The sequence below is a fragment of the Pseudomonas cichorii genome (genome assembly GCF_015471405.1).
GTDB classification, from domain to species: Bacteria; Pseudomonadota; Gammaproteobacteria; order Pseudomonadales; family Pseudomonadaceae; genus Aquipseudomonas; species Aquipseudomonas serbiensis.
Genome location: NZ_BLVZ01000003.1, coordinates 115344 through 173014 on the forward strand (window position 1 = coordinate 115344; position 57671 = coordinate 173014).

47 protein-coding genes and 1 tRNA gene (2 of these 48 cut by a window edge) are annotated in these 57671 nt (G+C 58.2%); 26 read left to right on the forward strand and 22 right to left on the reverse strand.

Features of this window, described 5'->3' with window-relative positions:
* The 9 genes from tssC to JL015_RS04565 all read left to right on the forward strand — a co-directional run.
* On the forward strand, positions 1–1069 hold the 3' portion of the coding sequence (tssC, locus tag JL015_RS04525; protein ID WP_201001872.1) for a type VI secretion system contractile sheath large subunit. It extends 419 nt beyond the left edge of the window; only the last 1069 of its 1488 coding nucleotides appear in the window; the start codon falls outside the window, past its left edge; its stop codon occupies positions 1067–1069.
* A gap of 75 nt (positions 1070–1144) precedes the next feature.
* Positions 1145–1642 (forward strand): Hcp family type VI secretion system effector, encoded by a 498-nt coding sequence (locus JL015_RS04530; protein WP_117164857.1) that lies wholly within the window; start codon positions 1145–1147, stop codon positions 1640–1642.
* Between the two features lie 15 nt (positions 1643–1657).
* Positions 1658–2107 (forward strand): type VI secretion system baseplate subunit TssE, encoded by a 450-nt coding sequence (tssE, locus tag JL015_RS04535; RefSeq protein ID WP_201017603.1) that lies wholly within the window; start codon positions 1658–1660, stop codon positions 2105–2107.
* On the forward strand, positions 2091–3887 hold the full coding sequence (tssF, locus tag JL015_RS04540) for a type VI secretion system baseplate subunit TssF (RefSeq protein WP_201017604.1): 1797 nt from the start codon (positions 2091–2093) through the stop codon (positions 3885–3887). The genes tssE and tssF overlap by 17 nt, the downstream gene beginning before the upstream one ends.
* The gene (tssG, locus tag JL015_RS04545; RefSeq protein ID WP_201017605.1) at positions 3851–4870 is read left to right on the forward strand and encodes a type VI secretion system baseplate subunit TssG; all 1020 of its coding nucleotides are present in this window, start codon (positions 3851–3853) and stop codon (positions 4868–4870) included. The genes tssF and tssG overlap by 37 nt, the downstream gene beginning before the upstream one ends.
* A gap of 2 nt (positions 4871–4872) precedes the next feature.
* Positions 4873–7434 carry a type VI secretion system ATPase TssH gene (gene tssH / locus JL015_RS04550; protein WP_201017606.1) on the forward strand — a complete coding sequence of 854 codons (2562 nt, stop codon included), beginning with the start codon at positions 4873–4875 and terminating at the stop codon, positions 7432–7434.
* A 46-nt stretch (positions 7435–7480) separates the two neighbouring features.
* Complete coding sequence (locus tag JL015_RS04555) at positions 7481–8350, forward strand: hypothetical protein (protein WP_201017607.1); 870 nt, start codon at positions 7481–7483, stop codon at positions 8348–8350.
* A 245-nt stretch (positions 8351–8595) separates the two neighbouring features.
* A complete protein-coding gene (gene tssI / locus JL015_RS04560; RefSeq protein WP_201017608.1) occupies positions 8596–10602 on the forward strand; it encodes a type VI secretion system Vgr family protein in 2007 nt (668 codons plus the stop codon).
* Positions 10603–10613: 11 nt separating this feature from the next.
* A complete protein-coding gene (locus tag JL015_RS04565) occupies positions 10614–11159 on the forward strand; it encodes a toxin-antitoxin system YwqK family antitoxin (RefSeq protein ID WP_201017609.1) in 546 nt (181 codons plus the stop codon).
* On the opposite strand, the gene JL015_RS04570 is transcribed toward JL015_RS04565, so the two are convergent.
* The 5 genes from JL015_RS04570 to ptrR all read right to left on the reverse strand — a co-directional run bounded on the left by JL015_RS04570 (position 11160) and on the right by ptrR (position 14126).
* The gene (locus JL015_RS04570; protein ID WP_201007254.1) at positions 11160–11492 is read right to left on the reverse strand and encodes a hypothetical protein; all 333 of its coding nucleotides are present in this window, start codon (positions 11490–11492) and stop codon (positions 11160–11162) included. It lies immediately after the preceding gene.
* A 35-nt stretch (positions 11493–11527) separates the two neighbouring features.
* Positions 11528–11923, reverse strand: a complete 396-nt coding sequence (locus JL015_RS04575) for a DUF4280 domain-containing protein (RefSeq protein ID WP_025259740.1) — start codon at positions 11921–11923, stop codon at positions 11528–11530.
* Between the two features lie 69 nt (positions 11924–11992).
* Positions 11993–12373 carry a VOC family protein gene (locus JL015_RS04580; RefSeq protein WP_201017610.1) on the reverse strand — a complete coding sequence of 127 codons (381 nt, stop codon included), beginning with the start codon at positions 12371–12373 and terminating at the stop codon, positions 11993–11995.
* Positions 12374–12474: 101 nt separating this feature from the next.
* Positions 12475–13173, reverse strand: a complete 699-nt coding sequence (locus tag JL015_RS04585; protein WP_201017611.1) for an alpha/beta fold hydrolase — start codon at positions 13171–13173, stop codon at positions 12475–12477.
* A gap of 65 nt (positions 13174–13238) precedes the next feature.
* Positions 13239–14126, reverse strand: coding sequence for a putrescine utilization regulator PtrR (gene ptrR, locus JL015_RS04590; RefSeq protein WP_201017612.1), 888 nt, complete (start codon positions 14124–14126; stop codon positions 13239–13241).
* A 102-nt stretch (positions 14127–14228) separates the two neighbouring features.
* On the opposite strand from ptrR, the gene JL015_RS04595 reads away from it, so the two are divergent.
* Entirely contained in the window at positions 14229–15620 is a 1392-nt protein-coding gene (locus JL015_RS04595; RefSeq protein ID WP_201017613.1) for an aldehyde dehydrogenase family protein, read from the forward strand.
* 43 nt (positions 15621–15663) lie between these two features.
* Here JL015_RS04595 and JL015_RS04600 read toward each other — a convergent pair whose 3' ends face one another.
* The 5 genes from JL015_RS04600 to JL015_RS04620 form a co-directional block, all read right to left on the reverse strand.
* Positions 15664–16248, reverse strand: coding sequence for a flavin reductase family protein (locus JL015_RS04600; protein WP_201007264.1), 585 nt, complete (start codon positions 16246–16248; stop codon positions 15664–15666).
* A 76-nt stretch (positions 16249–16324) separates the two neighbouring features.
* Complete coding sequence (gene fabF / locus JL015_RS04605) at positions 16325–17617, reverse strand: beta-ketoacyl-ACP synthase II (RefSeq protein ID WP_201017614.1); 1293 nt, start codon at positions 17615–17617, stop codon at positions 16325–16327.
* A 41-nt stretch (positions 17618–17658) separates the two neighbouring features.
* Positions 17659–20739, reverse strand: coding sequence for an efflux RND transporter permease subunit (locus JL015_RS04610; protein ID WP_201007271.1), 3081 nt, complete (start codon positions 20737–20739; stop codon positions 17659–17661).
* Positions 20736–21845: an efflux RND transporter periplasmic adaptor subunit gene (locus JL015_RS04615; RefSeq protein WP_201017615.1), complete on the reverse strand. Its 1110-nt coding sequence runs from the start codon at positions 21843–21845 to the stop codon at positions 20736–20738. The genes JL015_RS04610 and JL015_RS04615 overlap by 4 nt, the downstream gene beginning before the upstream one ends.
* A gap of 79 nt (positions 21846–21924) precedes the next feature.
* Positions 21925–22539 carry a TetR/AcrR family transcriptional regulator gene (locus tag JL015_RS04620; RefSeq protein ID WP_201017616.1) on the reverse strand — a complete coding sequence of 205 codons (615 nt, stop codon included), beginning with the start codon at positions 22537–22539 and terminating at the stop codon, positions 21925–21927.
* A gap of 230 nt (positions 22540–22769) precedes the next feature.
* Between JL015_RS04620 and JL015_RS04625 the strand changes: the two genes are divergently transcribed.
* Both JL015_RS04625 and JL015_RS04630 read left to right on the forward strand, forming a co-directional pair.
* Positions 22770–23354: a nucleotidyltransferase family protein gene (locus tag JL015_RS04625; protein ID WP_201017617.1), complete on the forward strand. Its 585-nt coding sequence runs from the start codon at positions 22770–22772 to the stop codon at positions 23352–23354.
* Between the two features lie 19 nt (positions 23355–23373).
* Positions 23374–24132, forward strand: a complete 759-nt coding sequence (locus JL015_RS04630) for a carboxymuconolactone decarboxylase family protein (RefSeq protein ID WP_201017618.1) — start codon at positions 23374–23376, stop codon at positions 24130–24132.
* 69 nt (positions 24133–24201) lie between these two features.
* Here the strand turns inward: JL015_RS04630 and JL015_RS04635 are convergent, their stop codons facing one another.
* Both JL015_RS04635 and JL015_RS04640 read right to left on the reverse strand, forming a co-directional pair.
* A complete protein-coding gene (locus tag JL015_RS04635; RefSeq protein WP_374063374.1) occupies positions 24202–24651 on the reverse strand; it encodes a (R)-mandelonitrile lyase in 450 nt (149 codons plus the stop codon).
* A 256-nt stretch (positions 24652–24907) separates the two neighbouring features.
* Complete coding sequence (locus tag JL015_RS04640) at positions 24908–25858, reverse strand: DMT family transporter (protein WP_201017620.1); 951 nt, start codon at positions 25856–25858, stop codon at positions 24908–24910.
* Positions 25859–26000: 142 nt separating this feature from the next.
* On the opposite strand from JL015_RS04640, the gene JL015_RS04645 reads away from it, so the two are divergent.
* A complete protein-coding gene (locus JL015_RS04645; protein ID WP_201007281.1) occupies positions 26001–26495 on the forward strand; it encodes an Lrp/AsnC family transcriptional regulator in 495 nt (164 codons plus the stop codon).
* Between the two features lie 6 nt (positions 26496–26501).
* Here JL015_RS04645 and JL015_RS04650 read toward each other — a convergent pair whose 3' ends face one another.
* Positions 26502–26804 (reverse strand): putative quinol monooxygenase, encoded by a 303-nt coding sequence (locus JL015_RS04650; RefSeq protein ID WP_201017621.1) that lies wholly within the window; start codon positions 26802–26804, stop codon positions 26502–26504.
* 914 nt (positions 26805–27718) lie between these two features.
* Here JL015_RS04650 and mqo point away from each other — a divergent pair.
* Positions 27719–29356, forward strand: a complete 1638-nt coding sequence (gene mqo, locus JL015_RS04655) for a malate dehydrogenase (quinone) (RefSeq protein ID WP_201017622.1) — start codon at positions 27719–27721, stop codon at positions 29354–29356.
* 92 nt (positions 29357–29448) lie between these two features.
* Here mqo and JL015_RS04660 read toward each other — a convergent pair whose 3' ends face one another.
* Complete coding sequence (locus JL015_RS04660; RefSeq protein WP_025259725.1) at positions 29449–29874, reverse strand: VOC family protein; 426 nt, start codon at positions 29872–29874, stop codon at positions 29449–29451.
* Positions 29875–30011: 137 nt separating this feature from the next.
* Between JL015_RS04660 and JL015_RS04665 the strand changes: the two genes are divergently transcribed.
* Positions 30012–30887, forward strand: coding sequence for a LysR substrate-binding domain-containing protein (locus JL015_RS04665; protein ID WP_201007285.1), 876 nt, complete (start codon positions 30012–30014; stop codon positions 30885–30887).
* A 196-nt stretch (positions 30888–31083) separates the two neighbouring features.
* Positions 31084–32658 (forward strand): sensor domain-containing diguanylate cyclase, encoded by a 1575-nt coding sequence (locus tag JL015_RS04670; RefSeq protein ID WP_201017623.1) that lies wholly within the window; start codon positions 31084–31086, stop codon positions 32656–32658.
* 130 nt (positions 32659–32788) lie between these two features.
* Here the strand turns inward: JL015_RS04670 and JL015_RS04675 are convergent, their stop codons facing one another.
* From JL015_RS04675 to JL015_RS04685, 3 genes are all read right to left on the reverse strand, one after another.
* On the reverse strand, positions 32789–33283 hold the full coding sequence (locus JL015_RS04675) for a hypothetical protein (protein ID WP_201017624.1): 495 nt from the start codon (positions 33281–33283) through the stop codon (positions 32789–32791).
* A gap of 361 nt (positions 33284–33644) precedes the next feature.
* Complete coding sequence (locus JL015_RS04680) at positions 33645–34946, reverse strand: Nramp family divalent metal transporter (protein WP_201007295.1); 1302 nt, start codon at positions 34944–34946, stop codon at positions 33645–33647.
* A 580-nt stretch (positions 34947–35526) separates the two neighbouring features.
* A tRNA-Asn gene (locus tag JL015_RS04685) sits at positions 35527–35602 on the reverse strand.
* 161 nt (positions 35603–35763) lie between these two features.
* Between JL015_RS04685 and JL015_RS04690 the strand changes: the two genes are divergently transcribed.
* The 3 genes from JL015_RS04690 (at position 35764) to JL015_RS04700 (ending at position 39174) form a co-directional block, all read left to right on the forward strand.
* The gene (locus tag JL015_RS04690) at positions 35764–37389 is read left to right on the forward strand and encodes an NADP-dependent glyceraldehyde-3-phosphate dehydrogenase (protein WP_201017625.1); all 1626 of its coding nucleotides are present in this window, start codon (positions 35764–35766) and stop codon (positions 37387–37389) included.
* Between the two features lie 158 nt (positions 37390–37547).
* On the forward strand, positions 37548–38060 hold the full coding sequence (locus tag JL015_RS04695; RefSeq protein WP_025259719.1) for a sigma-70 family RNA polymerase sigma factor: 513 nt from the start codon (positions 37548–37550) through the stop codon (positions 38058–38060).
* A gap of 121 nt (positions 38061–38181) precedes the next feature.
* Positions 38182–39174: a FecR family protein gene (locus JL015_RS04700; RefSeq protein WP_201017626.1), complete on the forward strand. Its 993-nt coding sequence runs from the start codon at positions 38182–38184 to the stop codon at positions 39172–39174.
* A gap of 20 nt (positions 39175–39194) precedes the next feature.
* Here the strand turns inward: JL015_RS04700 and JL015_RS04705 are convergent, their stop codons facing one another.
* The 5 genes from JL015_RS04705 to JL015_RS04725 form a co-directional block, all read right to left on the reverse strand.
* The gene (locus tag JL015_RS04705) at positions 39195–40001 is read right to left on the reverse strand and encodes an energy transducer TonB (protein ID WP_201017627.1); all 807 of its coding nucleotides are present in this window, start codon (positions 39999–40001) and stop codon (positions 39195–39197) included.
* Positions 39998–40444 carry a protein TolR gene (gene tolR / locus JL015_RS04710; RefSeq protein WP_201017628.1) on the reverse strand — a complete coding sequence of 149 codons (447 nt, stop codon included), beginning with the start codon at positions 40442–40444 and terminating at the stop codon, positions 39998–40000. The genes JL015_RS04705 and tolR overlap by 4 nt, the downstream gene beginning before the upstream one ends.
* A 10-nt stretch (positions 40445–40454) precedes the next feature.
* Complete coding sequence (gene tolQ, locus JL015_RS04715; RefSeq protein ID WP_201002910.1) at positions 40455–41165, reverse strand: protein TolQ; 711 nt, start codon at positions 41163–41165, stop codon at positions 40455–40457.
* Between the two features lie 86 nt (positions 41166–41251).
* Positions 41252–43180: a phytase gene (locus JL015_RS04720; RefSeq protein ID WP_201017629.1), complete on the reverse strand. Its 1929-nt coding sequence runs from the start codon at positions 43178–43180 to the stop codon at positions 41252–41254.
* A gap of 61 nt (positions 43181–43241) precedes the next feature.
* On the reverse strand, positions 43242–45758 hold the full coding sequence (locus JL015_RS04725; RefSeq protein WP_201017630.1) for a TonB-dependent receptor: 2517 nt from the start codon (positions 45756–45758) through the stop codon (positions 43242–43244).
* A 335-nt stretch (positions 45759–46093) separates the two neighbouring features.
* Between JL015_RS04725 and JL015_RS04730 the strand changes: the two genes are divergently transcribed.
* The 7 genes from JL015_RS04730 to JL015_RS04760 form a co-directional block, all read left to right on the forward strand.
* Positions 46094–47008, forward strand: coding sequence for a GGDEF domain-containing protein (locus JL015_RS04730; RefSeq protein WP_201017631.1), 915 nt, complete (start codon positions 46094–46096; stop codon positions 47006–47008).
* Between the two features lie 8 nt (positions 47009–47016).
* Positions 47017–48054: an AraC family transcriptional regulator gene (locus JL015_RS04735; protein ID WP_201017632.1), complete on the forward strand. Its 1038-nt coding sequence runs from the start codon at positions 47017–47019 to the stop codon at positions 48052–48054.
* Positions 48055–48209: 155 nt separating this feature from the next.
* On the forward strand, positions 48210–51044 hold the full coding sequence (locus JL015_RS04740; RefSeq protein WP_201017633.1) for a TonB-dependent receptor: 2835 nt from the start codon (positions 48210–48212) through the stop codon (positions 51042–51044).
* 49 nt (positions 51045–51093) lie between these two features.
* The gene (locus JL015_RS04745) at positions 51094–53916 is read left to right on the forward strand and encodes a M16 family metallopeptidase (protein WP_201017634.1); all 2823 of its coding nucleotides are present in this window, start codon (positions 51094–51096) and stop codon (positions 53914–53916) included.
* Complete coding sequence (locus JL015_RS04750; protein ID WP_201017635.1) at positions 53913–55586, forward strand: ABC transporter ATP-binding protein/permease; 1674 nt, start codon at positions 53913–53915, stop codon at positions 55584–55586. Before JL015_RS04745 ends, JL015_RS04750 begins: the two co-directional genes overlap by 4 nt.
* A 375-nt stretch (positions 55587–55961) precedes the next feature.
* A complete protein-coding gene (locus tag JL015_RS04755; RefSeq protein ID WP_201017636.1) occupies positions 55962–57116 on the forward strand; it encodes a mandelate racemase family protein in 1155 nt (384 codons plus the stop codon).
* A 76-nt stretch (positions 57117–57192) separates the two neighbouring features.
* Positions 57193–57671: the beginning of an ABC transporter substrate-binding protein gene (locus JL015_RS04760; RefSeq protein ID WP_201017637.1), read on the forward strand. Its footprint extends 1144 nt past the window's final position; the window shows 479 of its 1623 coding nt (coding positions 1–479); its start codon is at positions 57193–57195; its stop codon lies off the right edge, out of view.

Genomic DNA, 57671 nt, shown 5'->3' on the forward strand with positions numbered 1-57671 from the left:
GCTGTTCAAGAAAATCTACGAAGAAGAATACGGCACCTTCGGCGGTCATCCGTTCAGCGTGCTGGTCGGCGACTACACCTTTGGCCGTCACCCACAGGACATCGGCCTGCTGGAGAAGCTGTCCAACGTCGCGGCAGCGGCTCACGCGCCATTCATTGCCGCAGCCAGCCCGCGCCTGTTCGACATGAGCAGCTTCACCGAACTGGCAGTGCCTCGTGACCTGGCCAAAGTGTTCGAGAGCCAGGAACTGATCAAGTGGCGCTCCTTCCGCGAAAGCGAAGACTCGCGTTATGTCTCCCTGGTGCTGCCGAACTTCCTGCTGCGCCTGCCTTACGGCCCGGACACCAGCCCGGTTGAAGGCATGAACTTCGTCGAAGACGTCACCGGCACCGACCACAGCAAATACCTGTGGGGCAATGCGGCCTGGGCACTGTCCCAACGTATCACCGAGGCCTACGCCAAATACGGCTGGTGCGCAGCGATTCGCGGTGCAGAAGGCGGTGGCGCGGTCGAAGGTTTGCCAGCGCATACTTTCCGCACCTCCTCGGGCGATATCTCGCTCAAGTGCCCGACCGAGGTGGCGATCACCGACCGTCGCGAGAAAGAACTCAACGACCTGGGCTTCATCTCGCTCTGCCACAAGAAGAACAGCGATGTTGCCGTGTTCTTTGGCGGGCAGACGACCAACAAGCCCAAGCTCTACAACACCAACGAAGCCAACGCCAACGCGCGGATTTCCGCCATGTTGCCGTACGTGCTCGCCGCTTCGCGCTTCGCTCACTACCTGAAAGTGATCATGCGCGACAAGGTCGGCAGCTTCATGACCCGCGACAACGTCCAGACCTACCTCAACAACTGGATCGCGGATTACGTACTGATCAACGACAACGCGCCGCAGGAAATCAAGGCCCAGTACCCGCTGCGTGAAGCGCGCGTGGACATCACCGAGGTCGCCGGCAAGCCAGGTGCCTACCGCGCCACGGTGTTCCTGCGTCCGCACTTCCAGCTGGAAGAACTGACCGCCTCGATCCGTCTGGTTGCCAGTCTGCCGCCGCCGGTAGCAGCCTGACCCTGAGCCCTGCGGGCCTGGCTCGCAGGGCTTCTCCCCCACTTTCTTTTTGCCAATTTGCAGGAGTTACACCCGATGGATGCGATCATTCTGGATCTGGGTGACGATATTAAAGGCGACAGCATGCTGGAAGGCTTCACGGACAAGATCGAAATCATGTCCTACAGCCATAACGTTGCCATGCAAGTGACCAACGACGTCAGCAACTCGGAGCGTACTTCGGGTAAACCCCATGTCGGTGAGTTCACCCTGACCAAGTTCGTCGACAGCTCCACCCCCAACCTCAACAGCTACTGCTGCGCGGGCAAGCCCATCGCTACCGCCAAGATCACCATTGGCCGCAACGCCTCCGAAGGCAGCGGCCAGATCATGCCGTTCATTGTCTACACCCTGGACAACGTTGTGCTGTCCAACGTCAGCGTCAGCGGCGGTGCCGGTGGCAAACCGGTGGAAACCATCTCGCTGAACTTCACCAAGATCAAATGGGAACTGACAGCCCAGAAAGACGATGGCACCAAGGAAGGCGTGGCTGGCACCAGTTGGGACCTGGCCGCCAACAAGAAAGCCAGCTAAGAAAGGTAACTCGCCATGCCAGGCACAGGCATTCGTCCGCCGTTATTCGAGCGCCTGGCTTTCAGCGAGGAGCAGACGCAGCACACCCGATTTTTCGACCGACAGGCTCTGGCCGACTCGGTCCGGAACGAGCTGTTGCGCCTGCTCAATACCCGCCGCGCCTCCAGGAACCTCACCACGCCACCGACCCTGCTCGACTATGGCATCGCCGACTGGAGCGCCCTGCAAGCCAGCAACAGCGATGACCGACGCCGCATGACCCGGGAAATCCGCGCTGCAATCACTCATTTCGAGCCGCGACTGCACCTGACCGGTGTGGATGTGCAAGCCATGCCAGGGCATCCCCGGCAACTGGATATCCGCCTGAGCGGCACCCTGCGCCATGACCGTCAGGAATGGCCTGTGGCCTTTGCGGTTCAGACCTCGGAAGCCGGGCTGGAGGTCAGCCATGAGCGACTCGATTGATCCGCAACTGCTTGATTATTACCAACGCGAACTGACCTGGCTGCGACATGCCGGCAGCGTATTCGCCAACCGCTACCCCAAAGTCGCCCGACGCCTGGAACTGTCTCCCGGTGAAAGCCAGGACCCGCATGTGGAGCGCCTGCTCGAAGGCTTCGCCCTTCTGGCCGCACGCCTGCAACGACGCCTGGATGACGACTACGACGAATTCAGCAACGCCCTGCTGGAACAGCTTTATCCGCTGGCCATCAGGCCCCTGCCCTCGTGCAGCATCGTCCGGTTCGAGCCGGACCCGAGCAAAGGCAACCTCGCAGCGGGCTATGCATTGCCACGGGATACGCCCTTGTTTGTCACCACGACCAAGGGTGAAAGCATCCACTTTCGTACCAGCGCCGAAGTGACTTTGTGGCCCATTCAGATCAGCGAAGCCGTGCTGCTCAATGCTGAAGAAACACAGGCCCTGACCGGTGTGATCCAGGCCCGTTCGGCACTGCGCCTGAGTCTGGAATGCCTGGGAGAAACAACAGACTGGGCGCAACTGAGCATTGAGCACCTGCGCCTGCATCTGGACGCATCACCGGTGGTGAATGCCGCGCTGTACGACTTGCTGGGCGCCCATGCCGTCAAGGTCTTGAGCGGCGCACCGGGCAGTCAGCCAGTCGCCCATGGCGACCTGCCGAACATTGCCGGTTTCGCCAACGACGAAGCCCTGCTGCCAGAGGAAGACGGCGTACATCCAGGCATGCGTTTGCTGGCCGAATATTTCGCCTTCCCGGAAAAATTCCACTTCTTCGATATTCCCCTGAACACGGCTCATGTCGAAGGCCGCACGCTTTATCTGTATATCGTCTTCGACCGCGCTCCTCAGGCTCGCCTGCATCTGCAAGCCAGCGATATCGCACTGGGCTGCACACCAGTGATCAACCTGTTTCCACGCACCTCCGAACCATTGCGCCCGGACGGCACGCAAAGCGAATACCGGCTGATCGCCGACAGCCATCGCGAGAACAGCGTAGAGATCCACAGCATCCGTGGCATGCGTGCCGCATCACCTCAAGGCGTACGCCCGGTACCGGCCTATTACGGCAGCCAGCACAGCCTTGGCGACAGCAACCTCTATTGGCATGCCCGACGCATCACCGGGCTGACGCCCAACCGTCTGGGCAGCGACTTGATGCTCAGTCTGGTCGACACCCGCTTCGACCCGCTGCTCGACGCACCGAACTACAGCCTGACGGCGGAGCTGCTTTGCACCAACCGTCATCTGGCCCAGAGCCTGAGCGCTGGAACCCCTTTGAGCTTCGAGCGGCCCGGCCCGGTGGCCAAGGCCAGCCTGATCAACCCGCCCAGTTCGCAAAGCTCGCCGCACCTGGGTGGTGAGTCGCGCTGGCGTCTGGTTTCACAACTGACCCTCAACCACCTGTCGCTGGTGGAAGGCCCCAAGGCGCTGGAAGCCCTCAAGGAAATACTCAACCTGCACAACCTGCGCGACGAGGCCAGCGCCCGTCGGCAGATCGACGGCCTGCAAAAGATGGACTGCGAACGGGTCATTGCACAGGTGGGCGAAGATGCCTGGCGCGGCTGGCGCAACGGGCTGGAAGTCCGCCTGCAACTGGACCCGGAACACTTCGTCGGCAATAGCGCCGTGCTGTTCTCGGCAGTGCTGGCGCAATTCTTCTCGCTTTACGCCACCGCCAATCGCTTCGTGCGTACGGTGCTGGTCAACTCGGACAAGGAGGTCAAGACATGGCAACCCCAGGCCGGCATGCCCCTGTCCCTCTAAGCGAGGTCTTGCGCAAGGAGCCACAGGCTTTCGAGCTGTTGCAGGCCTTGCTGATTCTGGAGCGCGAGCATCCGCAGGCTTCTCCATTGGGCACCGGCACCTCGCCCCAGGCCGAAGCCATCCGCCTGCGCGGCCCGCTGACGCCCTTGTTTGCCTCCAGCGAAGTCGAAAACCTGACCCAGGAACCCGGCCAGCAACCGGTACTGACGACGCCGATCTTTGGATTGGGCGGCCCCGACGGTCCTTTGCCGTACGCCTTTCAGGAATGGCTGCAACAACGCGCCCGCGCCAAGGATCATGCGCCCGCCGAGTTTCTCGACCTGTTCCAGCATCGCCTGCTCAGCCTGCTCTATCGGGTGCTGCGCAAGCATCGCGTGGCGCTGGGGTTCGCCGTGCCTTCGGCCAGCCCGGTGCAGGCGCAGTTACGCGCTCTGACCGGTCTGCTGCCAAAATCATTGCAGGAACGCCAGGCACTGCCTGATGCCGCGATCATGGCGCGTAGCGCCTTGTACTCAGGCGGCCGCCGCTCGCTGGCCGGTTTCGCCGCCATCGTGCGCCAGCATTTCGGCTTGCCGGTACAGATCAGCGCATATGAAGGCGCATGGCGCAGCATCCCGCCAGCCAGTCGCAGCCTGCTGAAACCCGGTGGCCGCAACCTGAAACTGGGCAGCACCGCCATCGCCGGAACCCGCGTCTGGGACGAACATGCCGGCATTCGCCTGACCATCGGCCCCTTGCAGAACGCGCAGGCCAGACGCCTGCTGCCCGAAGGCGAAGCCCATCAGCAACTGGCGAGCATGGCGGCGCTGTATTTCGGCCCCGATCTGGACTGCTCATTGACCTTGCTGGTATCGGGTGCCGAACCCATGGTCATGAATCGAGAGAATCCACCGACCCTCAACTGGAACGGTGGCTTGCGCAACAAACCCAACCAAGACCTGCAGCGCATCGATACCCGGCTGCGCCAACCGGAGATGGCCTGAATATGGAACTCGGCAGCCTGATAGCACGCCTCAACGCCGACAGCCGCCGCGCTCTGGAGCGCGCCGCGCAGCGCTGCCTGCAACGGGGTCATCACTACGTTGAAATCGAGCACCTGCTGCTGGAACTGCTGGATATCGAGGGCGGCGACCTGGCCTGCCTGCTGCCGCGTTTCGGCCTGGAGCGCGATGCGCTGACCGCAGAAATCAACAAGGCGCTGGAGCTGTTCAAATCCGGCAGTACCCGCACTCCGGCACTGTCCGCGCAGACCATCGGCCTTTTGGAAGACACCGTGGTGCAGGCCAGCGTCATGGGCCAGCAAAGCATTCGTTCAGGGCTGTTGCTGCTGGCCTTGCTGGACAGAGATGAACGTCGCAGCCTGCTGCTCAACAGCGCATCCTCGTTGCTGCGCATTCCCCGGGATGTGCTGCGCAACAACTTGCAGGAATGGGCGCAACCCTCTCGCGAACATATCGCCATCGCCGTACCTGGCCAACCGGGCAAGGCTCCGGTGAAAACCGTCGAGGACTCGACTCTCGACCAATACACCCAGGACCTGACCGCCGATGCCCACGCCGGGCGCATCGACCCCATCGTGGGCCGCGACGGGGAAATCCGTCAGTGCATCGACATCCTGCTGCGCCGTCGCCAGAACAACCCGATTCTGGTGGGCGCACCGGGCGTGGGTAAAACCGCCGTGGTCGAAGGCCTGGCGTTGCGCATTGCTGCCGGTGATGTGCCGCCGTCCTTGCAGGATGTCAGCCTGCGCGTGCTCGACCTTGGCCTGCTGCAAGCCGGTGCCGGGGTCAAGGGCGAATTCGAGCAACGTCTCAAAGGCGTGATCGATGCGGTACGCAGCGCAGAAAAACCGATCATCCTGTTTATCGACGAAGCCCACACCCTGATCGGTGCCGGTGGCGCGGAAGGCGGCAGTGATGCGGCCAACCTGCTCAAACCCGCTCTGGCCCGCGGCGAACTGCGCACCCTGGCTGCCACCACCTGGATGGAATACAAGAAGTATTTCGAGAAAGACCCGGCGCTGGCCCGACGATTCCAGTTGGTGCAGGTGGAAGAGCCGGACGAAGCCACAGCCGTGGAAATGCTTCGGGGCGTGGCGACCAAACTGGAGCAGCACCATGGCGTGCAAGTGCTGGATGCAGCGATTCACGATGCGGTGAAACTCTCACACCGCTACATCTCCGGGCGGCAACTGCCGGACAAGGCCATCAGCATCCTCGACACCGCCTGCGCCCGCGTCGCCCTCGGCCAGCACGACGTCCCTCCGCCGCTGGAAAGCCTGCGCCATCGCCAGCAAAGCCTGAAGGAAGAAGTCGAACGCCTGCGTCGCGAGCAGGCCACCGGTCTTGATCATCGGGAACGCATTACCACGCTGGAAAGCGAATCCGGCAGCAACCTGCAAGCCATCCGTGAACTGGAAGTGCGTTGGGGCGAAGAGCGCGAGGCCGTGCGCGAACTGCTGGAAACCCGTCGCGAACTGCTCGCCCTGAGCGAGCGCGTGGACGCCAATACCGACCTCGAAAAACGCGACCCGGACACCGACAGCCGCATCGATTACCTGGCTTCCGAACTGGTGCGCCTGGGAGCCGGGCTGGATGCCATTCGCCAGGACGATCCATTGGTGCCCGAACAGGTCGACTCCAAGACCGTCGCCGCCGTGATTGCAGGCTGGACCGGCATCCCGGTGGGCAAGATGCTCGCCGACGAAGCCCATGCCGTGCGGACCCTGGGGCAGCGCATGGGCCAGCGGGTCATGGGCCAGAAAGCCGCCCTCGACACCATCGCCCAACGCCTGCAAGCCTACCGCGCCGGCCTGACCGACCCACAGAAACCGGTCGGCGTGTTCCTGCTGCCCGGCCCTACCGGCGTCGGCAAGACCGAAACCGCCTACGCCCTGGCCGACGCCCTGTACGGCGGCGAGCGCAACCTGATCAGCATCAACCTTTCCGAGTACCAGGAAGCCCACACCGTCAGCCAGCTCAAAGGCGCACCACCCGGTTATGTGGGTTACGGAACCGGCGGCGTGCTGACCGAAGCCGTACGCCGCAAACCCTATTCCGTGGTGCTGCTGGACGAAATCGAAAAAGCCCACCCGGATGTGCTGGAAGCGTTCTATAACGTGTTCGACAAAGGCGTCATGGAAGACGGCACCGGCCTGGTGGTGGACTTCAAGAACACCGTCATGCTCGCCACCAGCAACGTTGGCGCCGAACTGATCCTCGACACCCCCACCGCCGAACTCGACAGCGACCCGTTCAACGAACGCCTGCACAAAGTCCTGCTACAAGCCTTCCGCCCCGCCTTTCTTGCACGCATGACCGTGGTGCCTTATCACCCGCTGGATGAAGCGACACTGGAAGGGATCGTGCTGGCCAAGCTGGAGAAACTGCGTGGCCGGTACAAGGCCGCGACGGGTAAACAGTTTGATTTTGATAACGGGATTGTCAAGGCCGTGCTCGCGAAATGCAGCGGGGCTGGGGCGAGGGATATTGAGAATGTGTTGATGAAGCAGGTGACGGGGAAGTTGGCGGAGTGGGTGTTGGAGTGAATAACCCCTACATTCTGTTTACCATTATTGAAGATTGAAAATCGATATGACGACCATTACCTTTGACCTCGCGTCCATCTCCGTACTGGACAACGGCTGGAACGGAAAAATCACCGAGTTTGGCAAAGACTACATGATCCTGACAGGCACAGGCAGCCATACCCAGATCAAAAATCTGGGCGGCGGTAACTACGAAGTAAAACGCAGGCAAGGCGATAATATCCAAACGCTTGCCCCACTAAACATTTCAAGCATGACCACTGCCTACTTGACTAATGGGTACCGTACAAGCCTGGCAGTCCACGACACTCCATTTTCTACCTCGATCGACTACACAAAAATCAAGCTGGACCAGAACTGGCTTAATCAGTATGTTTTCGACTCTGTTATCTTACGGGTCCCCGGCGCTGATAAATCGGCAGCCACCCAAGAGAACATCAAGGCTTTCAACTGCTACTGGTGTGGCTTTGTGTACCCTGCCTGGACGATGGAAATCGACCACATCAAGGCACAAACCAAGCCAGAAATGGCACTGATAAAATTCTTGCGCTTACTCGGCGGCACAAATCATCAGAACACCAACCATGCTGATCGGCGAGCTAACCATGTTGCAAAGTGGAATCCTAAAACCTATGCCAACACTAATGGGTTTATAGACGACGCATCTGCATTCCATAACTATCTGAATATGAGAGAGGAAAATTTCAACGAGAACAAGAGTACGATAGCCTTCAAAGATGTTGCAATGTTGATTCACCTGTTCGACGACATGAACGCCTTTCATGTCAGCAAAGGGATTGGAAGCACCAAGCATCAAGTCAACAGCCAAAGCCCTCTATGGAAAATAATCCACAGCGGAAACAATCTGGTACCTTCATGCTCGTTCTGCAACAGAACAAAAAGCAAGAAAGGCTGACAACAATATTTTCCATTAACAACGAATAGAAAAAACTACCCCCTGAGCATGAGTAAAGACATCATGGCAAAAACACCAAAAACCACATCTGTAATAATCTGTTGAATTGAGGGAAACCGAGCATCATTGAATCCCGTTTTCTATCAATTTTGATATCTCACATGCGTTGATTGAGCTATGTACTTTTCGTATAAAGCATTACGCTGAAGTCCTGCTATTCAGCAATATCTACTTGAGATGAAAGAATGCCCCGCTCCACCGACACCACAACCAGCCTCTCCCTGACCGGCTCAGCCCTCACCGAGCTGTATCCAGACGTCATCAGCGGCGAGGAATCCCTCAATGCGCTGGGGCAGTATTTCCTGCATGGCCAGGCCGACACTGCGCTGACGCTGACTTCCGCTATCGCCACTCACGTCACGACCACGCTGCATAACGATGCGATGCTGCGCCCAATGGATGCGCTGGTGGCGGAGATCCGGCAGCTTCCGGCTGACGCAACGGCGGATCGTTATCAGGTGTTGTTGCGGCCATGGTTGTGGTGGCTGACGCTGGCGAGCAATAACCGGGTGTTTCAGAACCTCTCCACGTCGGACATCGTGACGTCGATCTTCACTGACCACGGATTCAGCGATCACAAGCTGTCGCTGACCGGCAGTTACACGCCGCGTGAGTATTGCGTGCAGTACGGCGAAACCGACTTTGCGTTTGTGTCGCGCCTGCTGGAAGAGGAAGGGATTTTCTGGTTTTTCACCCATGAGGAAGGCAAGCACACGCTGGTGCTGGCGGATAACAACGATGCGTTTCCAGCGATTCCCAACGGGCCGGCGGTGAAGTATCTGGGTCAGGGAATGGGCAATCGGGAACTGCACGGGATTCGTTCCGGGCAACTGGTGTTACAGGCGGTTTCCGGGGTGTATTCAGCCTCGGATTATGAGTTCACCACACCCACCACTTCGCTTTACAGCAAGGCGGAAGCCAAGGCCGGGCCGTTGTCGATGTATGAGCATCCGGGCGGTTATATCGCCAAGGCACGGGGCGATGCATTGACCAAACAGCGGGTCGACGGGCTGCGCAGTCAGGAGAAACGCTTTGTCGGTGAAAGCGACTGTCGCTGGCTGGTGCCGGGGCACTTTTTCACTCTGAGCGGCCATGACGATGCGACCCTGAATATCGACTGGGTGGTGACAGCAGTCACTCATGAAGCCAGCCATGAAGGCTATCGCAACCGTTTCGAGGCCATCCCCAAGGCCACCACTTATCGCCCGGCGCGGGTGACATCCAAACCGCGCATGCACACCCAGACGGCCACCGTGGTCGGCAAGTCCGGCGAGGAAATCTGGACCGACGAATATGGCCGGATCAAGATCCAGTTCCCGTGGGACCGCGACGGCAAGAGCGACGAAACCAGCTCCTGCTGGGTGCGTGTGGTACTGCCCTGGACCGGCAAGGGGTTCGGCATGCAGTTCGTGCCGCGCATCGGCCAGGAAGTGATCGTCACCTTTATCGACGGCGACCCCGACCGGCCATTGGTCAGCGGTTGCGTGTACAACGGCGACAACGCCCTGCCCTATGCCCTGCCCGCCAACCAGACGCAATCGGGGATCAAGACCAATTCCTCCAAGGGCGGCGGCGGTTTCAACGAGTTGCGTTTCGAGGACAAGAAAGACGCTGAGGAAGTCTTTCTGCAAGCCCAGAAGGACTTCAAGACCAATGTGCTCAACGACACCACAGTCACCGTCGGCCACGATGAAACCCTGACCGTACAGAACGCCCGCACCCGAACCGTCAAGGAAGGCGATGAAACCGTCACGCTGGAAAAGGGCAAACGCAGCGTCACCATCCAGACCGGTAGCGATACGCTGGATGTGAAGGACACTCGCACCGTCAAGGTCGGCGGCGACCAGACCCATAGCACCGGCGGCAACTACACCGACAAGGTCACAGGCAATTACAGCCTGACCGTGGACGGCAACCTGACCCTCAAGGTCAGCGGCACCATCACCCTGGAAAGCGGCGGCAGCTTCACGATCAAGAGCGGTGCCGATCTGGCCGTGCAGGCCAGCACTTCGATCACCCAAAAGGCAGGAACGGCCCTGACCAATCAGGCGGGCACATCGCTGGAAAACAAGGCAGGCACGACCATGACCAACGACGCAGGCATCAGCCTGACCAACAAGGCCGCAGCGTCACAGACCGTGGATGGCGGTGGCATGCTGACCATCAAGGGCGGCCTGGTACAAGTCAATTGAGATCCTGAGCCATGGCCAAGACTGAAACAGTGGATGTACAAAGCGGTGATGCACAACTGGCCGGACGCTTGAATGATGGCCAACTGGATGGGCCGTTGCGAATCGAAAAAGACAACCGACCGCTGGCCAACCTGAATTACAGCCAGGGCGAGTTGCAGGGCATGAGCCTCACCTACCACCCCAACGGCCGGGTTTCCGCGCAACTGCCTTACGTGAACGACAAGCTGCATGGCATCGCAAATTTCTATTCGCCCGAAGGACTGTTGCAACGTCGGGCCACCTATAAAATGGGCCTGCTGCATGGCGAGGCCAGCATTCACTACCCTGACGGGCAACTGGCAGAGTTGGAGCAATACAAGGACGGTGTGCGCGACGGGCTGTATCAGCGTTTCCACACCAACGGCCAGGCCTCCTTCAAGGCCCGCTACCTGAATGGCCAGTTGCTGGATCAGGAACAACAATTCGCCGATGACGGCCGCCCGCTGGATGCCAAGGGCAAACCGGTTTCACACCTACGCTGGTGGTGGATGAATAATGTGTCGCCTGCGCAGTCCTGATCAGGATCTCAGATAAAACGCAAAGGACAGTTCAAATACCTTGAAGAAGACCTGCGCGATAACAAACGCCATGATCATCCAGACAATCGTCAGCTTGATCAGCGTCCAGGTACTTTCGCCAGTAAACCGCTTCAACCCCGCAAAGTAGATCAGCAAGCCGAGGATGAAGATAAACGCATATAGAAGCTTTTCAGTGCCTTCAAGAGCGACGCCCATCACCTGAAGAAAAGCAACGACCAGTAGCGCCGGAATAATACCCAGCCCGACATTCATGATCCGGGAAGCCACAACCAGAGATAACGTACTGAAAGCAATCGAGAACAGCACACCCATCCATATCGTCCTTGCAGAAAAGCGTTTTTATCAAACTAAGGAATCAACATCTGCACCTGACCCGGCATCACAATCTTGATCACCCCGGCCCAGTTGCACATCAGCATGCTGTTGGAATCAATCGCTGGCATGCCGCCCAATAACACCGTTGGCGCACCGCCCGGAATCCATGGCGAGGCCGTTGCGGGAATGCAAGGCATGGGAGTGAGCACGCCCAATGCTGCCGCCGTGGCCGCGATCACCATGGGGTTGGCTGTGCTCATGCACATTCCGAAGGTGGGAATGTTGACCAACGGGATGTGATCCATGATGGTCGCCGCCGGCATGCTGCTGGTCAGCACGCGATTGGTCGGCAATACGTTCAATACGGTAGGCGCAGCGCCGAAACTGCATTGCAACGTGGCTCCGGCACAAACTTGCGGGCATGACATCGGCAGATACCTGGAGAGAGGTTCGGAGGACAAAATAGCGCAAGGTCATTGGCCTGCCAATCAAGCCCCTTACAAATACTCGGATATCTCGATCAGGTTCAGGTCAGGGTCCCGGACATACACCGAACGGATCGGCCCCGTGGCTCCGGTCCTTTGCACCGGGCCTTCCACTATCGGCCAGTTCTGTTGCTGGAGATGAACGATCACTTCATCCAGAGGCCTGGCACCGATGAAGCAAAGATCCAGCGCACCGGGTACCGGCAGATGCGCCTTGGGCTCGAATTCGTGGCCTCGCACATGCAGGTTGATCTTCTGATTGCCGAAGCGAAAGGCAATACGGCCATTGCCAAAGGTTTCCAGGCTCATGCCCATGACACGGGTGTAGAAATCCTGACAGGCTGCCGCGTCGCAAGTCGTGAGGACCAGGTGGTCCAGATGATCGATAAGCATGGTGTTCCTCTCACAAAAAAGTGGACGAAAAATCGGTAGGAGCGAATTCATTCGCGAAGAAGGATGTCTTCGCGGATGAGCAGAGCGCCGCCCGATTGCTCCTACAGAAGCCATTCCTGCAATAGCTCGGTTGTACGCTGCGGATATTCCAGAGGCGGCAGATGCCCGCATTCGGGAAGGACGACCAGACGCGAACCGGCAATGCTCCGATGGGTGAACTCCGATTCTGCCAGAGGTGTTATTTCGTCATTCTCGCCGACGACAATCAGGGTCGGCACGCTGATCGTCTCCAGAAGAGAACTGTAGTCCTGACGCTCGATGATCGCTTGCTGCTGACGGATGAAACCTTCCCTGCCAATGGCCTGCGCCATATCCATGACCTGTTGTGCAGCGGCAGTGCCTATGCAACGGGTATGAATGATACGCGGCAGCAAGTGAGGTGTTACACCCATGAACTTGCCCAGTTGCGCCAGCTCCAGCAGGCCACGCCTGACTCTGGCTCGATCCTCGCTGTCTGGCCGGACCATGGTGTCGAACAAGGCCAGTGCCACCACCCGCTCGGGAGCCTGACGCATGATTTCCATCGCCACATATCCGCCCATGGACAAGGCCGCCAGGGCAAAAAATGGCGGAGCCTGTTCCAGCGTGCGCCGGGCCATTTGCGCGATGCTGTCATCCTGAGAAAGATCCGCAACGAAAACCTTGCGTGAAGACTCGAAAGCAGCCGTCTGATGAGCCCAAAGTCGCTCATCGTTCAGCAGGCCGGGCAAAAGAACGAGAGGAATGTTATTGCAAGCCAACGTGGCTCTCCTGGGGCAAAAGAAAAATACTCATACATGACATCTTCCGAACCTCATTCGGCACATCATTGAAGCTGCTCGTTACGAGCAGGCCCGCCCCGCGCCTCCAGCAACTCGACAAACCGCGTCAGACTCTGGGAAACAGTGCCCCTGCGCCACACCAGCCAGGTCTGCAGAAAACGGAACTTCTCGGACAGTGGCCAGATGCTGACGGTGGTGCAGCCTGGCATGCTTTCGAGCATGCTGCGCGGCATCAGCGCCAGGCCCGCGCCCGCACTGACGCACGCCAACATGCCGTGATAGGACTCCATTTCGTAGATCTTGCCCGGCACTGCGGCGTCGTCGGTGAACCAGCTCTCGAAGTGATGACGGTATGAGCAGTTGGCGCGAAAGGCGTAGATGCTTTCGCCATTCACATCCAGCCCCCGCGTCACGGGCTGATGGTTGAGCGGCGCAATGATCACCATCTCTTCTTCAAAGACCGGCACGCCTTCCAGCGCCGGATGCAGCACCGGCCCATCAACAAACGCCGCCACCAGACGGCCAGACAATACGCCATCGATCATGGTGCCGGACGGCCCCGTGGACAGGTCCAGTTCGACCTTGGCGTATTGCTGGTTATAGGCCGCCAACAGCGCCGGAATACGTACCGCTGCCGTACTCTCCAGCGAGCCAAGAGAAAACGGGCCTTGGGGTTCTTCGCCGGAAATGGCCATTCGCGCTTCTTCCACCAGCGCAAGGATGCGCCGGGCGTAGTCCAGAAAATTCCAGCCAGCCGGTGACAGGCGCAAGCGGTGCTTTTCACGAATGAACAGCTCGACGCCCAGGTCGAGTTCCAGCTGCTTGATTCGTGTGGTCAGGTTCGAGGGCACCCGATGGATGTGCTGCGCGGCGGCGCTGATGCTGCCCTGCTCGGCGACGGCCTTGAATATTTCAAGCTGGACGAGATCCAATTCATTCTCCAAACGTGAACGATATAATCATTATTATTCAGTTTCGCAAAGCATAGCACGACGATACTCTGGCCCCATTCCCACCCACAAGAGGATGGCGTCATGACACAGATTTCCAGCCACACCCATGCAATCTCGATCAACCCGGCCAACGGCGAACAGATCGGCCACTATGCGTTTGAGTCCGACTCGACACTGGATGCCGCTCTTTCCCGTGCGGCCGACGGTTATGCACTATGGCGACGCAAGACGGTCGATGAACGCGCTCAACTGCTGGTTGCGCTGGCCAGGGCATTACGCGACAACGCGACCGCAATGGCACAGATGATCACCCGGGAAATGGGCAAGCCCATTGCTCAAGCCCGTGGCGAAATCGAGAAATGCGCGCAGCTCTGCGAGTGGTACGCCAGCCATGGCCCGGCGATGCTTGCACCGGAACCGACACTGGTCGAGAACAACAAGGCGCGTATCGAATACCGCCCGCTTGGCCCGATCCTGGCGGTCATGCCCTGGAACTTCCCGGTCTGGCAGGTACTGCGCGGTGCCGTTCCGGTCTTGCTCGCCGGCAACACTTACGTGCTCAAACATGCGCCCAACGTGATGGGCTGCGCCTATCTGATACGCGACGCACTCCAGCAAGCCGGTTTCCCGCAAGGCGTGTTTGAAGTGATCAACGTGGCTCAGGAAGGTGTATCCCGCGCCATTGCCGACCCGCGCATTGCCGCCGTGACACTGACCGGCAGCGTACGGGCCGGGGCTGCGATTGGCGCTCAGGCAGGTGCGGCCCTGAAGAAATGCGTACTGGAACTGGGCGGCTCCGATCCCTTTATCGTGCTCAACGATGCCGACCTGGACGAAGCCGTGAAAGCCGCCGTTATCGGCCGCTATCAGAACACCGGTCAGGTCTGTGCGGCAGCCAAGCGTTTGATCGTCGAACAGGGCATCGTTGAAGCCTTCACCCGCAAGTTCGTCGAAGCCACTCGCCTGCTGGCAGTTGGCGATCCATCGAGCACAGAAACCTATATCGGCCCCATGGCCCGTTTCGATCTGCGTGACGAACTGGATCTTCAGGTGCAGGCCACTCTGGCCGAAGGCGCGACCTTGTTGCTGGGCGGTAAAAAGGCCGAAGACGCTGGCAACTTCTATGAGCCCACGGTGTTGAGTGATGTCACCGACCAGATGACATCCTTCAAGGAAGAACTGTTCGGCCCGGTGGCTTCGATCATCACCGCCCGCGATGCCAGACATGCACTGGAACTGGCCAACGATAGCGAATTCGGCCTGACTTCGACCATTTACACCCGCAATGTCGAACTTGCCGAACAACTGGCTGACGAGCTGGAAACAGGCGGTGTGTTCATCAATGGTTATTGCGCCTCCGACCCGCGTGTTGCCTTCGGCGGCGTGAAGAAAAGCGGCTTTGGTCGTGAGCTTTCACACTTCGGCGTGCGAGAGTTCTGCAATGCGAAGACCGTATGGCTGGATCGCCGTTGATCGATCGGGGGAGCCTTGCGCTCCCCCCGTTTTTTACACCCTTTTATTCCTCTTCGCTTTCAACCCGAACCAGATCACCGATAGCGTAGAAAGTCCCGCCAGCGATGTAGTGCAGGCTGCGCCAACGAGGATCGGCCGTCTCGAAAGCCCAATGGCCATCCTTGAACGCCCGCTCATCGGCCCAGGCTCCCACAACCTCGCCGATGAACAAATCATAGGTCTGCTGGTTATGGGGCTCAGGAACGAGCTTGCAGATCAGCCAGGCCGAACAGCCCGCCACCAGCGGAGTCTCGTACCCTTCAATACGAAACAGCTCGACACCTGACTTTTCCAGCTTGTCGGGCATATAGCCAAGGCTTTGTGTCCCGACGTCATAGGTCAGTTGTACCTGCTCAACCGTCGGCACCTGCAGAGCGAAATAGCCACTCTTCTCGACAAGCCCACGGGTTCTGGTCATCTTGTCGATGACCACCGTGACCTTGGGCGGAGAAAAGTCCAGGGCACAGGCCCATGAAGCCGACATCACGTTATCCGTCCCGGCATGGCTGGCAGAAACCAGTACGGCAGGGCCGTGATTTATCAGCCGGTAGGCCTTTTCCAGCTCGACTGGGCGAATAGGGTTATCCACGAAACCTCCTTCAGTACAGGCAGTGCAAAGGCACAGTCTACTGAATACGAAGCCTTTCTGTGGAGAGCCCCGACTTTCACAAGGAAGGCTCCCAACGACGAAAGACAACGCTGGCATTCACACCACCAAAGCCGAACCCGTTCGACAGCGCATGGGTCAGCGGCAGTTTTCGGGCGTTCAGGCCGACAAGCTCAAGCCCGTCTGCGGCCTCATCCGGGTGAGTCAGATTCAACGTGGGCGGCACGATCTGATCGCGTAATGCCAATACCGTGAAGATGGCTTCAATGCCGCCCGCCGCGCCCAGCAGATGCCCGGTAGCGGACTTGGTCGACGTGATCGCCACGCCAGACCCCGCACCGAATACCGAACGAATGGCTGTCAGTTCGCCCTTGTCGCCCACTTGAGTCGAAGTGGCGTGAGCATTGATGTGCTGAACGTCGTCAGGGCTCAAACCAGCCTGCTGCAAGGCCTGTTGCATGGCGCGCCGGGCTCCCCCGCCATCTTCGGGGCCAGCCGTCAGGTGATAGGCATCGGCGCTGGTGCCGTAGCCCACCAGTTCCGCCAGAGGTGTGGCACCACGCGCCAAAGCGTGTTCAAGAGACTCGATGACCAGCAGCCCGGCCCCTTCGGACATGACAAAACCGTCACGCTCACGATCAAAGGGGCGCGAGGCTTCCTGCGGCTGCTCGGCAAACCCTGTAGACAGCGCCCGAGCCGCCGCAAAGCAGCCCAGGGTCACTCGATCAATCGCAGCCTCTGTCCCACCGCAAACAGCGATATCGGCCTCACCGCTCCTGATCAGCCTAGCCGCGTCGCCAATGGCTTGCACGCCTGCTGCGCAAGCGGTCACTGGTGCGCCGAGCGGGCCTTTGAAGCCGTGCCTGATGGAAACATGCCCGGCCGCCATGTTGGCCAGGAAGGACGGCGCCGTGAATGGCGACAATCTGCGAGGGCCACGCGCATCGGTAGTCCTTACGGCCTCGGCGATGGCACCGAAACCACCCACACCCGATGCAATGATGGTCGCAGTCCTCTGCTGCCCGGCCTCATCGACTGGATGCCAGTTCGCTTGCTCAAGAGCCTCATGGGCAGCAACGAGTGCAAACTCGATGAAACGGTCCATCTTCTTGCGGTCCTTGGCCGAAATGAGACGGTCAGGGTCATAACCGGCAATGGCATCCTCCTCCAGCGACGGCACCTGCCCGCCTACCGCAACGCCTGTGCCCTCGGTGATGTCCTGCGCCAGGTTGCGAATGCCGGACTGTCCTGCCAGCAGTCTTTTCCAGACCTCCTCCACACCACATCCCAGTGGCCCGACAATCCCGACACCCGTCACTACGATTCGTTTTTGAGCCGTGAAATCAGTCATTCAAAACCTCTTCATTACACTGTTGGCAGCCATGACACGGGTCATGCTGCCTTTTCGGTGGATCCGGTATCAGGACGGATCCTGAACCAGATGGCGTACATGGCCGGCAGGAACACCAGGGTCATGATGGTGCCGCCAAAGGTGCCGCCGATCAGGGTGTAGGCCAGCGTTCCCCAGAACACCGAATGGGTCAGCGGGATAAAGGCCAAGATTGCCGCCAATGCCGTCAGCAATACGGGACGGGCACGCTGTACGGTGGCTTCCACCACTGCACGGAAAGGCTCCAGCCCCTGGGCCTTGTTGTCGTGGATCTGGCCGATCAGGATCAGGGTATTGCGCATCAGGATGCCCGACAGCGCGATCAGGCCGACCAGGGCATTGATGCCGAACGGTTGCTGGAACAGCAGCAGGGTCGGCACCACGCCGATCAACCCCAGCGGTGCGGTGAGGAACACCATGACCATGGCCGAGATCGAGCGCACCTGGAGGATGATGATCAGCAACGTCAGAGCAATCATGATCGGGAACAACGGCAGCATTGCCTTGCTGGCCTTGGCCGACTCTTCGCTTGATCCTGCCTCCACGATCCGGTAGCCATCAGGAAGTGTGTCGATCACCGGTTGCAGTTGTTTCAGGACAACACTGGAAACATCGGGCGGCTGCAAACCCTCGGCGATGTCACCGCGTACGGTGATGGTTGGCGTACGATCACGGCGTCGCAGGATAGGGTCTTCCATCCGCACGTCGACATCGCCTACCTGGGATAGCGGGATACGCTGCCCGGCCGAACCCACCAGAGTGAAACCGGCAATCTTCGCGGGATCGAGGCGTATGTCGCCCGCTGCACGGCCCACCACTTGCACCGAACGGATATCTTCCCGGACCGCTGTAATCGGGACTCCAGTGAGCAGAAACTGCAATTGTTGCGCGACGGCATTCGACGTCAGGCCGACCGCCTGCAAGCGATCCTGATCCAGTGAAAAATGCAGCACAGGCACCAACGGCCCCCAGTCGGTATTGACGGTCCTCATCATCGGGCTCGCCTGCAAGACCTTCTGAACCTGGCCAGCGATTTCACGCAACTTCAAGGGATCAGGCCCCGTCACGCGATAAGCCACGGGGAACGGCGAATACGGGCCAAACACGAGTTGCGTGACCCGGACCTGTGCCTCGGGTGCCAGCCCATCGGCAGCCGCCTCGCGAAGACGGAACTTGAGGGCTTCACGCGCCTCCTGACTGTCCGTCAGCACCACAATCTTGGCGAAGGACGGATCAGGCAGTTCAGGCGCCATCGCCAGGTAGAAACGTGGCGCACCCTGACCGATGTAAGACGTGACAATCCTGGCCTCCTTCTGCTTTTGCAGCCAGGCTTCGACCTTGGCAGCAGTTGCGCTGGTCTGCTCGATGGAGGTTCCGTACGGCATCTGCACTTCGACCAGCACCTCCGGACGGTCCGAGGTCGGGAAGAACTGCTTCTTGACCAGCCCCATGCCGAGAATCGCCACTACAAAGGCTCCGATCACCGTACCGGCAACCAGCCATTTGCGCGCAATGACGCTTCTCAGGAACCGGCGGAAACGGTTGTAGTTGGGAGTGTTGTAGATGGCTTCATGACCACCCTCGACCTGTTTGAGGTCCGGCAGCAGTTTCACGCCCAGATAAGGCGTGAACGCCACGGCCACCACCCAGGAAGCAATCAATGCGATGCCCACGATCCAGAACATGTTGCTGGTGTACTCGCCTGCCGTCGAATGGGCGAAGCCATTGGGCATGAAGCCGATAGCGGTCACCAGCGTGCCGGAGAGCATAGGCGCTGCCGTGTGGCTCCAGGCATAGGCCGATGCGGCCATACGGCTGTAGCCCTCCTCCATTTTCACCACCATCATTTCGATTGCGATGATGGCATCGTCCACCAGCAGCCCCAACGCCAGGATCAGCGAGCCCAGGGTAATGCGGTCGAAGTTCTTGCCGGTGGCCGCCATCACCACGAACACCACTGCCAGCGTCAATGGCACAGCCGCCGCCACCACGACACCCACGCGCCAGCCCATGCTGAGGAAGCAGACCAGCATTACCACCAGCAGCGCGATGAAGAACTTGACCATGAACTCATCGACCGATGAGCTGATGTTCACCGACTGGTCGGTCACCTTGGTCAGCGTCATGCCCAGCGGCATGCCGTCGTTGATTTTCGCAGTCTCGGCGTCGAGGGCCTTGCCCAGATCCAGGCCATTCCAGCCTTCGCGCATCACGATACCCAGCAACAGGGCGGGTTCACCGTTGTTGCGCACCTGAAAGGTGGCCGGGTCTTCATAGCCGCGCTCGACCGTCGCCACATCCGACAGTTTCAGGGTGCGGCCCTGTACCGAAACCGGTGTGTCACGAATCTTTTTCAGCTTGTCGAAAGCGCCGTCCAGACGGAGAAAAACCTGCGGCCCGTCGGTTTCGATCGAACCGGCAGGTGTCAGCACGTTCTGGCTGTTCAGGGCCGCGAATATCTCCTGAGGAGAAATCCCCAGCGTTGCGAGGCGATCATGGGAGAAGGACACAAAAATGCGTTCGGCCTGCTCACCAATGATGTTGACCTTCTTGACCCCAGGCACATGCAAGAGGCGCTGGCGCAATGACTCGGCATCGCGCACCAGCAGCCGTTGCGGTTCGCCTTTGGCCTTCAAGGCAAAAAGCGCAAAGGTCACATCGGCAAACTCGTCGTTGACCATCGGCCCAATGACACCCGCCGGCAAGAGCCTGGTTTCGTCACTGAGTTTCTTGCGTGCCTGATAGAACTCTTCCTGCACTTGCGAAGGCGGCGTGCTATCGAGAAGCGACAGCATGGTGAAAGCCATGCCCGGGCGCGTGTAGGTTTCCGTGCGGTCGTACCAGCGCAGTTCCTGCAAGCGTTTTTCCAGCGGCTCGGCGACCTGATCCTGCATCTCCTGGGCTGTAGCGCCAGGCCATGCGGTGATCACCGTCATCTGCTTGACCGTGAACGGCGGGTCTTCCGCACGCCCAAGGCCAAAGAAAGCCAGAATGCCGGCAGCAGAAATCAGAAAGATCAGGAACAGCGTGATGGAGCGCTCGCGAACGGCAAGCGCCGACAGATTGAAACGCCCTTCGCTCATGGCTGGCTCCCGGCGACTTTGGCACCAAGCGTTTCGTTCAGCCGGACCTGATCGCCGTCATGCAGCAGATGGGCTCCCAATGCCACCACTTGCTCGCCGGCCTTGAGATTGCCGGTTACTCGCACCACATCGTCGTGCAGGGCAAGCACCTGAACAGGCTGCCAACTCACTTTTAAAGGCTTGCCGGAAATGCTCCACACGCCCGGACCAGTGCCCGGATCGTAAAGCGCGCCCATTGGTATTTGTAGTGCTTGAATGGACGTTGTGCCATAAGCGATCTGGAGGCTGACAGTCGCTCCCAAGGGTGCGCTGGCCATCGCGCCCTCTAGCACATACCTCGCCTCGAAAGTCCGAGTCACGGGATCGGCCGCGTTGGAGAGCAAGCGCAGTTTTGCAGGCACTGCCCCAAGGCTGCTGCCATACAGGGTGGCCTGTGCCACGGAGCCCACGGCCGGGCGCAGAGTCTCGGGCAGATGAACAATGGCTTCACGCAACCCTGCCCGCGCCAGCCTTACCACGGGTTGTCCGGCACTGACGACCTGACCGGGCTCGGCCAGGGTTTCCACCACGACACCATCGGCATCGGCCAGCAGAACGGCATAGCTTGTGGCGTTCCTGGCCACATTGGCCTGGGCTTGCGCCGCACTGAGTTGCGCCTTCGCTGAATCCGCTGCTGCTTTTATCTGAGCGTAGGTAGAGGCCGAAACCGCGCCGGTAGCGACCAGATTCCGATAACGTGCTTCGTCATCGACAGCCTGCCTGGCCAGTGCCTGTGCGGCGATGACAGCCTCTTGCTGTGCCTTGGCCTGCAGGCCCAGGTCCACCGGGTCGATACGCATCAACGGCTGACCTTGCCTGACGCTCTGGCCGGTATCGACAAGACGCTCAAGCACCTTGCCCGAGACGCGAAAACCCAGATCACTCTGAATGCGCGCCGCGACTGTACCGGTGAAGGAGCGTGAAATATCCGATGAATCCTGAACGGTAGCGGCTCTTACCAGAGGCGCCTGAGTGCGTGGATCATTAACGACGGAAGAGTCGCCACACGCTGTCAGGACGAGTGGCAATAAACAAAGGGCAATGACAGCAGGTCGGCGACGAGACATGAGTGTACGAGCTCAGATTGATTATCCAGAGCCAGATTCTCATTCTAGTGACCAATTAAGTCAATAGTCACAACTCTATCTAAGGCGCCATGCTGCGCAAGATCAATGCCGACAGATGCGCCGTCGTTTCATCTGCCAGATCGAGGCTGTACTGCAACAGCACGGGGCTGATGTAGGGGCGCATCACCAGATAAATGGCATTGGTCACCTCGTCCAGCGGCGTCTTGCGCTCGAATTCGCCGGCCTCCCGGCCTTCCCGGACAATCTGCTCGATCAGTTGTCGCAGGCGCGCTTCATGCTCGCGCGCCGAGGGCCACTTGTCCCTGGCCGAAACGGCGGCAATGTCATAGAGCTTGCGGTCGTGGAAGAACAGATTGCTGCCCGCCTCTAGCAAGGCCTTGAACATGCGCCGCAGCTTTTCGGAAGCGGTCGGCGCATCCACAACAGCCGCATCGATGATCTCCATGATGGCGGCCAGCCGGTTCGCGCAAATAACCTCGCCAATCGCCTGCTTGGAGTCGAAGAACTTGTAGATATAGGCCTTGGAAAAGCCGATGGCCTTGGCCAGATCGGACACGGTGGTCTTCTCGTAACCATAGTGTCCGAAGTGCTGGGTGGCGGCTTCGACGATCTGGTCGCGAACGCTATGATCCGAAGGACCGCGTGAGGGGGATGCATTCATGGTTTCAGTCATTTTCCCGGCTTGGCCTGCGTGACGCTGATTGACAACGAGTGACTATATTTCAATTTGGTCATTACTTTCTACCTTCTGGCCCTTTCGCGAATGAATTCGTTCCTGCCTGTTTGCTATCCATTCATTCATGAAAACAGCTCATGACTCCATCCCGTCTTGCGAGCTTAATGAATCCCTGACCATCTTCTATGATGCCTGTTCAACTCTGTTCCTGCCCTCAAGGACTCCGGATGAATGAGTCTGCACCTCACGTAATCGGCCTCATACTGGCAGCCGGGCGCAGCAAGCGCTTTGCTGACGACAAGCGCCGGGCACTTCTGCCCGATGGGCGCAGCATGCTGCAAGCCAGTATCGACACGGCCAGACAGTCCTTCAATGAAGTCTGGGTGGTACTGCGCAGCGATGACGATGCGCAGGCACTGGGGATTGTGCCCGATGTCGGCATCGTGCACAGCGAACAGGCCGACCTCGGCATGGGCCACAGCCTGGCCAGCGGTATCGAGGCGCTGATGCCCTCGCCTGCCATCGCTGTCGCCGTCCTGCTCGCCGACATGCCATGGCTGCAGACCGCGACGTTGCGCAGCCTTGTGCAACTGGCCGATCCACAGCGTATCGCCCAGCCGGTATATGCCGGACAGCGCGGGCACCCGGTCATCATTGGCCGCCAATTCTGGCCAGAACTTCTTTTGCTCAAAGGCGATCAGGGCGCAAAGACATTGCTGGCAGCCAATGCCTCGGCATGCGACCTCATGGCAACGGATGATCCCGGCACCGTGCGCGACGTCGATACGCCAGAGCAACTTCACTCAAGTTGAAATCAGGGAAGCCCACACCATGAAGCACTTAGCCGCTGCGACCTTTCTCGCGTGTTCAATGGCAGAAGCCAGTCAAGGCACACCCAAGCCGGACCCCAAGCCTTCGCCGGATGTTCTGGCAGTCGCGCCACAGCTATATAGCTACACGACAGACTTGCTGTTTGCCGAAGTCTGGAAACGCAAAGACCTTGAACCCCGTGACCGCAGCCTGATCACCCTGGCCTCTCTGCTGGCTGGCGGGCAAACGGCGCAGATGACCGGCCATATCAATCTGGGTCTGGACAATGGCCTGAAACCCGGCGAAATCAGCGCCCTGATTACCCATCTCGCATTTTATAGCGGCTGGCCCAATGCAATGTCAGCAGCAGCCGTAGCGAAAAAGGTCTTTGCCGAAAGAGGCCTTACAGTCGAGCCGCCGTCGAAGGAGCGTCTGACGCTGAATGAGGAAAGCGAGAAAAAGCGCCGGGAGAGTGTCGAAAATGCCGTCGGCTCTGTGGCACCGGATCTCGCCCACTACACCAATGACGTTCTGTTCGGCGATCTATGGCGAAATACCGAGCTCAGCCCAAGGGATCGCAGCCTGATCACCGTCGCGGCGCTCATCACCCAGAATCAGTCGGCGCAACTGACGTTTCACCTGAATCGCGCCATGGATAACGGCCTGACCCAGGCCCAGGCCTCGGAAGTGGTGACGCACCTGGCCTTCTATGCGGGCTGGCCGAAAGCGATGTCCGCCGTGCCGGTGCTCAAGGAAGTCTTCGAGTCACGCAAGAGCTGAAACCGGCTCGAACCAGAACCCCGCAGAGTCACCGTGGCAATTCTGCGGGGTTCGTCAAAACGCTCACTATCATTTATCCAGGGCAGCCGCCTGAGCGTATTCCTGTTCGCTGACCTGCTGCATCCACTCAACGACCTTGCCATCCAGAGACTCGGCAATGGCGATGTGAGTCATGCCGGTTTTCGCAGTCGCACCATGCCAATGCCTGACATTGGGCGGAATCCATACCGTATCGCCGGGGCGGATGGTCTTGATCGATTGCCCCTGCTGCTGAACCAGGCCCGTCCCCGCAGTGACGATCAGGGTCTGGCCCAATGGATGGGTATGCCAGGCGGTACGTGCGCCCGGCTCGAAAGTGACTGTCGCGCCACCGACTCGTGCATCGCCGGTCCCCTTGAAAGGAGCATCCACGCGCACCTGACCTGTGAAATAGTCAGCCGGCCCCTTGGCCGAAGGTTGGGAGCCGTTCTGAGTGACGGTAACGACCGGGCTCGTCTCGCTGTGAGCTTCAGTTGCCAGAAGGGAAAGGGAAAGTGCTGTTGCTGCAAGCGTCTTCAATTACAGTCCTCCATCTACATGGATGAGCGCGCCGGCGGGGCATGGAGGTCGTCAATCACAGAGTTGCCTGACTCATGCCCACTCTGGAGGCGGCTGCGTCGATTTTGCCGTATCCCTTTGCGGCGATACGACATATCCAATCTATCAGCCTGAAGAGTCAGTGATTAGTCACCTGAATCAGCTAACCGCCATGAGCCAGCCTCATCAATGCGCAACATCAGGCAGCGCTGGAGCGCTTGACCGTCACGATCAGGATGCCGCCGATAATTGCCATGATCCCGACAATCAACGTCATCGTCAGTTGTTCGCCCATGAAGACCACCGACATCAACAACCCCACAACCGGAACCCCGAGCATCGCCGTCGACATGCTGGTGCTTGAAAGCCACATGCTGGCGGCATTGACCGCGCAAAAGCAGAACGCCGTTGCCAGAGGCCCCATGAAGATCAGGATCTCCCACAAGGTTCTGGAGCCATCCCCCGTGAAAGGCCCTTCGGTGAAGTAAGCCAGGGCGATCAAGGGAACGGTGGCGACCAGCATCTGCCAGGGTGCCAGTTGGTAGGCACTGGTGGTGCTTTTGGAGTAACGCAGATGCAGGATGCACATTGCCCAGCAGAATGAAGCAGCCAGCAGCATCAGGTTGGCTTTCACCAGTGCTCCGTTGCCCCAGTCCAGAGTCAGGGGGTTGAACAGCACACAGACACCGACGCCGCCCAACAGCGTGCCGATCAGTTGCCGCGTGGACAGTTTTTCACGCAGGAACATGACGGCAATCGGCGTCACCCACAACGGCGTGGTGTAGGCCAGGACGGCAGAGCGCCCGGCAGGCACCTGAGTCATGGCAATCGCGCCCAGCACGGTAAAGGTCAGCATTTGCAGCAGACCGACACTCAGGATCAACGGCAGATCCTGCCGGGTGGGCAGCCGCAGCTTGCCGGTCACCATCTGTAATGCGAACAGGCAGGCTGCACCGGTAGCAAAGCGCAGGGTTGAAAACCAGACAGGGGTAATGTGCTCAAGGCCGGTTTTCATGACCGGCCAGTTGGCACCCCAGATAAGGATTGCCATGACCAGTAAAAGCACGCCCTTGGCCTTGGAAGAAGACACCAGACTCTGCGCATGAGTCGAGTCAGTCACCATGGTGTTGTGCTTGCTTGCGTCCGGCATGTTTCTCCCCTCGTGGAAGCGCGTTTCGAGGGAAAAATTTTAACTGGCGTATCGGGAGAAAGTTTCTCCCTTCTTTGCTATCAATCGAACGGATCAAAGATGTAATCTCTGCAAAATCACGTTTTCACAGAGGTTTATTCTTTTGAAAAAACTGGATCGGACCGATATCAGCATTTTGAACACCCTGCAGCAGGATGCTGGCATCACCAATGCGGACCTGGGTCGTTCGGTAAATCTCTCACCTACGCCCTGCTTCAATCGGGTCAAGGCCATGGAGGAAGCGGGCCTGATCAAGGGGCAAGTGACGCTGCTGGACCCTCAGGTATTGGGCCTGCATCTCAATGTATTCATCCATGTGAGCCTGGAAAAACAGGTCGAAGGCGCCTTGCGGCTATTTGAACAGGCCGTGGCAGATCGCCCGGAAGTGATGGAGTGCTACCTGATGACCGGCGATGCCGATTATCTGCTGCGCATTCTGGTGGCCAACATTCAGGACCTGGAGCGTTTCATTCTGGATCACCTGTCGAAGATTCCGGGGGTCGCGAATATCCGCTCCAGCTTTGCCCTCAAGCAGGTGCTTTACAAGACGGCCCTGCCGCTGCCGCCCAACGGGCTGACGCTCTCAGAACCTAGATAACCCGCTTCAATGTTCAGCCTGAGGAGTGGCGAAGCTGACAAACGTCAGGTTCGCGCCACACTCGATCAGGGAATTGATCAACGCCGACATGGCTGCGCCGCTGAAATGCTCCGTCATGTCGCAAGCACTTGCCCAGTAACCGCTCAGAATCCACAGACAATCCTCATTGGCGCTTCGGCCAAGCGCATACCCAAGGCATCCTGGCGCGCCCTGAAGCTGGGCAATGTGCAGCTTCACACGGCTCTCGAAAAACGGGTCCGTGTCTTCGATGAAACGAATTTCCAATGCATTCATGGCATTGATATGCATTACAGCACTCTCCCGCGAAACCCGAGCCATGCATTCAGGTGGTTGATTTCTATCCCGGTAGCGAACTTAACGATCAAGCCGCTTCATGACTACAAGGTTCAGCCGAATGCACTCATGAACTCGACTCATCAATAAGCCATTCACGCCAGAGGTCACGCCCCTAAACTTCGGGCCAGACAGGCCGAAAACAAGATAGTCAGGTGCTTTCAGATGCCCGAAAAGAGGGAAAACGTCGTTGTGTGACGGGTCAATCTCGCTGATCAGGCCTTAATCCTGGATACATCCTGTAATATTTAGCTTGCTATCAATGGCAGGAAAACGCTCTCATTTTCAGGTTAACGGCTCCCAAAAAGCGCTTTCTGGATTACATCAGGCTCGACAGGACAGGCAGGACAAGGCTCTAGAACGTGATGGCAACTCGCACCAAAGGTTCACATTATGCGAAAATGCCGAGTCATCGCCGACTTGGAGAGCCTGACAGAACATGGCAGCATGCGCGCGCTCGCCAGATCTGACGATGGTGAGCTTATGACACGCAGGTCACCGTAGCATGTCGCGGCAGCCTTGATGACGGACAAAGACACCCCAGACGTGTCTATGCGTACCGACCAGGCGTCGCAACTCCGTGAGGAAGCTGATGGGTATGGCTTGCGAGTGCAGGCAGATGTCTTTTCTGCACGAGAGCCGTACCAACAGAACTATGTGTCACTCAAGCCGCTGAAGCCAATGATGATAAGAAGTCAGCGCAGGAGGACATAAAAGTGAGGTCTAAAGCGTTATTGTATTGGCCTTGTATGTCCATCTCTAGTCCTTGTGGGTGTGAGAGTTTGTCGCATGCGGCATAGCATGCGACACGCCATGGCTCCCATAAACAGAAGTAGAGAGCGGATGGCGTTTATCATATGGATCACAGTATGTTGAAGAAAATGAACACGGCTCTGCTGGGCCTGGCTATGTCGATGGGTCTCATGCCCTTGCATGCGGCTGAAGCAAAAAAAGTAGACGTTTTGCTCATCGGGGGGGGAATCATGAGTTCGACCCTGGGTATCTGGCTCAATGAGCTGGAGCCAGGCTGGTCGATCGAAATGGTTGAACGTCTTGATGGCGTCGCACAGGAAAGCTCGAACGGCTGGAACAACGCCGGTACTGGTCACTCTGCCCTGGCCGAGCTGAACTACACGCCAGAAAAAGATGGCAAGATCGACGTCTCCAAGGCCATCGAAATCAACGAATCCTTCCAGATCTCCCGCCAGTTCTGGGCGTGGCAGGTCAAGAACGGTGTGTTGAAAAACCCGCGTTCGTTCATCAACTACACCCCGCACATGAGCTTCCTGTGGGGCGACAAGAACATTTCGTTCCTGAAAAGACGCTATGAAGCACTGAAGGTCAACCCTCTCTTCAGCGCCATGCAGTACTCCGAAGATCAGGAGCAGATCAAGAAGTGGGTTCCGCTGATGATGGAAGGGCGTGACCCGAACCAGAAGATCGCGGCTACCTGGACTCCGATCGGTACTGACGTGAACTTCGGCGAAATCACTCGCCAGTTCGTGGGCCACCTGAAGAACCAGCCTAACTTCAATCTGCAACTGTCGAGCGAAGTTGAAGACATCAAGCGTAATGCTGATGGCTCGTGGCGCGTGTCCTACAAGAACCTGAAAGACGGCAAGGAAACCGAAACCGACGCCAAGTTCGTGTTCATCGGTGCTGGCGGTGGTGCACTGCACCTGCTGCAGAAGTCCGGCATTCCTGAAGCCAAGGAATACGGTGCATTCCCTGTTGGTGGTTCGTTCCTCGTGACCGAAAACCCACAGATCGCCGATCTGCACATGGCCAAGGCCTATGGTCAGGCTTCGGTTGGTGCACCTCCAATGTCGGTTCCTCACCTGGACACCCGCGTACTGGATGGCAAGCGCGTTATCCTGTTTGGCCCATTCGCGACCTTCTCCACGAAGTTCCTGAAAGAAGGCTCTTATCTGGACCTGCTGACCAGCACCACCCTGCACAACGTCTGGCCAATGACCCGGGTAGGCATCAAGGAATACCCACTGGTTGAGTACCTTGCCGGCCAGCTCATGCAGTCCGATGATGATCGCTTCGCAGCCCTGAAAGAGTACTTCCCTAACGCCAAGAAAGAAGACTGGCGTCTGTGGCAGGCAGGTCAGCGCGTTCAGATCATCAAGCGTGATGAAGAGAAAGGCGGCGTCCTGAAACTGGGTACCGAGATTGTCAGCTCCAAGGACAACAGCATTGCCGGCCTGCTGGGCGCATCGCCAGGTGCATCGACCGCAGCTCCGATCATGCTGAGCGTTCTGGAGAAGATCTTCAAGGACAAGGTTGCAACCCCTGCCTGGCAGGAAAAGCTGCACCAGATCATCCCAAGCTACGGCACCAAGCTGAACGATCATCCTGATCAGGTTGCCAAGGAATGGGCTTACACCAGCGAAATCCTGCAACTGCCAGCACCTCCAGCTGTTGGCGCTGCAGCACCGGCTCCGGCAGCAACACCTGCCAAGCCACGCGAAAGCAACGCAGCGACTGATATGGCGCTGTAATGCCAAAGCCCCATCAAACCTGGTTTGATGGGGCTTTTTTCTGTAGCCGGGAAATACCGCTTTACCGCCTCCCCTACCTTCCCTCCTGACGCCTACTTCGCGAACAACTGCCCCATATCCTTGAACGCCTTGAACTCCAGTGCGTTGCCACAAGGGTCAAGCAGAAACATCGTCGCCTGCTCACCCACCTGCCCCTTGAAGCGGATGTAAGGCTCGATCACGAAACGAGTCTCGAACGACCTCAAACGCTCGGCAAGCGCTTCCCACTGCTCCCATTGCAACACGATGCCAAAGTGCGGAACAGGCACGTCATGCCCGTCCACCGGATTGCTATGCGCACTTTCCTGCACTGCGTTCTTCGGCGCTTCGTGAATCACCAGTTGGTGACCATAGAAATTGAAATCGACCCAGTGATCACTGGAGCGCCCTTCTTCCAGACCAAAAACCTGACCATAGAAGGAACGCGCAGCCGCAAGGTCGTAGACGGGGATCGCAAGGTGAAAGGGAGAAAGACTCATCGAAAACTCCAGGCTTTTGGTTTTTATCAACCGCAAGGGCTTGCTTGCGGCTGTTCAAGTGCTGGAGAAATCATAGAAGCTGCGACTCAACAATAAAATCAATATATATTTCTCAGACTGACAAAAGAGATTTATCAATGATTCGTGAGCTGAAAACCCTTGTCGCGGTCGCACAAGAAGGCACCTTTGCCGCCGCCGGAAACCGGATCGGTCTGACCCAGGCTGCCGTCAGCGCACAGATGCAACGTCTCGAAACCGAACTTGGCTATCAGCTATTTGATCGCAAGGGCCGCTCGGCACAGCTCAATCGAATGGGGCATCAGACCCTCCTGCAAGCCCAGGAACTGATCCGCCTCTACAACAACCTTGGCTCGACAGCCAGCGGACAACCCGAGAGCGTACTGGTCAATATCGGCGCAATTGCCTCGGTCCAGCGCTCACTGCTCCCCGATGCACTGGCAGCCTTCCACCGCCAATGGCCTCAATGTCGCACCCGCGTCATACCGGGTGTATCCATGCAACTGGTTAACCTGGTGGATGCCGGCGAAATCGACATGGCGGCCATCATCCGCCCACCCTTCGCACTGCAAAGCGACCTGCGCTGGACCGCTCTGGCCAGCGAACCCTATCGCCTGATCGTCCCGAACCACCTGCCCGGCGATGACTGGGCCGAACTGCTGTCCACCCAGCCCCTGATCCGCTACGACCGCACCTCGTTCGGCGGCCGACAGGTCGACCGCTTCCTGCGCCAGATGCACTTCACCCTGCGCGAAGCCTGCGAGCTGGATGAACTTGAAGCCATCATCAAACTGGTCGCCAATGGCGTAGGCGTGGCATTGGTTCCCCAGACAGCCGACCACCGGCAATGGCCCGCCGAAGTGCGGGCACTGGATTTAGGCGCGCACACGTTTCATCGCGATGTGGGGTTGGTACATCGGGCCAGGGAGAGCTTGAGCGAGCCGGTGAGGTTGTTGATTGAGTTGGTGGAGGGGTTGGTGCAGGTGCGTAGATAAACCACGACAATTCTTCAGAAAAGAACCGGTTTTCTTCAAAAAGCCTGTAAGTCGAAAGACTCTGTAGATATCTGCCGTAAAAAACACAAACTGAAACGATTAACCCACTGGTTTTCCTTATGCTTTACAGATATTTTCCCGCGATTCCAGCAGGGCATGTGCTCTGACAGCCTTCCAGGTCATCTTGCAGGTGTTTATGAGTACCCCGGTCCAGCGCCCTAAAAGCAAAGCTTTTTTTCTTGGGCTGGCGTTTTGTCTGTTGCTGAGCCTAGGCATTACTTTGGCCTTGATCTGGCTTCCCGACCAGTACCCGGCCAATAGTTACATCGAACTCGCCCTGATCATTCAAACACTTTTTCTGGGCAGCCTGTGCGTCTCCACATGCCTGCGCCAAAAGCAGTCGCAGGCGCAGTTCGACGAACTGATTGCACAGAAAAACCAGATCAGCTTCTTGAATGCACGCATCACCAACCTGATCAATGCCGCCACCCAGGTTGCCGTCGTCACGACTAACGCGCAAGGAGAGACAAAGCTTTTCAGCGATGGTGCCCAGGCCATGTTCGGCTTCAACCGCGAGGAGATGCTTGGCCGCAACAATGTTCAGATGCTTTATGTAAAGGAAGAAATCGATGCACGCCGACAATTGCTAACCGACCCCACCCTTCTTGCACTGACCGACAAACAGCTCATTCGCAAGCTCTCCAACGACGACAACGGAGTCAGCAAACCAACCGAATGGACTTATCGGCGCAAAGACGGCAGCCAGTTCACCGGAGAACTGCGCCACGCGCGATTCAGCGACGCAAATAGCGGTGAAGTCGAACACATCAGCGTAATCATTGACGTCAGCGAGCGAATCGAATTACTCAACAGTGTCCAGAAAAGCAAGGCACTGCTTACGCAGTTGACTCAACACATCCCGAATATGCTGTATCAGTTTCATTTGCGAGCGCCTGGTGACGGTTACTTTTCATTTTGCAGCCCCAGCATTGAAGACATCTTCGAGTTGAGTGCCGAAGCAGTCATCGGTGCCAACTTCTCCGATAACCCACTCTTCAAGCGCCTGCATCCCGACGACTTGCCATTGATCAGGGCAGTTTCTGTGGCATCAGTGGAAACCGGCGATGGCTGGATGTGTGATTTCCGCGTAGTGCTACCCGTTAAAGGCGTGCGCTGGCTGCGCGGAGATGCCCATGCCGAACGCCAGCCGGACCAGACATTCATCTGGTACGGCTCGTTCAGTGACATTACCGAACTCAAGGACCGAGAAGAAAAACTTCAAACCCAAGCCGTCACTGACGAATTGACCGGCATCTATAACCGCCGCCATTTCATAAGTTCGCTGGAACAACTGGTGGACACCGGTAAACGCTACGCCACCCCTTTCTCGCTGATCACATTTGACCTGGACCACTCCATGGCCGAATCAATCAATGATCGATTCGGCCATGGAGTGGGCGATACCGTATTGCAGCAAGTCTGCACACTGATTCGCCAGCGCCTGCGTTCCAGCGATATTTTTTGCCGAATCGGCGGCGAAGAATTGGCAATCCTTTGCCCGCTTACCTCACATGCAGACACCGAAAAACTGGCCAATATGCTGTGCCAGGCATTAGCTAATCATGAAATCGATGTCGCTGGCCGCGTCACCGCCAGTTTCGGCTTTGCCGCCTGGACGAAAGACCTGAGCGCCGAAGAACTGCTGAGCCTTGCCGACATGGCCAGTTACAACGCCAAGAAGAATGGGCGCAACCGGGTTGTAGGGGCCTAAGGGCCGTCATCCATAGTTCACGACCAATAACCAGCAACAGTGCAGGCACGGGGACACGCATACATTTCATGGGGATGCAGAGCTGGCGACAGCGAGAAAATGCATCCCCTGTATCATCACCCGAACCGGATCACTGCTTTAGATCCGCCATCAGCTTGCCAGTGAGCAGATCGATAGCACGATTGAACGCCGAACGCAGTGCCTCGGGGTCAGCAGCATACCTTTCTGGAGTAAATGCCTTGTCATTACCGGCGCTCATTGCGGTGATGGTTTCAAAGTTACGCCATATCTGCTCATCGCCACGCCTCATGACAGCGACGACGCCCATCGTCGGATAAAGCTCTTTGCTGAAGTTGACCAAAGACACTCCCCATTGGCCGCCTCTCAACTCGATTGTTGCATCTGCACCCGCTTCATCTGCAACGACGACAAAGAGCTTCTCCTGCGCAATTCTTGCTTTGAAGCGATCACGCAGCATGGCACCAACATCAATACCGTTACGTTGCATGTTGAGCAGAATGGCTTCTCTCGGGGTGATCCCGGCTTGTGCGGGAGACTGACTCGTGGTGGACAGAACCATCGGATAAAGAGAAGTACCTGCGGCGGCATTGGTTCCTGCACTCACACCCGCCTCCCAGGCTTGAGTCATACTGTTGAACTGAAAATATTGCGGCGAAAACTCTACCGGGGAGAGCCAGACGGTTTTGACTCGCTGTCGGTTCTCATGACTAAAGATCTTTGGTTACGCAGCCACACAACATAAATATGAGGCACAACAATACAGCCATGCGTCCGCTTGAAAAGTGCATTACAACTTCCTGAAATTGATATTCATGCACCACTATCACGGGTACGTTACACGAACGATATCGGCTGCTGAAGCAAGCGTATAACGCAGGTGCATATGGGCAGCATGCGTGCCACCTTGGCCAAGATCAAAGCAGCCGAGAGCCGAAGAGGCAATAAGCCTCCTCGGCGACTCAGTATCAGGTAAACAGGTCGACACCCAGCTGGAAAGCGACCCAGAGCGCCAGGCATGTTGCGAAGAACAATGCGATATTTTCAAACAGGTTATTGCGATATTTCTTGTCCAGCAGCGACTTCTGGTTGGACATGATCAACAGGCCCAGCGAAATGACCGGCAAACCAATGATGTTCAGCGCACTGACCCCAATGGTCAAGGTAACGAAATCCGGCATGCCAGGCAGCGACCAGATCAATGGCGTTACCAGAATGAACAGCATGAACCACTTATGCATGGGGTCATGGTGAAACTCTTTACCGTACCTCTCGCGACGAGCAGGCCTGACATGCTGGAACGCATCGGTAATCAACATCGGGAATGCAGTGGTTTTTCCTGAAATACTGGCGAACAGAGTCGCGAATACGCCAATAAAGAACACATACCAACCAGCGGGGCCAAAGAACATTTCCAGCGCCTTGCCCAAGTCACCCAAGGTCTTCACCTCGATACCGTTTGGCCGCAGAATTTCTGCTCCGACAATCCAGATGGCCAGGTTAATGACGATCCCGACGCACACGGCAAACAATAAATCGTTACGCTGAACACGCTTGTGTTGCGGCCCTACCCAGCCCTTCTGGCGCATGACATAGGGATGCACGAAGTTTGCAATGGAACCTGCAACCGCGCCGATCACCGATACCGCAACCAGCAGCGCGCCATGCACACCTTCATCCGGCGGGATACTGAAACCAATGGTGCCTTTGACGATACCCACAACATCCGGGCCGGACATGACAGCCAAGGCGATAAAGGCCAGGGTCATGACAGCCAACAACAACTTCATCACGCCTTCGATCATTGAATAGATGTTGCGACCGACCAGCATCCATACAGCCAGCACCACCGCTACCGAACAGAGCAATGGGTGGTCGATCTTGAACAGCATCGCCAGCGACTCACCTGCCCCTTTGATCATGTAGGCATTCATCAAATGCCCCATCAGCAAGGCATAAACAAGCATGAACCAGGCAAAAAAGGGATTCAGTTGCGCATAACCCTGAAGGATTGTCATACCTTGGTTGTTGCACAACTGGAAGCGAGCAATGATGTTTACGATCAGGTATCTCAACAGCAGAGAAACCGCCAACACCCACATCATCGCGTAACCGTAATTCGCTCCTGCGACAGACGACGTAATCAGATCACCTGCACCTAGCCAGGACAGTACGGCAATGATGCCCGGCCCCAGCAGTTTCAGCATTCGTGTAAATCGATTTTGTGCGCGCCCGGATGCCTGACCTTCAACGGAAGGAATGCTTGCCATAGAGGATGTCTCCATTATTGTTTTTGTTAGATCCATAGCAGTCGAACACAACTCATTAGACGTCGTACAACACTTCTGAAGAAAATGTGTTTTTAGATATTTCAATCCCAGGGTGTCAGCTAGAGTTGATGAAGGTTTCTCAGTGCTTATGGCACGTGAAGCCATGCGGGTCGTGTGCATGCATTACTGGAAGAGCTGCAACAACACGCAACCGGGGTGATCCTCGGACGGAACGGTGACCACACCCCAAAAAATACAGAAAAGGCCGAGGCATCATTTGAAGCGATGGCTGAAAAGCGAATCAGAAAGCAAACGCCAATACCCTACAGGACTTGCCTTTGTGAGGGGGCTGACTGCGTAAAAGCACCTGAAGATGGATACGATTCTCATGATGCACGCCTCTGAATCGATTGATTAGAGACGGCGCCGGATCGTCAGAATAGGGAGTGCGACCTTGTTTTCAGATATAAAAAAAGGTCTTGGACGTTTTTACTTCTGAAAGCCCAATGACGTATCAGCTGTCATTGGTATGCGCTTTCAGCAGAAACGACGCAAGACCTTGATTTACATCAAAAAATTCTGGCTCCACGACCTGGACTCGAACCAGGGACCCAGTGATTAACAGTCACTTGCTCTACCAACTGAGCTATCGCGGAATGAGAGCTATCTTACTGATTAAAATAGGTAAGTCAAGCATCCCCTTGAAAAAATATTGAGCATAAACAGTCATTTGCAGGCGCAGGGTTTCGTCGTGGGTTTGCTGTGGCGTAGTGTGTTCGCTTGCCCCCGCAACGCTTATCACAGAAAGGAGAACGAGATGACCCAGGCTAACCGTCTTGAAACGTTGTTCCCCACCGCTGACGACATTCCGGAGCAGTACCGTACAGGCCCGGCCATCGAGCAGCGGGAATATCTGGTCAATGGTGTACTGCAATCATGGCAAGGGCCTCTGGCTCCGGTGCGCAGTCCGGTTTGTCTGAGAAGTGAAACGGGGCTTGAGTCGGTGATTCTGGGCAGTACGCCGCTGCTGGATGCAGAAACGGCCATGACGGCACTCGATGCTGCGGTTCAGGCTTATGATCGTGGCCAGGGTCGCTGGCCGACGATGCGTGTGGTGGAGCGCATTCAGCATGTAGAGTCGTTCCTCAAACGCATGCGTGAACAACGCCAGGCCGTGGTGAATCTGCTGATGTGGGAGATCGGCAAGAACCTCAAGGACTCGGAAAAGGAGTTCGACCGTACCTGCGATTACATCGTCGACACCATCAATGCCCTGAAAGAACTGGACCGCCGCTCCAGTCGTTTCGAGCTGGAACAGGACACCCTTGGCCAGATCCGTCGTGTACCGCTTGGCGTGACGCTGTGCATGGGGCCTTACAATTATCCGCTCAACGAAACCTTCACCACCCTCATTCCGGCCCTGATCATGGGCAATACCGTGGTCTTCAAGCCCGCCAAGTTCGGCGTGCTGCTGATTCGTCCGCTGCTTGAAGCCTTCCGGGACAGCTTTCCGGCCGGGGTCATCAATGTGATCTACGGGCGCGGCAGGGAAACGGTCAGTGCCTTGATGGCCACCGGCAAGATCGACATCTTTGCCTTTATCGGCACCAACAAGGCCGCCAGCGACCTGAAAAAGCTGCATCCCCGTCCTCACCGCCTTCGTGCCGCGCTGGGGCTGGATGCAAAAAATCCCGGCATCGTGCTGCCCGATGTGGATCTGGATAACGCCGTCAACGAAGCGGTGACCGGTTCGCTGTCTTTCAATGGTCAACGTTGCACAGCCCTGAAGATCCTCTTCGTCCATGAGGATGTGGTGGATGGTTTTCTGGAGAAATTCCAGCAGAAGCTGGCACAGTTGAAGCCCGGCATGCCTTGGGAGCCTGGCGTGTCCCTTACGCCACTGCCGGAGCCAGGCAAGACTGACTACCTGCAAGGCCTGGTTGTCGACGCCACCGCAAAGGGTGCCCGGGTCGTCAATGAAGGCGGCGCAGACTTCAGCGAAACCTTCTTCTACCCTGCCCTGCTGTACCCCGTGACACCGGACATGCGCGTCTACCACGAAGAACAGTTCGGCCCGGTCGTGCCGGTAGTCGCTTATCGGGATCTGCAAACCGTGATCGACTATGTGCTCGACTCCGACTTCGGCCAGCAACTGAGCATATTCGGCAATGACTCTACCCAGGTCGGACGACTGGTGGATGCCTTTGCCAATCAGGTGGGCCGGATCAATATCAACGCCCAATGCCAGCGAGGCCCGGACCAGTACCCGTTCAATGGCCGCAAGAATTCCGCCGAGGGCACCCTGTCGGTTCACGATGCCTTGCGCGTGTTCTCGATCCGTACGCTGGTAGCGACCAAGTTCCAGGACAGCAACAAGACACTGATCAGCGACATCATCCGTAACCGGGAGTCCAGCTTCCTGACCACCGACTATATCTTCTGAAGTCCGGAATCAGGGGCGCAGTGCAAGGCTGCGCCCCTGACAATGCAGTGGCAGAAAGACATAAATCGCATTTGATAATGATTATCGAAAACAGGTAGCATGCCCACTTTCGGGCAGGACATGTCGCACCTCCCCACGCGATACGAGCACTAACCTCCGTGGATTCGTCCGCCAGCAAACTCGACCTTTATATGGCGCATCGCTCTGCCTTGGTGGACTATGCCGCGCCCATCGTAGGCTGCCGTGCTCGCGCCGAAGATGTGGTCCAGGAAGCCTGGCTGCGTTTCAATGGTCGCCCCAATCAAGACACCACCATCGACCATCCGGTCGGCTATCTGTATCGAATCGTACGAAACCTGGCCCTGGACCTGACACGCAGTATTGCGACCGAAAAACGCCAGCCCGACGGCGACACCCTGCTGGCGGAGCTACCAGCCGCTACTGCGTCCCCCGAGCAGGAAGCGGTCAGCCATGATGAGCTGCAACAAGTCTCCGATGCCCTGGCACAATTACCGGAGCGAACCCGCATGGCTTTCGAGATGCATCGTCTCGGTGGCTACACCCTGCAACAGATCGCAGCAGCTCTGGGTATCTCGGTCGGGCTGACTCACCAGTTGGTACATGATGCCTTGAGTCATTGCGCAGCCTGGCTGGAGCGAGGCAATGGCTGAGCCCCGTTCAAAGAATTTTCAGGAAAATCTGAAAAAAAACACGAGCCAAACGTCTTTTGCAGAAGGGAGCCATAGTGTGCGACCCTCTCACGCCTTTTCTACAGCTGGAGTCTTGCCGGACATGCCGCAAGCCGAACCTCGCCAAGCTCGTCTGGATATTGCCCTGGATTGGCTGATGCGTGTCCGGCAGGGGCCCGACGATGCTCGCTTGCAGGCTGAGCTTCAGGACTGGCTGCAGGCCGCACCGGAAAATGCCGAAGCCTTGCTCAAGGCCGAACGTGTCTGGAGCCTGACCGGCCAGCTTACTCCGGCAACAGCCCATAAATGGCCTCCGGTTCCACCTGTAGCGACAGCCCCTGCACCACCCGCACCTTTCGTCGCCCGCCCAAGACGCCGACGCACCTTGAGTTGGGCCGTAGGCGGAGCGCTTGCTGCCTGCCTCGTGGCTGCCGTGGCTCCCAGTCTGAATACTGCCTTGCAGGCGGACTTCCAGACCGCCAGCGAGCGACGCGAAATCCAGTTGCCGGACGGCAGCCGCGCAGTGCTCGACAGCAACAGCGCCATTGCCTTTGAATTCACGGCAACCCGCCGCGATATTCGCCTGCTGTGCGGGCAAGCCTTTTTCGAGGTCAAGCCTGATCGCAGCAAGCCCTTCAATGTAAGCGCACAAGACCTCGACGTGACCGTCACCGGCACAGCCTTCAATGTCGATCTGGAAGCGAAGAATATTGAAGTTGGCGTACAGCATGGCTCAGTAAAGGTCATTGAGCGCGGTTCAAACCGAATCCTGAATCCAGGCCTGAGCGCAGGCCAGCTACTGGACTTCAACCGCAGCACCGGCCAGGCAAAACTGCAAACCCTGCCTGCCAACCGCATCGCCACCTGGCGTAACGGCCAGCTAGTCGCCGACAACGCCCGCATGGCCGATATAGTGGACGAACTGCGCCGCTACCTGCCCGGCACCCTCTGGCTGAAAGACTCGCAACTGGCCGAGAAACGCATTACCGGCGTGTACGACACCAGCAACCCCGAGGCCGCATTGCGTGCAATGGCGCAGCCCCATGGGGCGAAGATTGAAAGCTGGGGACCTTGGGTGCTGGTGATCTCGCGGTAGTTTTGAAACGGAACACTGCTTTACTGACTGATCCGGTAATGAAACGTATTCTTCACCCCCGAAACCGTCACCGCCCTTCCCTCCACAATTCTCGGCTGATACCGGAAGGTTTCCGCTGCGGTCATTGATGGCCTTATAAACAGCGGATGACAGGTACCTTGAACCTGTGGGTTGACGACGCGGCCTTGAGGGGAAACGTCGTAGATAACGGTGCAGTCGCCTTCGATGCCTTTGTCCAGTGCGCGCTGGGGATAGTCGGGGGCTTCTTTGCTCAGAGGCTGGTATTGGCTGCTGTCGGCGGCGGCTGCCGTCTGTTGCTTGGCCTGGCGGGCGCGTTCAGCGGTTTGTCTGGCCTGTTCGGCCTGGCGTTGTTGCTCGGCCTGCTGCTGCGCCACGCGCTGTTGTTCCTGCTGACGCTGCTGCTCGGCCTCCTGGGCATGTTGCCGTTGCTCGCGCTTTTGCTCTTCGACGCGCTTGCGCGTCAGTGCGGCCTGTTCGAGTTGGCGGGCCTGACGTTGTGTATCGATCTGTGGCCTGGCGGGTTCGATGGGCCTGGCAACGGGCACTGGCTCAACCGCAGGCTCAATGACCGACGCAGGGGCAATCATGGCAGGTGCCGGTTCGGGCGGCAGGATAAACAACTGGGTGGTGATCGTTCGGGCGGGTTCAGGCGTTTTTTCCTGAATGCTCCAGCCGAACATCAACCCGCCCAGCAGCGCGCCATGCAGAGTAAAGGCGATGGCAGCAGCCAGCCCGTTGTTACGTAACCTGCTCCAGTCCATGGCGCTGGAGCCAGACGACTCGAATTCCAGTGTCATGGTGGTCATTGCGGGGCCTCTGTCACCAGTCCCAGATGAGTCACGCCGCTATGCTGCAAAGCGGCCATGGCGGCAACCACCCGCCCATAATCGGCCTTGTCGTCTGCGCGGATGAATACCTGGGTATCTGCACGTTCGGCCACCAGTCGGGCAATGCGGTCTTGCATATCTTCCAGACTGGCAGCGGTATCGGTCTGCGAATGGGTGTCGACGTTTTCCCCGAGGTTCCAGTAGTAACCGCCTTCGGCCTTGACTGACAAGGTCACGATGCGCTGCTTGGTGTCGGTGGGCAGCGCCTCACTGGCAACTTTCGGCAGTTCGATCTTCACGCCCTGGGTCAGCATCGGCGCGGTCACCATGAAAATAACCAGCAGCACCAGCATGACGTCGATATAGGGTACGACGTTCATTTCGGCTTTCGGACCATGTTTGCGTTGAGGTTTGACCAGCATGGAAAGTCCCTCAGGCCACAGCGGCCATAGTACGTGTCAGGCCTTGCAGGGTTCGATTCAAACGCACCTGCATTTCGTTGCCGAAGCTGTAGTAGCGAGCCGCAAGGGTCTGGCCGCGTGCGGCAAAGCGGTTGTAGGCAATCACGGCAGGAATGGCTGCGAACAGGCCGATGGCGGTCGCAATCAAGGCTTCGGCAATACCGGGCGCGACTGTGGACAGCGTGGCTTGCTGCACCTGAGACAAGCCGATGAAGGCATTCATGATGCCCCAGACAGTGCCGAACAGACCGATGTACGGGCTGACCGAGCCCACCGTGGCAAGAAATTGCAGGCCCTTTTCCAGTTGCAGTTCCTGCTCGCTGATTGCCACTTGAAGCGAACGCTCGACGCCGGACAACACGGCATCGGGTTCAATGTCCGGACGATGCCTGAGCTGCTGATACTCGGCATAACCCGCCTGAAATATCTGCTGAATGCCGTTGGCTCGATCACGGGCTTCAGTGGCCTCGCTGTACAGCGGCGACAGTTCCGGTTCGCGACGAAAGCGCTGCTGGAAAGCATCCATGGAATGTTCGTCGTGACGCAAGGCAAGGCTGCGCTGGATGATCAGATACCAACTGGTCAGCGAGGCCATCAGCAGGGTCAGCATCACAGCCTGGACCAGTACGCTGGCATTGCTGATCAACCCCCAGAGGGTCATGTGTTCTAGCGTGGCGTGCATCGTGGAATTCCTGATGTATGGCACCTTCCGGTCAAGGTCAGTGCCTTTATGAATCGATTGTTTATCACCGCTTGATGACAAACGACTTACGGCAGAGCCAGGGTTTTAACCACATCGGCCCAAGGGATGAATTTGAAGTTCTGCGCCTGTTCGGGCATGCGCTTGCGGCCGTCCTGCACCACCAGCATGCCTTTGCTCCATGGGCCGCCAAGGTTGGCCGAGGTCACTTCCAGACCATCGGTTTCAGAAGTCCCATCAATCCCGAGCCTGGCATTGAGGCCCACACGAAATGCGCCGCGCAGCGCATAAGGCGGTTCGGCATCCACCACCACATAGCTGTCATTGCCCTGGCTGGAGATCACCAGATAGTCATGCTGCTCGCTCTGATACAGCGCCAGCCCCTCGACATCGGCATGTACCACATCGCCGACCTTGATCACGCTGGACAGTGTTGCGGGCTGATCGGCACGGGCATCCACCGCCCAGACACCAACGTCCTCCTCGCCAAGAAACAGCCGCTGGCGCTGATCGTCGGCCACGCAGCCTTCCGGCTGGCTGTCCACCTTGAAACTGCGCACCAGTTCACCCCTGGCCTTGCCGTCAGGCGCGCTGATCCGGTATTGGAGGAAGCTGCCATCCTTGCCGTTGGCGAAGGCATAGAGCTCGCCACTGGCAGGCTGGAACAGGCAGATGCCATAGATCTGCGCCAGCGGCGTGGGAATTTCGCCCGCCTCGCGAAGCGCGCCACTGTTACGGTCGATGCTGAACAGGCTCAGGCTGTTGCGATCACGATTGCTGGCAACCGCCAGATCGACCTTCTGCTTGCCCAGCATGAAGCCGGGCCGTACATCGACGTTGTTCAGACGTCCGACGGCCAGTTCCTGAAGCTGCTTGCCCTTCAGGTCATAAACCAGCAGCCCCTGCTTCTTGTTGGTGCCCAGCACGCGACTTTGGGCCGGATTTTTCGGATGAATCCAGATCGCAGGATCGTCCGCAGCATCGCCCTGACGCGCTACCGGCTGACTCTGAGCGATAGCCGCCACGCCGGGCAGCGGCGCAGCCAGAGCGACCGGTTCAGGCTTCCAGCTCAGTTCCCCCTCAAACAGGCGGTCACCGTCGTTATCGTTGAGCAGCAATTGCAGGCCACTCTGGCTTTCATGAATCGACAGGCCTTCAGGCTTTTTCAGGTTCATCAGCGACAGTTCGGCTACCGATGACCAGCTCTCGCCATCGCCCTGCTGCTGATAGAGGTGCAAGGCCTTGCCCTTGGGATCGAGCGCCAGCAAACCACCAGGGACGACCGCCATGGCCCCCGCCGCCTGCTTGATTGCGCCAAACGGCTCACGCAAGGCAACCGGCGTGCGGGCTACATCGGCTTCGGGATGCGCCGGGTAAGCCCACCAGCCGATGTTCTGCTCATTGACGAACAAGCGATGTGCCGCGTCGTCCACCTGACAGAACTCCGCATTGGGCGGCAGCGGCAGGTTGCGCACCAGGCGAGGCTGCTCGCCGAGGTGCTCCCCGCTGCCGACCAGCCATTGCTCACCCTTGCCCTCGTCGCCGACCAGAAACAGGAACAGGTTGCTGGCGTCATCGCGATACAGGCACAAGCCGGTGACCGAATAATCCCGTGCTGGCAGGTAAACAGGCTTTGACCATTGGTTCTTTGCCGGATCGATGCGGCTCAGCATCGGTTGCTGACGCAGGTTGTCCAGCGTCGCCACCAATGCCGTCTCACCACTCTGACGGCTATCCAGCGCCTGATAGGAACCCGGCAGCCGGGCCAGTTGGCGCCCTTTGTCATCGAGCAGCAACAGGCCGGATTTGACACTGGCGGCCAGGCGTTTCGCCCCGTCACTGCCAGGCAGAAAACCCACGGACTGGGCCTTGAACGGCTCGCTTTCGGCCCAGCGCCCAAGGCTCATCTCGGGAGTGGGCGCAGCCTGTACGGCCCCGGCCATCAGGCCGATCAACAGCGACAGGCAACCCGCTTTACGTGGCAACAAAATCTTCATGAACACTTGAATCCTTGCACAAGGTTATCCGGCAACACGGGTGAAGGGCTGCCGGTATCGATCAGAAATGGGTGAATGTCAGGCCGACCTTGTAGGTCGGGCCGTACTCTTCGTATTGGCTGTTGAGAGAGCGATGGCCGGCATAGACGAAGTACGGCTGATCGGTGAGGTTTTGCGCCTCGAAACTGACTTTCAGGTTCTTGGTCAGCGAGTAGCGAGCGCTGAAATCGATGAAGGTCTGGCCGTCGACGTACAGGTCATGGTCCTTGTCGCCAATGGCCGCCAGCTCATACAGATAGGCCGACTTGTAGTTGGCCGACAGACGCAGGCTGAGCTTGTCGTTTTCCCAGCCAAGCATCAGGTTGCCGACCGTATCGGACTGGCTCGGCAGATCGATATCGCGCTTGCGGTTGGTGCCCGTGCTCTGGTCGAAGCCCTTGATGCTGGCGTCCGAGCGGCTGAAAGTAGCGTTGGCGCCCAGCAGCAGGCCATTCCAGGGCGCAGGCAACCAGTCGAGTTTCTGCGAGTACGCCAGCTCAAGACCATACAGCTTGGCCTTGTCGCCATTGGCGTAAGTGTTGGCCTCGGAAAAACTCGCCCACTGCCCCGTACCCGCCAGATCGGTGTTGTAAACGAAATTCTGGATATCCTTGTAGAACACGAAGGCCGAAACCGTGCCGGCGCGCCCCATGAAGCGTTCAATGCCCAGGTCCAGGTTGCTGGACTCCAGTGGCTTGAGGTCCGGATTGCCGAAAGTGGCTTCGTCATCATCGATCACAAAACCCGGTGCCAGTTGCCCGAAGGTCGGACGCACAACGCTTTTGGTCCAGGCGGCGCGCAACTGGGTGTTCTTGTCGATCTGATAGCGTGCATGCAGGCCCGGCAGCCAGTGGTGGTAATCGCGTCGGGTCTGGCTCGACTCGAACACCCCGTCGCGTACGCCGGTTCCCTTGGCTTCCATCTCGGTGCCTTCGTAGCGAAGGCCGGCAATGAAGCGCCATTTATCGATATCGATGGTGTTCATGAAGTAACCGGCGTTGATGTCTTCACTGATCGTGAAGTCATTGGCCCGCGACTCCGACTCATCGTAGAAGTCCGCAGCATTCAGGCCACCCAGCAACCCTTTGATGGCGCCGGGACTGATGCCGTTACCGAAATTACCCAGCCGGTAATCGATTGTGCCTTTCTGGAATTGCGTCAGATTCAAATCACTGGAAGTGAAACCCAGCGTATCGAAGTCCTCGTATTTCCAGACCTCCAGATCGTTGGTCTTGTCACGCCGGCTGACCTTGCCACCGAACTTGAATTGCGAGGCATACCCCTTTAAGTCGTAATCCCGGGCCAGGTCCAGACGCAGGTTCTTTTCCTTGTCCCTGGTGTTCTGCTTTTCCCAGTCCACCTTGTCGAGAGTGAAGTTCGAGGCATCGTAAAAAGCGGAGCCGACAATCGGGCGCGGCGTTTCAGTGTCGTAGAAACCGGTGTTGGCGAAGTCATTGTTGCCCACGAACGTGGCGCCTGCGATATGGCCAGGGCTGTCTTCGCTGGACTCGCTATAACCGGCCTGACCGCTGACAGTCCACAGGTCGTACATGCGCTCACCGCCGAACACAAAGGATTTGATCTCCTGGGTTTCAGTGCGCGCCTTGAGCTTGCGGGTGCCTTCGGCATCGCCCAGCGTACCGGCGCTTTGCGCATCGGCGAACTCGAAACCATTGGTGGTACGGACTTCATCGTCCTTGAAGCGGCTGTACAAGGTTCGCAGGTAGAAACTGCTGACATCATCCGGCTTGTAATCGAAGTTCAGACCGCCGCCAGCACGCTCGCGGCTGATGTCATAGTTGCGCTGCTCGAACTCTTGCAGGCTCCGGCCATCCCAGGCACCGCCCGTTTCGACGTTGTCAGAACCGAAGTCGCGCTTCTGCCAGCTGAGAGCCGCCGCGACACCGAAGTTGTCGATGCCATCACCCAGGCTAAAGCGATTGCTGGCCGCGCCGGAAAACTTCGGGCTGGTCTGGCCGCTGTTCTTGTCATAACTGGCTTCGCTGCTACCGGTATAGAACAACCCCTTGTGATCGAACGCCGAAAGGCTCTCGACATCCACCGTGCCGCCCAGGGAGTTGGCGTCCATGTCCGGCGTCAGGGTCTTGATGACAGACAGCGATTGCACCAGCTCCGAGGGCAAGACATCCAGCGCCACTGCGCGACGGTCACTTTCCGGTGCCGGTACGAGTGTGCCATTGATGGTCACGCTGTTCAGGTCCGGGGCCAGGCCCCGCACCGTCACGAAACGGCCTTCACCCTGATCGCGCTCAACGCTGATGCCCGGCAGACGCTGCACCGCTTCGGCAACGTTCTGGTCCGGCAATTGGGCCACGCCATCGGCATGCACCACGCTCTTGATGCTGTCCGAGGAGCGCTGTTCCTTGAGGGCCTGATCGATACTTGCCGCCTGCCCCACCACCTCGACATGCTCGATGGCATTGACTTCGGCAGCCTGAAGCCGCTCGTTGGCAATCGCCAGGGCCAGTGCGCTGAGTGCGTAGCCGACCAGTTGTGCCCTGCTGCGGCGCTTGTACATGTCTGTCCTCTCCAGGCTTCACGATGGGCCAGGCAAATGACCCGGCAACTGGAGGCGCAAGCTAGAGTCCAGGCGTGACGGTTCTGTGACAGATAACGCCGAAAACCCCTGAAATTGAGGGTTTCAGGGGTGAAATGAGCTGATTTGACTTTGGGTTGTGGGGAGTCTTTGGAGCTTCGCGAATGAATTCGCTCCTAAAGCCCCGGCAGGAGCGAATTCATTCGCGAAAAACAGGCACACACCATGAGCTGATTCGACCCTTTGCGCCGTCACCCAACTGTCACAGTCATCTGTTCTGCTGGCCGACATTCAGCGCTCCAGGAGCCCGTCAGGCCATGTTCAGCATCCTCAAACCCCACCGCGGGAAACTCGCCCTGCTGATGGTCGCGGCCAATATGGGGCTGCTCGCATTCCTGGCTTTTGGCGATATCAAATACGTCAGCGAATGGAAATGGCTGGATATCATCGGCGAAGGCGGCTCGGCGCTGCTGGCCTTGACCTGGCTGTTTCTGGTGTTCAAGAGCCGCCCGGCCGGTCGGGTAACCAATTACCTGTCCGTGGGCCTGAGCTGCGTATTCTTTTCCTGGTGGATCGATGCGCTGGACGAGTTCATCCGCCTGCCCAAGGAAATCGGCTGGGACCATTGGCTGGAGTCCGGCCCGATGCCAGTGGGTTTGATTCTGTTGACCATCGGTATCTATCACTGGCACCGGGAACAACTGGCAATCAGCGCACAGATGGAAAAGCGTGAGCGCGGCTTTCGCGAGCATCGGCTGTTCGACAAGCTCACCCCGCTGGGAAGCGCCGATTACCTCAAGCGCCAGTTGGTGCTCAGCCTGGAACAGAGCCAGCGCCAGCAGCAACCCCTGTCACTGGTGGTGGTGGATATCGACAATTTCAGCGCCATCAATCAGTCGTTCGGTCATGGCGAAGGCGATGAAGTGCTGTCGGCCCTCAGCCATCTGCTGGTGCTGAACCTGCGTCGCCAGGATCTGCTCTGTCGTCTGGCGGGTGACCGGTTTGTCGTGCTGCTGCCCAATACCGGCGAAAGCCAGGCAAAACTGTTTGCCCTGGAGTTGCAGCAAGCCGTTGCCGGGCTGGCCCACAAGACCCGGCAACAGGGTGAGCGGCTTCATCTGTCAGCCAGCACTGCCGCCGTAATGGCCATGGACGAAACACCCGAAAACCTGCTCAAGCGCCTGAACCTGTCACTGGCCCGCGCCCGGCAACCTCTGCCGCGAATAGCCTGAGGCCTGCCATGACCATCAAGAGCGACTGGTACGAAACCGACAGCCGATTCATTCCCGGCCATTACCAGCCGGCAACGCTGATTGACCTGGCGTTGTCGCGCGCTATCGACAGCCACCGCCTGCTCAAAGGCACCGGTCTGTTCTACGAGGACATCATTGCAGGCAAGACACGCCTGAGCCCGCAACAATTCTTCGCCCTGATCGGCAATGCCCAACGGCAGATGGGCGCCGATGACACCAGCTTCCTGTTTGGCCAGCGCCTGTTTCCCGGCCATTACGGTGCAGCCAGTCATGCCTTGCGCCATGCCCGAAATCTGCATCAGGCTCTGGAAATCCTGATCCAGCAGCAGGCGCTGCTCAGCCCGCTGCTGACGCCGCGCCTGGAACTGGACGAGCACTATGCCTATCTCTACTGGCTGGACAGTTGCGGCGCAGGCGAGCAGCAGCGGTTTGTGCTGGAAGCCGGCATGACCGCGCTGATCGCGATGAGTCATCTGCTGGGCGGTGAGCGTCTGCCCTGGGAATGCAGTTTCTGTCATGACGAGCCACGCTACGTCGAGCAGTACTGGGTTCATCTGGGGGAAAACACCTCGTTCGGGCGACCACTGGACATGATGCGCCTTCCCAGAGAATGCCTGACCCGTCCATGGCCGGGCGCGTCTCCGATTGCCGGGCAAGTCGCTCAGCAGGAAGCCAGCGCACAACTGGAAACGCTGGGCATGTACGCCAGCCTGCTGGACCGGATCTACCGTTATCTGCGCGATAACGTGCGTGAAGCACCGAACCTGGATCAGGTCGCCCAGGCTTTCGCCATGAGCCCGGCGACCCTCAAGCGCAAACTGCAGAAACACGGCACCAGTTTCCAGGCCCAGCACGATCTGGCCCGCAAACACGTGGCCCTGCACCTGTATCAGATCAAGGGTATGAGCAATGAAGCCGTCGCCGAATACCTGAACTTCAATGACCCCGCCAACTTCCGCCGATCCTTCAAACGCTGGACTGGCAGTACCCCGAAACTGATCCAGCGCCTGTTCAATTTCGACTGAAAACGACCTGAGAATGGCCTCTGCCCGCCCTTCATGAAGTTTTTTCAATTATTTTCTGAAAATTTCCCGCGCTGCCCCGTCCTTTGACTCGCACATAACATTGAGATCAATTCTCATTCAAAAATGCGGGTTTTAAGCCCGTACGGGGACGTGGGATGACACCGAACACTCAGCCATCGCGAAGCCTGGGCACAGCGATTCGCAAACACCTGAATCACGCCACACAACTCAGCGCCTTGAGCCTGTGCTGGATGATCAGCAGCCAGAACGTAATGGCCAGCGAACCGCTGAGCGAGCGTGAGCAAATCCTGCAAACCCGCCATAGTTTTGATATCTCGGTACAAGAACTCTCGGCCGCGCTGATCAGCTTCGGCCAGCAGAGCGGCCTGCAAGTCAGCGTCGACCCGGCCTTGCTGGGCAACCGTTACTCACAAGCCGTACAAGGCCAGATGAGCAGCGAACAGGCCCTCGCGAAACTGCTGCATGGCACTGGCATCGGCTGGGGCTATGAAGATGGCAGCCTGGTGTTTCACCTGACCCGGACCAGCGGCTTCGATGCGCCGATGGAGTTGCAGAGCACGGTGGTGCTGGGTGAGCCGGTAGAAAACAGTTTCCAGGGACAGACCGTGATCGGTCGCAAGGCCATCGAAGCCTTCCCCGGTGCCAATGGCGACATCACCACCCTGCTGCGCATGCACCCAAACGTGCAATTCAACAATGCTCAGCAAAGCTCCAATTCTCCCGGCGAAATCGACCCGGCGGATATCAGCATCAACGGCGCCAAGTTCTACCAGAACAACTTCATGATCGATGGCATCTCGATCAATAACGACCTGGATCCGGGCGAGCACGACTACAACTCCATTCGCCAGTTCGACTCGGCACCCAGCCGTTCACACGGCATTGCGCTGGATGCCGACCTGCTCGAAGAAGTTCGCGTTTACGACAGTAACGTCCCCGCTGAATACGGGGGCTTCAATGGTGGTGTGGTAGACGCCATTACCCGTAAACCCACCCAGGAAATGCATGGCAAGATTTCAGCGTCCATGACACGCTCGGAATGGACCAAATACCACATCAGTGGCGAGGACCAGGAAGGCTTCCAGACCTCCACGGACGAGCAATACCAGCCTCAGTTCGAGAAAACCACTGTGCGGGGCACACTGGAAGGTCATCTGACAGAGAACTTCGGGGCCATTCTCAACTTTTCCCAGAAACGGGCCACCATTCCGCTGAATGTCTACGATAACGGCTACAGAAGTGATACCAGCCCCAATACCAAAGACCAGACACGCCGTATCGACAACTACCTGCTCAAGACCTACTGGAATGCCAGCGAGCGACTGACCCTCGATACCTCGCTGACCTATGCCCCGCAGGAAAATTTTTACTTCCGGGCCAACCGCATCAACTCCGGCTTCACCACAGAAGGCGGTGGCTTTCAGGGCGCGATCAACGCCAAGTGGCAAGGTGACAATGCCGTCTGGACCAATAAACTGGCGCTTACCAACCTGAACAGTTCGCGGGATGCCGAGTCAGACGAATACATCAACTGGTACTTCTCGACCGTAAAGAACTGGGGCAACCCCAACAGCAACACAGCCCGCAGCGCCGAGGGCTCGTCCGGGTCGCTCGAACAGACACAGCGCGGCATCACCTATAACACCAAGGCCGACTGGTTCCCGATCCAGATTGCAGGCACCACTCACAACTTCACGACAGGCATGGAGTTGTCACACCAGGTCGCAACCTGGGAACGCCTTGACGACGTGACCTCCGCAACCACATTCCGCCGGGACAATGTCGCCACGTGCGCCGGTAACGACTCGCTTTGCTCGATCGGCAGGATGCTCAATGGCAACATCCGGCAATACGCCACACGGATGACCACCTATGAAGCCGGCAAGATTGAACTGACGGAAAACAAATATGCCTTCTTCGCCCAGGACAAGATTGAAATCGGCAAGCTGACCCTGCGTCCAGGCGTGCGCTTTGAGGGCGACGACTATATGGAGAAGAAGACCATTGCTCCACGCTTTTCCGGCGACTACGACCTGTTCGGCGACCGCAGCACCGTGCTGGTCTTTGGTGCCAACCGTTACTACGGCCGCAACCTGTTCAAGTATCGGCTGGCAGACGGACGCGGCACGCTCAATACCAGTTATGCCCGCGAAACCCAGACCGGCGCCTGGGTAGGAACCCGGCAGGCCAGCACCAGCAAGTTCACCTCCCTTGATGTTCCTTATGACGACGAACTGACTCTGGGCATCGATCAGCGCTGGCTGGATACCGACTTTCGTCTGAAATATGTCAACCGCAAGGGCAGAGACAAGATCAATCGCTCATCGGCTCGTGTCCAGGGATTGGCAGCCGAGAACGGCTATGCGACCGAATACTTCACCTACACCAACGAAGGGATGAGCGAAAGCGACAACATCACGCTGAGCGTCACCCCTTTGCATGAACTCAAGTTCCAGGGCACCCGGACCAGCGTGCAGATGGCCTTCGACTGGTCCCGTACTCGTGATGCCTATGGCAACTATGACGATGCCATCAACTCCGAGTTGTATACCAACGAAGATGTGATCTATGACGGCAAACAGATGAAATACAACGAGTTGCCTGCCAGTGACTTCAACCGGCCCTGGACAGCTCGCATGACCACTATCACCGAGATACCGCAACTGAACCTGACCTGGAGCAACTTCTTTCGCTACCGCGGTGGCTACGACCAGATCATCAGTACAGGCGATGACGTGACCATTGATGGCAAAGACTACTCCGTGTACGAAACAGCCACCGTCAAGGCAGCCCCTACCTGGGACATGCGCCTGGACTGGGAACTACCCACCGGCAAGGATCAGGCCGCATTCGTTGCCGTGGACGTGACCAACGTTGCCGACAAGGTCAATCCGATAGTCAGCAACAGTGCCCGCACCACCTATGAAACCGGTCGCCAGTACTGGCTCGAAGTCGGCTACCGCTTCTGACCTCTGCGTAACCGATTGATCAAACGCTTTAACCGAGATACCTGATCTGATGAAAAAAATAATCATGAGCCTGTCGGGCTTGCTGATGCTGAGCGCCTGCGCCCAGTTTCCCGGCAGCCCGCAAACACAGGCCTGGGACGCCCAAGTCGTACGCGGTCATCTGAGCAATGGCCTGGAATATCGTCTGGTACGTGAAGTCAGCCAGCCCGGCCGAATCGATGCACGTCTGGCCGTCAAGGCCGGTTCCGTGGATGAAGAGGATGACCAGGTGGGTGTCGCCCACCTGGTCGAGCACCTGAATTTCTACAGCCATGCCGGACAAGGCGAGAACATTCGCAGCCTCATGAACCAGTGGGGCTGGGCTCAGGGGCGTAATTACAACGCCATGACCAACTACGACCGCACCCTGTACATGCTCAGCCCTACCGGCGGCACGGCCCAGACCGAGCAGGCCTTGCAGGCGCTTTCGACCCTGACCCTGGCCCATGATTACACCGCGGAAAATCTGGAGCAGGAGCGTCCGGTCGTCATCGAAGAATGGCGCGGCGGCCTGGGTGTCGCCCAGCGCATGAACGATCAGCGTACCGCCTCACAACGCATCGGTTCACGCTACCCGGAGCATCGCACCATCGGCAACGAAGCTGCGATTCGCTCGGCCACGCTGGCTGAACTCAAGAGCTTCGGACAACGCTGGTATGTGCCCAACAATATGGTGCTGACCATTGTCGGCGATATCGACCCCGCGACCCTGCCCAACCGTATCGAACACTGGTTCGGCAAGGCCAGGCCAGGGGCATTGCCCGAGAAAAGCTACCGGGAGCTGCCACTGGACAAGCAACTGAAAATCGTCCGCCTGCAGGACAGCCAGAGCGGTAGCAATCAAGTGGCCTTGCTGTTTCGCCTGCATGAGCCCGACAGTCGTGCGCCTACCCAGGACGGCCTGCGCGAACGCCTGATCGACCGCATTACCCTGTCGGCCTTGCTGGACCAGTTGCGTATCCAGCCTCGGGAAACCGGCGTGCGCAGCCTGACCGTGCAGAAAAGCCTGATCGGCGACTACTCCAGCGTTCTGGGCATTGCTGCGAGCGTGGAAGGTGACGCTCACCAGGCGGCATTGAAACAATTGCTGACGGAAATCGAGCGGGTGCGGCGCTATGGCCTGCGTGATACCGATCTGCGTCGCGAGAAAGAAGAAATACGCGCCGTCGCGCAAAAGATGCTGGCGAAAAACGAACCACGCACCTTCGAGCAATGGATCACGGACCTCAACGATGCAACGAATCAGAATCGCATCGTCTCCACCAAACACGACATCGCTTCGCAGTACCTGAAAGCGCTCGACACCGTCGAACTCAAGGACCTCAACCAGCGCCTGAAAAGCTGGACCGACAGCCCGGACCGGGTCCTGCAACTCTCGGCTCCCGGCCTGAAACCTCTGACCTTGCCCACGACTGAGGCTGTAAACAGCCTGATGGCACAGGTCCAGAGCAGCCCGCTGGACGCCCCGCAAGCCGAAGCTGCCACCGTCTCGACAGAACCCGACGCCCTGCCCGCCTTGCCTGCGGCCACGGCCAAAGGACAGGTCGTGAAACGCAAGGCATTCGCCGAGCAGAAAGTCGAATACTGGCAGTTGAGCAACGGCGACCGTCTGGTCTGGCTCAAACGCAATGGCGACAATGACCGACTGCTGATGAAAGCAGACTCCAGCGCCGGGTTCATGACCGCCGAGATTCCAGCCTGGCGCAGCCAGATGGCGGCGCAATTGACTGGCCAAAGCGCTCCACAAGGCTGGAACGAAGAGCAGATCCGCCGCTGGCGCAGCGAGCAAGGGGTGAATCTATCCCTCGATCAGGAAGCAGACCGTCTGCAAATGGATCTCTCGACAATAGACGCCAAAAAGGACATTCCCGCACAACATCGCCTTCTGGCCATGCTGCAAGCCTATCGCCTGAGCCAGTCGCCAGCAGGCATCGACAGCGAAGCTTTCGAGGAGGCGCGAGACGAGCTGATCGGGCGTCTGTCGCGCAATACCGACAATGTCCGAGAGCTACAGGACAAGGCCCTGCGCAAGCTGCAATACGGCCAGGACAACTGGCAGACGCCAACCATCGCCCAATTGCAGAACGTACAGCCTGAAGAGCTGGATAAGGACTGGAAACGCCTGAGCCAGGCACCGGTGACTTACTACCTGATGGCCGATGTGGACGTCAGCGTTCTCCAGCCTCTGGTGGAACAGGAACTGGCTGGCATTCCTCGCGGCAAGGCCCTGAAGACCAGCCAGCAACAGCAGCGCAGCGGCTACCACGCTCAGGAACTGGCCATCGGCATCGAACCTCGTGCCGTGCTGCAAGCCTTCAGCTATCACCCGCGCACCTGGACACCGGTGGACGCTGCACGAGTCGCGACCTTGCGGGACATAGCCCTCGCCGCCCTCAAACAGCAGCTTCGGGGCGAAGCCTCGGGGGTCTATCGACTGAACTTTGACAGCACGCTCAATCAACAGACCCAACGCATTGAAAGCAGCCTGAATTTCAGTACCGATCCGGCCCGTGTCGAAGAGCTTTGGCAAATGGCCAAGGCCACGCTTGCCGGGCTGTCGAAAACCATCAGCGAAAAAGACATCGCTGCCGCCCGCAAGAACCTGATCCATCAGGAAAAACTGCGCCGCGACGATCCGCAGACCCAGATGCGCCGCCTGATTCTCAGTGATCGTTACTGGGGTGATCCGCGCTACCTGAGCCAGCAACAGCAATTGCTCGACGCCCTGACAGTTCCGGCGCTCAAGCGTCTGGCCGGTGAGCTGTTCGATCAGCAGAACCTGGTCCAGTTCCGCCTGCTGCCTGCACCGAAAGAGGCGGGAGCCGGTCAATGAAAACCCTGAAAACCTTCTATGCCCTGGCCAGCCCCTACTGGCTGGACCGCAGGCAATGGCTGTCGTGGGTGTTGCTGCTCAGTGTGATCGGCATGGGCTTGCTGGTGGTGCAGATCAACGTCTGGATCAACGCCTGGAGCAAGACGTTCTACGACACCCTGGGCGAGTTCAAGACCGAAGCGCTGTACTCGCTGATGGGCCAGTACTGCCTGTACATCGCGGGCTACGTGGTGATCGTTGTCTACCTGGAATGGCTGCGCAAGGCATTGGTGCTGCGCTGGCGCCGGGCGATGACAAAAACCACCATCGACGCCTGGATGCAGGGCCAGGCCTACTATCGGCTGGGGCTGACCGGCGAGCCGGATAACCCGGACCAGCGGATTGCCGAGGACGTGGACCTGCTGGTGGATCGCAGCGTCGAGCTGCTGGCGTCGTTCATCATCAACCTGGCTCAGGTGCTGGCCTTCGCAGGCGTGCTATGGAACCTCTCGGGGGTCCTGAACTTTCAGGTGCTGGGCCATGACATCACGATCCATGGTTATCTGCTGTGGGCAGCCGTGCTTTACACCGTGCTGGGCACCGCGTTCACTCACTTTCTCGGGAGCCCGTTGCAGCCGCTCAACTTTCAGCAGCAGCGTTACGAAGCCGACTTTCGCGCCAGCCTGCTGCGCAAGCGCGACCATGCCGAGCAGATCGCGTTGTATGGCGGTGAAGCCGTCGAGAAACGCCAACTGGGCGAACGTTTCGAACACATCGCCGGCAACTGGTGGCAGCTCATGGAACGGATGCGCAAGCTGCAGTTCTTCACCGTGAGTTATGACCGGGTCAGCCGCATCATCCCGGTCTTCGCGGCCCTGCCCGCCTTTCTGGCCAAGACCATCACTCTTGGTGGTCTGATGCAGATCCGCAGTGCCTTTACGGCGGTGCAAGGCTCGCTCAGCTGGTTTATCGACGTCTATCCACGCCTCGCCGCCTGGAGCGCCACGGTGGAACGGCTTGGCCAGTTTCAGCAGGCGATTGAGGCAACCCGTGGCCAGGTTCGCGAAATCGAGCGCACCGTGGCGTTGCGTATCGATGACCTGCAAATCCATCGCCCCGATGGCAGCGTCCTGCTGGATAACATCAATGCCAGCGCCACGACAGGCGAATGGCTGCGCATCGAAGGCCGCAGCGGTCTGGGCAAGTCCACTCTGCTGCGCACCCTGCAAGGCCTGTGGCCCTACTACCGGGGGAACTGGGAACTGCCGGGCGGATCGAGCCTGCTGATTCCGCAGCAGCCTTACCTGCCGCAAATGCCGTTGCGTCAGTTGCTGGTCTACCCGGCCACAGAATGCCCTTCCGATGCACGTCTTGTTCAGGTGCTGCATCAGGTCGGCCTGTCGAAGCTGGAACATCGCCTGGAACAGCAAACCGAATGGACTCGCGAACTGTCCGGTGGCGAGCAGCAACGCCTGGGCCTGGCCCGTGCCCTGCTGTATGCACCGCAGACGCTGTATCTGGACGAAGCGACCAATCAACTGGATGACCAGAGCGCCTGCCATCTGCTCAATATCCTGAAACAGGAACTGCCCGACACACTGGTGATCGGCATCAGCCATCAGCCCAGTGTTGCAAACCTCTTCCAGCGCAGCTTGAATCTGCAGGCCAGCCTCACACCCACCGCCGCCTGACTCCCGCCTCAAAAGCCGGGAGCGTCTGCTCCCGGTGCCTCTGTAAAAAATACAACGCAATGAATTAAAAGGATTTTTTGTAGGAGCGAATTCATTCGCGAGAGGCCCGTACATCCGAAGAAAATATATCGACTTCAATGACGTCTCGCGGATGAATCCGCTCCTACTCGACCCATAGAAGTATGACGACAACAAGGAATCCACCTCCCTTCCTGTATGATGACCTCAATAACACCCCATAAAAACTACGAATAATCGAAATAGTCATCACACCACTATTGACCGTTCTCTCGATATCTGCAAATAATCGCCCCAACGTTGTATGACGACATACGAATAATCTCCTTTATAAATACAAGACCAATGAAGGCCCCCATGAAAATCATCTCTGTCAGTGTCGATGTCTTTTCCTACCCTTCGCGGCGCGCTGTAGACAGCGCCGGCCACGCCCATCCCGGCGAAGAGAAACCGGTCAAAATGGGCATGCTGCGCATCGCCTGCGACGATGGCAGCGAAGGCTTTTCCTTTGGTGCGCCCGAGTTGATCCGCCCGCATATCATCGAGTCATTCGTGAAGAAGGTGCTGATCGGCCAGAACCCCATGAACCGGGAAAAGATCTGGCAGGAACTGGCTCACTGGCAACGCGGCAGTGCCAGCCAGTTTACCGATCGTGCCCTGGCGCTGGTTGAGCAGGCCTTGTGGGATCTGGCCGGACGCGCCCTGAAAATGCCCGTGTACAAATTGCTGGGCGGTTATCGAGACAAGGTGCTGGCTTATGGTTCGACCATGTGCGGCGATGACCTGCCGGGCGGTCTGTCCACGCCGGATGAATACGGCCAGTTCGCCGAGAAGCTGGTCCAGCGCGGCTACAAGGGCATCAAACTGCACACCTGGATGCCACCGATTTCCTTCGCGCCCAACCCCCAGATGGACGTCCAGGCCTGCGCCGCCGTACGCGAAGCCGTAGGGCCGGATATCGCCCTGATGCTCGACGGCTATCACTGGTACAGCCGCACCGACGCTCTTTATATAGGCCGCGAATTACAGAAGCTCGACTTTGCCTGGTTCGAAGAGCCAATGATGGAAGACTCCAGCGAATCCTATGCCTGGCTCGCCGCGAATCTGGACATTCCGGTACTCGGACCTGAAAGCATTGCCGGCAAGTACCACAGCCGCGCCAGCTGGGTCAGCAACAAGGCCTGCGACATCCTGCGCGCCGGTGTGGCAGGTGTTGGCGGTATCGGGCCATGCATGAAAGTCGCGCATCTGGCCGAATCGTTCGGCATGGACTGCGAGGTCCACGGCAACGGCGCAGCCAACCTGAGTGTGGTCGGCGCCATCAGCAACTGTCGCTGGTACGAGCGCGGCCTGCTGCACCCTTTCCTTGAGTACGATGACGTACCGGCCTACCTCAATACCCTGGTCGACCCCATGGACAGCGACGGTTACGTGCATCTTTCCCAGAAGCCGGGACTGGGCGAAGACATCAACTTCAGTTATATCGAGACTCACACCCTGCAACGTTACTGAACCGGCTGTACCACGAGGGGCGATCAGAGCGCCCCTCGTCAAAGTGTCTTTATAAATATAAAAAAGGACCGCCCCCATGAAACTCTGGCCCAAGCGCCTGCCCTGGCTGCTATGCCTCGCCCTCACGGCGACATTTCTGCACACCCCGCCTGCCACCGCACGCGGAGAAACACCCGTCGATCAATTGGTGATCGGCATGAGCATGATCAATCTCCTGTCCCTGGACCCCGCAGGCGCAACCGGCCTTGAGGTGTCGGAGGTCAACTCCAATGTCTACGACATGCTGCTGGAACAGGACGCCGCACGCCCGGACCAGTTGATTCCGGCTCTGGCCGAACGCTGGGAAATCAGCCCGGACCGCATGCGCCTCACCTTTCACCTGCGTCCTGGCGTGACCTTTCACTCCGGCAACCCGCTGACCGCCCAGGATGTCGCCTGGTCTCTGCAGCGTGTGGTCACTCTCAATAAAGCCCTCGCCTCCACCTGGAAAGCCTATGGCTATACGGCGCAGAACGTCACCCAACTGATGCGCGCCGAAGGACCGTCGACTTTCGT

What these genes read in the sequence shown, in the direction of transcription:
- JL015_RS04720 (WP_201017629.1), bottom strand. Translation starts at nt 43,180, where the DNA reads ATGAAGATTTTGTTGCCACGTAAAGCGGGTTGCCTGTCGCTGTTGATC.
- JL015_RS04660 (WP_025259725.1), bottom strand. Translation starts at nt 29,874, where the DNA reads ATGAGTCTTTCTCCCTTTCACCTTGCGATCCCCGTCTACGACCTTGCG.
- JL015_RS04755 (WP_201017636.1), top strand. Translation starts at nt 55,962, where the DNA reads ATGAAAATCATCTCTGTCAGTGTCGATGTCTTTTCCTACCCTTCGCGG.
- JL015_RS04670 (WP_201017623.1), top strand. Translation starts at nt 31,084, where the DNA reads ATGAGTACCCCGGTCCAGCGCCCTAAAAGCAAAGCTTTTTTTCTTGGG.
- tssG (WP_201017605.1), top strand. Translation starts at nt 3,851, where the DNA reads ATGGCAACCCCAGGCCGGCATGCCCCTGTCCCTCTAAGCGAGGTCTTG.
- JL015_RS04700 (WP_201017626.1), top strand. Translation starts at nt 38,182, where the DNA reads ATGCCGCAAGCCGAACCTCGCCAAGCTCGTCTGGATATTGCCCTGGAT.
- tolR (WP_201017628.1), bottom strand. Translation starts at nt 40,444, where the DNA reads ATGCTGGTCAAACCTCAACGCAAACATGGTCCGAAAGCCGAAATGAAC.
- JL015_RS04595 (WP_201017613.1), top strand. Translation starts at nt 14,229, where the DNA reads ATGACACAGATTTCCAGCCACACCCATGCAATCTCGATCAACCCGGCC.
- fabF (WP_201017614.1), bottom strand. Translation starts at nt 17,617, where the DNA reads ATGACTGATTTCACGGCTCAAAAACGAATCGTAGTGACGGGTGTCGGG.
- JL015_RS04690 (WP_201017625.1), top strand. Translation starts at nt 35,764, where the DNA reads ATGACCCAGGCTAACCGTCTTGAAACGTTGTTCCCCACCGCTGACGAC.
- JL015_RS04740 (WP_201017633.1), top strand. Translation starts at nt 48,210, where the DNA reads ATGACACCGAACACTCAGCCATCGCGAAGCCTGGGCACAGCGATTCGC.
- JL015_RS04705 (WP_201017627.1), bottom strand. Translation starts at nt 40,001, where the DNA reads ATGACCACCATGACACTGGAATTCGAGTCGTCTGGCTCCAGCGCCATG.
- JL015_RS04620 (WP_201017616.1), bottom strand. Translation starts at nt 22,539, where the DNA reads ATGACTGAAACCATGAATGCATCCCCCTCACGCGGTCCTTCGGATCAT.
- JL015_RS04730 (WP_201017631.1), top strand. Translation starts at nt 46,094, where the DNA reads ATGTTCAGCATCCTCAAACCCCACCGCGGGAAACTCGCCCTGCTGATG.
- tssE (WP_201017603.1), top strand. Translation starts at nt 1,658, where the DNA reads ATGCCAGGCACAGGCATTCGTCCGCCGTTATTCGAGCGCCTGGCTTTC.
- tolQ (WP_201002910.1), bottom strand. Translation starts at nt 41,165, where the DNA reads ATGCACGCCACGCTAGAACACATGACCCTCTGGGGGTTGATCAGCAAT.
- JL015_RS04555 (WP_201017607.1), top strand. Translation starts at nt 7,481, where the DNA reads ATGACGACCATTACCTTTGACCTCGCGTCCATCTCCGTACTGGACAAC.
- tssH (WP_201017606.1), top strand. Translation starts at nt 4,873, where the DNA reads ATGGAACTCGGCAGCCTGATAGCACGCCTCAACGCCGACAGCCGCCGC.
- JL015_RS04580 (WP_201017610.1), bottom strand. Translation starts at nt 12,373, where the DNA reads ATGCTTATCGATCATCTGGACCACCTGGTCCTCACGACTTGCGACGCG.
- tssF (WP_201017604.1), top strand. Translation starts at nt 2,091, where the DNA reads ATGAGCGACTCGATTGATCCGCAACTGCTTGATTATTACCAACGCGAA.
- JL015_RS04750 (WP_201017635.1), top strand. Translation starts at nt 53,913, where the DNA reads ATGAAAACCCTGAAAACCTTCTATGCCCTGGCCAGCCCCTACTGGCTG.
- JL015_RS04725 (WP_201017630.1), bottom strand. Translation starts at nt 45,758, where the DNA reads ATGTACAAGCGCCGCAGCAGGGCACAACTGGTCGGCTACGCACTCAGC.
- JL015_RS04630 (WP_201017618.1), top strand. Translation starts at nt 23,374, where the DNA reads ATGAAGCACTTAGCCGCTGCGACCTTTCTCGCGTGTTCAATGGCAGAA.
- JL015_RS04530 (WP_117164857.1), top strand. Translation starts at nt 1,145, where the DNA reads ATGGATGCGATCATTCTGGATCTGGGTGACGATATTAAAGGCGACAGC.
- JL015_RS04680 (WP_201007295.1), bottom strand. Translation starts at nt 34,946, where the DNA reads ATGGCAAGCATTCCTTCCGTTGAAGGTCAGGCATCCGGGCGCGCACAA.
- JL015_RS04570 (WP_201007254.1), bottom strand. Translation starts at nt 11,492, where the DNA reads ATGGGTGTGCTGTTCTCGATTGCTTTCAGTACGTTATCTCTGGTTGTG.
- JL015_RS04640 (WP_201017620.1), bottom strand. Translation starts at nt 25,858, where the DNA reads ATGCCGGACGCAAGCAAGCACAACACCATGGTGACTGACTCGACTCAT.
- JL015_RS04650 (WP_201017621.1), bottom strand. Translation starts at nt 26,804, where the DNA reads ATGCATATCAATGCCATGAATGCATTGGAAATTCGTTTCATCGAAGAC.
- JL015_RS04615 (WP_201017615.1), bottom strand. Translation starts at nt 21,845, where the DNA reads ATGTCTCGTCGCCGACCTGCTGTCATTGCCCTTTGTTTATTGCCACTC.
- JL015_RS04735 (WP_201017632.1), top strand. Translation starts at nt 47,017, where the DNA reads ATGACCATCAAGAGCGACTGGTACGAAACCGACAGCCGATTCATTCCC.
- JL015_RS04565 (WP_201017609.1), top strand. Translation starts at nt 10,614, where the DNA reads ATGGCCAAGACTGAAACAGTGGATGTACAAAGCGGTGATGCACAACTG.
- JL015_RS04745 (WP_201017634.1), top strand. Translation starts at nt 51,094, where the DNA reads ATGAAAAAAATAATCATGAGCCTGTCGGGCTTGCTGATGCTGAGCGCC.
- JL015_RS04625 (WP_201017617.1), top strand. Translation starts at nt 22,770, where the DNA reads ATGAATGAGTCTGCACCTCACGTAATCGGCCTCATACTGGCAGCCGGG.
- JL015_RS04575 (WP_025259740.1), bottom strand. Translation starts at nt 11,923, where the DNA reads ATGTCATGCCCGCAAGTTTGTGCCGGAGCCACGTTGCAATGCAGTTTC.
- JL015_RS04610 (WP_201007271.1), bottom strand. Translation starts at nt 20,739, where the DNA reads ATGAGCGAAGGGCGTTTCAATCTGTCGGCGCTTGCCGTTCGCGAGCGC.
- tssI (WP_201017608.1), top strand. Translation starts at nt 8,596, where the DNA reads ATGCCCCGCTCCACCGACACCACAACCAGCCTCTCCCTGACCGGCTCA.
- JL015_RS04665 (WP_201007285.1), top strand. Translation starts at nt 30,012, where the DNA reads ATGATTCGTGAGCTGAAAACCCTTGTCGCGGTCGCACAAGAAGGCACC.
- mqo (WP_201017622.1), top strand. Translation starts at nt 27,719, where the DNA reads ATGTTGAAGAAAATGAACACGGCTCTGCTGGGCCTGGCTATGTCGATG.